50 protein-coding genes (2 of these 50 running past the window's edge) are annotated in these 56536 nt (G+C 70.9%); 15 read left to right on the top strand and 35 right to left on the bottom strand.

The genetic code is table 11. The features are described from left to right. Positions 1-398 carry the 5' portion of a peptide deformylase gene (gene def, locus OWM54_RS20335; protein WP_223751025.1) on the bottom strand. The gene continues 112 nt to the left of window position 1, outside the view, so only the first 398 of its 510 coding nucleotides appear in the window; it begins with the start codon at positions 396-398; the stop codon falls past the left edge of the window. Positions 399-562: 164 nt separating this feature from the next. On the opposite strand from def, the gene OWM54_RS20340 reads away from it, so the two are divergent. Next, entirely contained in the window at positions 563-1045 is a 483-nt protein-coding gene (locus OWM54_RS20340; RefSeq protein WP_141331158.1) for a nuclear transport factor 2 family protein, read from the top strand. A gap of 53 nt (positions 1046-1098) precedes the next feature. On the opposite strand, the gene OWM54_RS20345 is transcribed toward OWM54_RS20340, so the two are convergent. The 5 genes from OWM54_RS20345 to OWM54_RS20365 all read right to left on the bottom strand — a co-directional run bounded on the left by OWM54_RS20345 (position 1099) and on the right by OWM54_RS20365 (position 4592). Then, complete coding sequence (locus tag OWM54_RS20345) at positions 1099-1527, bottom strand: hypothetical protein (RefSeq protein ID WP_223784141.1); 429 nt, start codon at positions 1525-1527, stop codon at positions 1099-1101. Then, on the bottom strand, positions 1524-1994 hold the full coding sequence (locus tag OWM54_RS20350) for a MarR family winged helix-turn-helix transcriptional regulator (RefSeq protein ID WP_223751023.1): 471 nt from the start codon (positions 1992-1994) through the stop codon (positions 1524-1526). Before OWM54_RS20350 ends, OWM54_RS20345 begins: the two co-directional genes overlap by 4 nt. Positions 1995-2177: 183 nt before the next feature. Beyond that, the gene (locus OWM54_RS20355) at positions 2178-2753 is read right to left on the bottom strand and encodes a hypothetical protein (protein WP_267698549.1); all 576 of its coding nucleotides are present in this window, start codon (positions 2751-2753) and stop codon (positions 2178-2180) included. Between the two features lie 68 nt (positions 2754-2821). Continuing rightward, the gene (locus tag OWM54_RS20360; RefSeq protein ID WP_370640428.1) at positions 2822-3439 is read right to left on the bottom strand and encodes a DUF2378 family protein; all 618 of its coding nucleotides are present in this window, start codon (positions 3437-3439) and stop codon (positions 2822-2824) included. A gap of 40 nt (positions 3440-3479) precedes the next feature. Next, a complete protein-coding gene (locus OWM54_RS20365; protein WP_223751021.1) occupies positions 3480-4592 on the bottom strand; it encodes a 3-oxoacyl-ACP synthase III family protein in 1113 nt (370 codons plus the stop codon). Between the two features lie 507 nt (positions 4593-5099). On the opposite strand from OWM54_RS20365, the gene OWM54_RS20370 reads away from it, so the two are divergent. After that, positions 5100-6797 carry an MASE1 domain-containing protein gene (locus OWM54_RS20370; protein WP_267698550.1) on the top strand — a complete coding sequence of 566 codons (1698 nt, stop codon included), beginning with the start codon at positions 5100-5102 and terminating at the stop codon, positions 6795-6797. A gap of 92 nt (positions 6798-6889) precedes the next feature. Here OWM54_RS20370 and OWM54_RS20375 read toward each other — a convergent pair whose 3' ends face one another. The 3 genes from OWM54_RS20375 to OWM54_RS20385 form a co-directional block, all read right to left on the bottom strand. After that, positions 6890-7414 carry a hypothetical protein gene (locus tag OWM54_RS20375; RefSeq protein WP_223751019.1) on the bottom strand — a complete coding sequence of 175 codons (525 nt, stop codon included), beginning with the start codon at positions 7412-7414 and terminating at the stop codon, positions 6890-6892. Between the two features lie 800 nt (positions 7415-8214). Then, positions 8215-8802, bottom strand: a complete 588-nt coding sequence (locus tag OWM54_RS20380; RefSeq protein WP_074958614.1) for a vegetative protein — start codon at positions 8800-8802, stop codon at positions 8215-8217. Between the two features lie 169 nt (positions 8803-8971). After that, positions 8972-9136, bottom strand: coding sequence for a hypothetical protein (locus OWM54_RS20385; protein ID WP_254042161.1), 165 nt, complete (start codon positions 9134-9136; stop codon positions 8972-8974). 173 nt (positions 9137-9309) lie between these two features. Between OWM54_RS20385 and OWM54_RS20390 the strand changes: the two genes are divergently transcribed. From OWM54_RS20390 to tkt, 3 genes are all read left to right on the top strand, one after another. Beyond that, positions 9310-10158, top strand: coding sequence for an AAA family ATPase (locus OWM54_RS20390; protein WP_141331140.1), 849 nt, complete (start codon positions 9310-9312; stop codon positions 10156-10158). A gap of 13 nt (positions 10159-10171) precedes the next feature. Beyond that, positions 10172-11380 (top strand): vWA domain-containing protein, encoded by a 1209-nt coding sequence (locus OWM54_RS20395; RefSeq protein ID WP_223751017.1) that lies wholly within the window; start codon positions 10172-10174, stop codon positions 11378-11380. Between the two features lie 149 nt (positions 11381-11529). Beyond that, positions 11530-13590, top strand: a complete 2061-nt coding sequence (tkt, locus tag OWM54_RS20400) for a transketolase (protein ID WP_267698551.1) — start codon at positions 11530-11532, stop codon at positions 13588-13590. Positions 13591-13818: 228 nt separating this feature from the next. On the opposite strand, the gene OWM54_RS20405 is transcribed toward tkt, so the two are convergent. The 4 genes from OWM54_RS20405 to OWM54_RS20420 all read right to left on the bottom strand — a co-directional run bounded on the left by OWM54_RS20405 (position 13819) and on the right by OWM54_RS20420 (position 19158). Beyond that, positions 13819-15324: a hypothetical protein gene (locus OWM54_RS20405; protein WP_267698552.1), complete on the bottom strand. Its 1506-nt coding sequence runs from the start codon at positions 15322-15324 to the stop codon at positions 13819-13821. A gap of 303 nt (positions 15325-15627) precedes the next feature. After that, positions 15628-16521: a tRNA pseudouridine(55) synthase TruB gene (gene truB / locus OWM54_RS20410; RefSeq protein WP_267698553.1), complete on the bottom strand. Its 894-nt coding sequence runs from the start codon at positions 16519-16521 to the stop codon at positions 15628-15630. A gap of 132 nt (positions 16522-16653) precedes the next feature. Next, positions 16654-17835, bottom strand: a complete 1182-nt coding sequence (locus tag OWM54_RS20415; protein ID WP_267698554.1) for an FAD-dependent monooxygenase — start codon at positions 17833-17835, stop codon at positions 16654-16656. Positions 17836-18036: 201 nt separating this feature from the next. Next, positions 18037-19158, bottom strand: coding sequence for an AAA family ATPase (locus tag OWM54_RS20420; protein ID WP_267698555.1), 1122 nt, complete (start codon positions 19156-19158; stop codon positions 18037-18039). Between the two features lie 242 nt (positions 19159-19400). Between OWM54_RS20420 and OWM54_RS20425 the strand changes: the two genes are divergently transcribed. Beyond that, on the top strand, positions 19401-21059 hold the full coding sequence (locus OWM54_RS20425; RefSeq protein WP_267698556.1) for an LVIVD repeat-containing protein: 1659 nt from the start codon (positions 19401-19403) through the stop codon (positions 21057-21059). A 15-nt stretch (positions 21060-21074) separates the two neighbouring features. Here OWM54_RS20425 and OWM54_RS20430 read toward each other — a convergent pair whose 3' ends face one another. From OWM54_RS20430 to OWM54_RS20445, 4 genes are all read right to left on the bottom strand, one after another. Continuing rightward, the gene (locus tag OWM54_RS20430) at positions 21075-22505 is read right to left on the bottom strand and encodes a S28 family serine protease (protein ID WP_267698557.1); all 1431 of its coding nucleotides are present in this window, start codon (positions 22503-22505) and stop codon (positions 21075-21077) included. A gap of 88 nt (positions 22506-22593) precedes the next feature. Further along, positions 22594-24660, bottom strand: a complete 2067-nt coding sequence (locus OWM54_RS20435) for a M36 family metallopeptidase (RefSeq protein ID WP_267698558.1) — start codon at positions 24658-24660, stop codon at positions 22594-22596. Between the two features lie 142 nt (positions 24661-24802). Beyond that, positions 24803-25540 (bottom strand): hypothetical protein, encoded by a 738-nt coding sequence (locus tag OWM54_RS20440; protein WP_223784148.1) that lies wholly within the window; start codon positions 25538-25540, stop codon positions 24803-24805. Positions 25541-25606: 66 nt separating this feature from the next. Next, the gene (locus OWM54_RS20445; RefSeq protein WP_267698559.1) at positions 25607-27832 is read right to left on the bottom strand and encodes a DPP IV N-terminal domain-containing protein; all 2226 of its coding nucleotides are present in this window, start codon (positions 27830-27832) and stop codon (positions 25607-25609) included. 76 nt (positions 27833-27908) lie between these two features. On the opposite strand from OWM54_RS20445, the gene OWM54_RS20450 reads away from it, so the two are divergent. After that, the gene (locus OWM54_RS20450) at positions 27909-28814 is read left to right on the top strand and encodes a LysR family transcriptional regulator (RefSeq protein WP_223751006.1); all 906 of its coding nucleotides are present in this window, start codon (positions 27909-27911) and stop codon (positions 28812-28814) included. A 4-nt stretch (positions 28815-28818) separates the two neighbouring features. Here the strand turns inward: OWM54_RS20450 and OWM54_RS20455 are convergent, their stop codons facing one another. The 3 genes from OWM54_RS20455 to OWM54_RS20465 form a co-directional block, all read right to left on the bottom strand. Continuing rightward, positions 28819-29028, bottom strand: coding sequence for a hypothetical protein (locus tag OWM54_RS20455; protein WP_223784150.1), 210 nt, complete (start codon positions 29026-29028; stop codon positions 28819-28821). Positions 29029-29211: 183 nt separating this feature from the next. After that, positions 29212-30093, bottom strand: coding sequence for an AraC family transcriptional regulator (locus OWM54_RS20460; protein ID WP_141332502.1), 882 nt, complete (start codon positions 30091-30093; stop codon positions 29212-29214). A gap of 45 nt (positions 30094-30138) precedes the next feature. Further along, positions 30139-31077: an NAD(P)/FAD-dependent oxidoreductase gene (locus OWM54_RS20465; RefSeq protein ID WP_267698560.1), complete on the bottom strand. Its 939-nt coding sequence runs from the start codon at positions 31075-31077 to the stop codon at positions 30139-30141. Positions 31078-31403: 326 nt separating this feature from the next. On the opposite strand from OWM54_RS20465, the gene OWM54_RS20470 reads away from it, so the two are divergent. Next, a complete protein-coding gene (locus OWM54_RS20470; RefSeq protein ID WP_267698561.1) occupies positions 31404-32981 on the top strand; it encodes an LVIVD repeat-containing protein in 1578 nt (525 codons plus the stop codon). 6 nt (positions 32982-32987) lie between these two features. Here the strand turns inward: OWM54_RS20470 and OWM54_RS20475 are convergent, their stop codons facing one another. The 5 genes from OWM54_RS20475 to OWM54_RS20495 all read right to left on the bottom strand — a co-directional run bounded on the left by OWM54_RS20475 (position 32988) and on the right by OWM54_RS20495 (position 38943). Further along, positions 32988-35003, bottom strand: a complete 2016-nt coding sequence (locus tag OWM54_RS20475) for a response regulator (protein ID WP_267698562.1) — start codon at positions 35001-35003, stop codon at positions 32988-32990. Beyond that, positions 35000-37561, bottom strand: coding sequence for an ATP-binding protein (locus tag OWM54_RS20480; RefSeq protein WP_267698563.1), 2562 nt, complete (start codon positions 37559-37561; stop codon positions 35000-35002). The genes OWM54_RS20475 and OWM54_RS20480 overlap by 4 nt, the downstream gene beginning before the upstream one ends. Next, positions 37558-37935 carry a response regulator gene (locus tag OWM54_RS20485; protein WP_223751001.1) on the bottom strand — a complete coding sequence of 126 codons (378 nt, stop codon included), beginning with the start codon at positions 37933-37935 and terminating at the stop codon, positions 37558-37560. The genes OWM54_RS20480 and OWM54_RS20485 overlap by 4 nt, the downstream gene beginning before the upstream one ends. 139 nt (positions 37936-38074) lie before the next feature. After that, a complete protein-coding gene (locus tag OWM54_RS20490; RefSeq protein ID WP_267698564.1) occupies positions 38075-38521 on the bottom strand; it encodes a helix-turn-helix domain-containing protein in 447 nt (148 codons plus the stop codon). A 50-nt stretch (positions 38522-38571) separates the two neighbouring features. Beyond that, positions 38572-38943, bottom strand: coding sequence for a helix-turn-helix transcriptional regulator (locus tag OWM54_RS20495; RefSeq protein WP_223751000.1), 372 nt, complete (start codon positions 38941-38943; stop codon positions 38572-38574). 231 nt (positions 38944-39174) lie between these two features. Here OWM54_RS20495 and OWM54_RS20500 point away from each other — a divergent pair, with 231 nt between their 5' ends. Both OWM54_RS20500 and OWM54_RS20505 read left to right on the top strand, forming a co-directional pair. Next, a complete protein-coding gene (locus OWM54_RS20500) occupies positions 39175-40350 on the top strand; it encodes a serine/threonine-protein kinase (RefSeq protein ID WP_267698565.1) in 1176 nt (391 codons plus the stop codon). Positions 40351-40471: 121 nt separating this feature from the next. After that, entirely contained in the window at positions 40472-41881 is a 1410-nt protein-coding gene (locus OWM54_RS20505; RefSeq protein ID WP_223750999.1) for a serine/threonine-protein kinase, read from the top strand. A 9-nt stretch (positions 41882-41890) separates the two neighbouring features. On the opposite strand, the gene OWM54_RS20510 is transcribed toward OWM54_RS20505, so the two are convergent. Next, a complete protein-coding gene (locus tag OWM54_RS20510) occupies positions 41891-42862 on the bottom strand; it encodes a zinc ribbon domain-containing protein (RefSeq protein ID WP_267698566.1) in 972 nt (323 codons plus the stop codon). Beyond that, complete coding sequence (locus tag OWM54_RS20515) at positions 42859-43812, bottom strand: hypothetical protein (protein ID WP_223750997.1); 954 nt, start codon at positions 43810-43812, stop codon at positions 42859-42861. Before OWM54_RS20515 ends, OWM54_RS20510 begins: the two co-directional genes overlap by 4 nt. Before the next feature lie 135 nt (positions 43813-43947). Here OWM54_RS20515 and OWM54_RS20520 point away from each other — a divergent pair, with 135 nt between their 5' ends. The 4 genes from OWM54_RS20520 to OWM54_RS20535 all read left to right on the top strand — a co-directional run bounded on the left by OWM54_RS20520 (position 43948) and on the right by OWM54_RS20535 (position 47243). Then, entirely contained in the window at positions 43948-44262 is a 315-nt protein-coding gene (locus OWM54_RS20520; RefSeq protein WP_223750996.1) for a hypothetical protein, read from the top strand. A 176-nt stretch (positions 44263-44438) separates the two neighbouring features. Further along, positions 44439-45122, top strand: a complete 684-nt coding sequence (locus tag OWM54_RS20525) for a hypothetical protein (protein WP_141332498.1) — start codon at positions 44439-44441, stop codon at positions 45120-45122. Positions 45123-45305: 183 nt separating this feature from the next. After that, the gene (locus tag OWM54_RS20530) at positions 45306-45479 is read left to right on the top strand and encodes a hypothetical protein (protein WP_170300510.1); all 174 of its coding nucleotides are present in this window, start codon (positions 45306-45308) and stop codon (positions 45477-45479) included. Positions 45480-45662: 183 nt separating this feature from the next. After that, on the top strand, positions 45663-47243 hold the full coding sequence (locus OWM54_RS20535) for a CBS domain-containing protein (protein WP_267698567.1): 1581 nt from the start codon (positions 45663-45665) through the stop codon (positions 47241-47243). A gap of 22 nt (positions 47244-47265) precedes the next feature. On the opposite strand, the gene OWM54_RS20540 is transcribed toward OWM54_RS20535, so the two are convergent. From OWM54_RS20540 to OWM54_RS20565, 6 genes are all read right to left on the bottom strand, one after another. Then, positions 47266-47805 (bottom strand): hypothetical protein, encoded by a 540-nt coding sequence (locus OWM54_RS20540; RefSeq protein WP_223750994.1) that lies wholly within the window; start codon positions 47803-47805, stop codon positions 47266-47268. An 18-nt stretch (positions 47806-47823) separates the two neighbouring features. After that, positions 47824-49152, bottom strand: a complete 1329-nt coding sequence (locus OWM54_RS20545; protein ID WP_223750993.1) for a Kelch repeat-containing protein — start codon at positions 49150-49152, stop codon at positions 47824-47826. Continuing rightward, entirely contained in the window at positions 49149-49901 is a 753-nt protein-coding gene (locus OWM54_RS20550; RefSeq protein WP_267698568.1) for a hypothetical protein, read from the bottom strand. The genes OWM54_RS20545 and OWM54_RS20550 overlap by 4 nt, the downstream gene beginning before the upstream one ends. Positions 49902-50185: 284 nt before the next feature. After that, positions 50186-50992, bottom strand: a complete 807-nt coding sequence (locus OWM54_RS20555; RefSeq protein WP_223750991.1) for a Rieske (2Fe-2S) protein — start codon at positions 50990-50992, stop codon at positions 50186-50188. Continuing rightward, a complete protein-coding gene (locus tag OWM54_RS20560; RefSeq protein WP_223750990.1) occupies positions 50989-51567 on the bottom strand; it encodes a YceI family protein in 579 nt (192 codons plus the stop codon). The genes OWM54_RS20555 and OWM54_RS20560 overlap by 4 nt, the downstream gene beginning before the upstream one ends. A 62-nt stretch (positions 51568-51629) precedes the next feature. Then, positions 51630-52289, bottom strand: a complete 660-nt coding sequence (locus tag OWM54_RS20565; protein WP_223750989.1) for a hypothetical protein — start codon at positions 52287-52289, stop codon at positions 51630-51632. Between the two features lie 493 nt (positions 52290-52782). On the opposite strand from OWM54_RS20565, the gene OWM54_RS20570 reads away from it, so the two are divergent. Next, positions 52783-54627, top strand: a complete 1845-nt coding sequence (locus OWM54_RS20570) for a sensor histidine kinase (RefSeq protein ID WP_223750988.1) — start codon at positions 52783-52785, stop codon at positions 54625-54627. Between the two features lie 13 nt (positions 54628-54640). Here the strand turns inward: OWM54_RS20570 and OWM54_RS20575 are convergent, their stop codons facing one another. After that, positions 54641-55066, bottom strand: a complete 426-nt coding sequence (locus OWM54_RS20575) for a nuclear transport factor 2 family protein (RefSeq protein ID WP_223750987.1) — start codon at positions 55064-55066, stop codon at positions 54641-54643. 136 nt (positions 55067-55202) lie between these two features. After that, a protein-coding gene (locus OWM54_RS20580) for a hypothetical protein (protein ID WP_267698569.1) crosses the window boundary here: on the bottom strand, positions 55203-56536 show its 3' portion. 115 nt of this gene lie beyond the right edge of the window; only the last 1334 of its 1449 coding nucleotides appear in the window; its start codon lies off the right edge, out of view; it ends in the stop codon at positions 55203-55205.

Here is a 56536-nt window from a genome sequence, read left to right on the forward strand (position 1 = left end):
TCGATTTCGTGCTGGAGGATGTGGGCGATGCGGCCCTCCGCCTCCAGCTCGTGCCACTCCCCCGTCCGGTCCTGGTAGCGAACCTTGACCTTGTGGAAGCGCGGGCACTTCTCCCACTCCCGGGGAACCGAGAGGCACCCCTCCTCCAGCTTCACGGGCTCCTTCTTCTCCAGCACCTGGGGATTGACGATTTCGAAGGACGTCCCGTCCTCCCGCCCCACCAGCGCCACCCGAAGAGGCTCGCCCACCTGGTTGGCGGCGATGCCGATGCCCTCGGCTTCCTTCATGGACTCGGCCATCTGCTCCAGGAGCGTCTGGAGGGCGGGGCCGAAGTCCGTCACGGGCTTCGTGGGAGTGGTCAGGACCTTGTTGGGCCAGATAACGATTTCGCGAGCCATGGGCGCAATCTGCCATGTGCGCCCCACCTTCGCCGCGCCATTCCGCATGTCCCTGGAATGATGGACCCTGGCCAGACCCCAGCGCCCCATCCGTCGGGGCCCCCGCCCCGTCGGAGGCCCGCCTCCCAGCGCGGAGGTCCCCAGGTCTGCTAGACCTCGGCGCCATGCACCCGCACGCTCAGCTCCTCAACGACTTCTACTCGGCGTTCCAGCGCCGCGACGCCCAGGCCATGAACGCCTGCTACCACCCGGATGTGGAGTTCACCGATGAGGTCTTCGTCGGACTGCGCCACGCGGGCACCACCTCCATGTGGAGCATGCTCTGCGAGCGGGGCAAGGACCTGGAGCTCACCTTCCGCGACATCCAGGCCGATGACCGCTCCGGCCGCGCCCACTGGGATGCGAACTACACCTTCTCCACCACCGGCCGGAAGGTCCTCAACCGCATCGACGCGGAGTTCGAGTTCCGCGACGGCAAGATTGTCCGCCACCGTGACCGCTTCGACTTCTGGGCCTGGTCACGACAGGCGCTCGGCCCCGCGGGACTGGTGCTCGGCTGGACGCCCCTCCTGCGAAACCAGGTCCGCGCCCAGGCCCGGAAGACGCTCGACAAGTACATGCGCGAGCGGGGCACCGCCGCTCCCTGAGCAGCCCACCTCACCGGCCCCGCTCCGGCGCGCCGCTCGACCCAGGGCGCGCCTCACACCGCCGGTGGCCTCAGGGGCGTGACGTCGGGCGCCACCCACGCCGTCCTCGCCTCGGCGGAGTCGAGCGTCTGCTTCCGGTAGTGCCTCGCCAGGAGCGTCGCGTCCAGCAGGTGCGGATTCTCCTCCAGCAGCTGCTCGAGCGACCGGGCCTCGGGGGTGAGCTCCATCGCCACCTGGACCAGCTCCATCCACGCCCGGGTGAGCGTCTCATGGTACTTGCCCGTGGCTCCAAGCGCGGCCGCATAGCGCTGGATGAGCGCTCGCACCCGTTGGAGTCCACGGTCGAACCCCTGCTCCTCGCGCAGGCAGCTCCAGGCCAACCTCAGGTGCTCGCGGTGCCCGAACCGCTCGCCCGGATACGTGGCCGAGGCCACCGCCGCCACAAAGGCCGCGTCCTCCAGCTGATTCCAATCCTCGCTCATGTCGACCGGGTCCTCGTCCGCATTCGCCTCGGGCTCTCGGACGGGTGCTCCTCCCGGTCGACCTCGGCGATGGCCTCGAGCCCCGCTCGCAAGCTCTCCACGTCCTCTTCTCCCAGCTGCCCCAGCACCACCGCCTCCAGGGCCTCCAGGCGCCGGTGCACCCGCGTCGCCAATGTCCGCCCCGGCCCCGTCAGGGAGACCTGGAACGAGCGCCGGTCCTCCGGCCGCGCCTCCCGCTTCACCAGCCGCTTCGCCTCCAACCGGTCCATGTAGCTGGTCAGCGTGGAGCGCTTGTGGCCGAAGGCCGCGTGCAGCTCGCTCAACGACGTGTCCCCCGCCTCCAACAGGTACGCCAGCAGGTGGGCCTCCCCCTGCGAGAGCCCCAGCGGCGGCGCCGCCCCCTCCAGGAACAGGCCGATGCGATGCGTGGCCCGGTGCACCTCGAGAACGAATCTGAGCCGCTTCATGATACTCGCGCAACAATCATTCCGGTTTCGGAATTTCCGAAATCGGAACGAATGTGCCTCCCGGTCCATGCCGGGGCCCGCAGAGGGTACACGGGGCACTCGAGCCGGGACGGCGCTCCCGGGCTCGGGGAGCCCTCACCGCGGCGGCGACTCACCGAGGGAGGCTCCTCCGTGCTCCAGGACTCAGGGCGTGGGGGCCTTGGCTCCCGCCTCCTTGGGCGGTGAGCCCCGGTAGGCGAGGAGCGTGTAGTACGAGCCCGTCGCATACCCCGGCAGCTTCTTCGGGTTGAACGAGCTGGTGCTCGACACCGTGCCGCCCACGTAGCCCGCGGGCATCTCCACCAGCTTCAGCGCACACCCGGCGAGCACCAGGCCCGCGACGGGGACGTCGTTCGACACCACGTTGCAGGTGCCCGTGGCCGCGAAGGTCCCCTCCGGGAGGACGAAGCGCATGTGGGCCGGCACCTGGTTGCCCGGCGCCAGCGGCGTGCCCGGCGTGATTCGCAGACAGGCCGTGGCCATGCCCACGCTCTTCTGCCCCAGGTCCACCCACTTGCCATCCTGCTCGCGAGCGCGCGGCACGTAGATGCCCGCCCCCAGCTTCACCGTCGCCTCGAACGGCGCCGCCGCGCAGGCCGCCGCATCCGCGGGCTTCGTCGCGTCCTCCTGCGTGCGGAACTGGAAGACCTCCGACTCCGCCCGCGCCTCGAACGCACCCGCGAACATCAACGCCACCACTGCGTCGTGCCACCGCGCCATCGGCACCTCCGTCGAGAGTCCACCCTCCTAACGTCGCCCGGCCCTCCCGTCCGGACGCGCCAGGACGGCTACTGCCAGGACAGCGTGTACTCAGCGTCGAGCGGCCCCGTCTTCTTGCCGCTCACCCGCACCTGCTTGCCACCGACGGCCTCGATGACCGCCTGGAGCACGCCCTCGTGATAGGCCGGCGTCATGAAGTCGCGCTTCATGGAGAAGACACCACTGGTGTCTCCCGTCCACGTCACGCCACGCTCACCGTAGCTCACCGCCGCCTTGTAGCCCGAGTGCAGGTTGCCCAACATGCGCTTCGGGCTGTTCGACGCCAGCAGGAGCAACGTCTTGCCCGCCGCGGAGGACAGGAAGTCCGTCGTCGCCTGCACACCCATCCGCCGCAGCGCCGCGTCGAAGCCACCCAGCTTGGGCCCCATCACCTGCGCCGCCGTGAAGGCCAGCCTCAGGTACGCCTCCACCGGGTAGTTGAAGAAATCGACGTACTTCTTTTCTCCCGCAGCGGCGAGGCAACGCTGCACCGCGGCCTCGCCATCGAGCACCCTGACCGCGCCAAGTACGCCATTGAAAAACAGTCCTCGCGCGGTGTCGTCGCGCGTCGCCAACGAGACGCGCTCCTCCAGCTCTCGTGCGAGTTGGGGTTCGAGCACGTCCAACTTCAAAGCCATGTCTGCCATCAAACGGTGTCTCCATGGGGGGGAAGGAGGCACCCGAAGTCTACAGCCGAATGAGCTGCGCGCCGTAGTGGATGTTCGCGCCAACGGCCGCCACCAAAACGATGTCCCCTCCTCCGAGGCGAACCCGCCCGCACGCCAGGTCCTCGGCCAACAGGATGAGCATCCCCGCGGCCGACGTATTGCCATACAAGTCGACATTGCAGGCCACCGCCTCCGCGGGTAGCCCCGCGCGCGCCACGAACGCGTCCATCACCCGCTTGTTCGGTTGATGAAAGTAGTACCGCTTCACCTCACCCTTCAGGTCGGGTCGGGGACTCAACACCGCGTCCAGGCACTTCTGCATGTACTCCGGATAGCTGCGCGCCACGCGGAAGCCATCCACCACGAAGGCCATGTCCGCCGGACGCGAGCGCCCCGGCTGGTAGGGCAGCTTCAGCGTCCCGCCGCCCTTGCGGATGACCAGGTCCCCATGCGCGTTGCCGGAGAACGAGGCGAGGATGCCCGCACCTCCCGGCGCGTCCTCCTTCGTCTGGAGCACCACCGCGCCCGCCCCGTCCCCGAACACGTACATGGACAGATAGCCCTGCAGCGTCTTCGCCCGCCCGGGGCCCGGTGGCAGCTCGTCCTGGTACACTTCCCGGTTCACCAGCGGCGAGGTGAAGGCCGACGCCACCACCGCCACCGTGCGGAAGCGGCCCCCGTCCATCATCTTCTTCACCAGGTCCAACACGTACGTCGTGCCGCCGCAGCCATCGTCCACCAGCAGCGCGAACGCGTCCTCGCGCAGCCCCAGCCGCTGGTGCACCGCCATGGCGTCGTGGTTGAAGTGCGGCGCGTCCGGCGTGCACGTCACCACGAACAACGCGTCGAGCTGCTTCGCGTCCACGCCCGAGCTCTCGAGCGCCTTGCGCAGCGCCACCTCGCACATGTCCGTGTTCGTCGCGGGGTAGAAGTGGCCGTCGTCCTCCGGCGGAGGCACCGCGCGCCCCGTCGCCTCGTCGAAGTCCCACAAGAACCGCCGCTCACGGATGCCCAGCTTCTCCTCGATGCGCTCCGCCGGCCACCCGGGGATGGCCTTCGCGATGCGCGCGTTGCTCACCCGCCGCGAAGGAACAAATGCTCCGGCACCGACGACACAGACATTGGGTGTCATTCCATGGCCTCGTTTTTTCACAGCCACGCCGGATGGGAGGGATTCCCTGGCCCACTGCATCGAGCAGGATTCACGCCAGATACGAAGCCCTTGAAATGACGGCCTCTCAACCCGGAAGCCGCTTCACTCTTGAAGAGCTTCATGGAGCCACGCGCGCTCAACCCACCGGATTTACAAGGAGGACCGTGATGCTTCAGAAATGAAGCGTCTTGCTGCGGAATTGAAGCAGCGCCGGCGATACATTGACTTCAGGTGCGGCGCCACTCCACTCGACGCGGCATCCCGGAGATCAGCAACGCCAGGGTTGCGAGTGATTGCGCACTCCGAGTGCCGAGACATCTTGGACCCATGGCACTGGACACGCCAGGGCCTCCTGGGGTTCCCGGCGGAGGCCCGGGGATTTCCCGGATACTTCCCGGGGCGCGTGGGAGCATGCCAGTGTGCGCCTCCGAAAGGCGTCGCGGGACCGCGCACTCCCAGAGCGGAGGCCCGGTCGACGAATGGGTCGTGCCCTCGCTCGAGTCCCTCCCCCGCCGCTGGCAGCCCGTCCTCCGGCTGGTGCTCTTCACGGCCGCGTATGCGCTGGGGGCACGGCTGGGCGCGGTGCTGGCGTTTCCTCCCGAGCACGTCTCCGCCATGTGGCCCCCCAGCGGCGTGGCGCTCGCGGGGCTGCTGCTCACCCGGCACCGCGAGTGGCCCGCGCTCGTGCTGGCCGCCATCCTGGTCGAGCCCTTCGCCGTGGGCGCCTCGCACAGCCCTGTCACCTCCACCGGCTTCGTCATCGCCGCGGGCAACCTGCTGGAGGCCATGGTGGGGGCGCTGCTGCTGCGCCGGGTGGTCCGCTTCCACCCGTCGATGGACCGCGTGCGCGACGTGCTGGGGCTGGTGGGGCTGGGCGCCCTGGGCGCCACCCTGCTCAGCGCGAGCCTGGGCATGAGCATGCTGCTGTCCGCGCAGCGCCTGGCCCCCGCGGACTTCTGGCCCGCGTGGCGCGTGTTCTGGGTGGGCAACGCCATGGGCGTGCTGCTCGTCGCGCCCCTGCTGCTCACCTGGACCGCGCGAGGGACCAGCGGCTGGAACCGGCAGCGACGACTGGAGCTGGTGGCGCTCCTGCTGCTGCTCGGCGTGGCCACCCACTGGGTGTTCCGCATGCCGCCGTCAGCCGCGCCTCCGGCCACCTTCCATCCAGTGACGTACCTGACGTTCCCCTTCCTGCTGTGGGCCGCGCTGCGCTTCGAGGCCCGGGGCATCACCATGGCCGCCGCGGTGATGTCCTCGGTGTCCCTGCTGCACACCGCCCTGGGCAACGGCCCGTTCGCCCAGTTCGCGTGGCACAACGACAGCCTCACCTTCCTCCAGTCCTTCCTCGCCGTGGCCAGCGTGTCCGGACTGCTGCTCGCCAGCGCCCTCAGCGAGCGGCGCCGCGCCCAGGAGGAGGTCAGCCACCTCAACCAGGAGCTGCGTCAGTCGCTGCAGACGCTCGCCGCCACCCAGGCCACCCTGGTGCAACGCGAGCGCATGGCCGCGCTCGGCGAGCTGAGCGCCACCGTGGCCCACGAGGTCCGCAATCCGCTGGGCGCCATCTCCAACGCGCTCGCCGCCATCCGACGCCTGACGCCCCAGATGGCCACCGGCCCCACGGGCTCCCTGATGGACATCATGGACGAGGAGGTCGAACGGCTGGCCCTGCTCGTCAATGACCTGCTCGACTTCACCCGCCCCGTCGAGCCCCGGCTGCGCAGCCAGTCACTCGGCCCCGTGGTGGAGGGCGCGCTCGTGGCGTCGCTGCGCTCGGGGGCCTCGGGCATCAACGTGTCGCGAGATCTGGACGAGTCCCTGCCGCCCATCGCGCTCGACGCGCACCTGCTCCACGTGGCGCTCACCAACCTGTTCACCAACGCCGTGCAGGCCATGCCCGCTGGTGGCAGCCTGGTCACCCGCATCGAGACGGATGTGCGCTCGGGCACGCCGCACGCCCGGCTCACCATCTCCGACACCGGTCATGGGATGACGGACGAGCTGCAACAGCGCATCTTCGAGCCGTTCTTCACCACGCGCGCCAGCGGCACCGGGCTGGGGCTCGCCATCGTCCGACGCATCGTCGACGGACACCACGGCGAGGTCATCGTCCACAGCACCGTCGGACAGGGCACCACCTTCACCGTGTGGTTGCCCTATGCCGGGGAGGCTCGCGCCGTGGCTTGAGGGTGCGGCGCTCGGGGCGGTCGACCTCACGCCTCCTGGGTTGCTTCACACGGGCACCGCGCTCGACGGTGCCCGCGAGGACCGCTCGACGCTCAGAACGGGATGTTGTCGTCGTCGTTGGGCGGCGGGACGTCGTCCTGGTAGCCACCACCACCGCGGCCACCGTAGCTGTCGCCACCACCGCGACCGCCACCATAGCCGCCGCCCTCGTTGCCACCGCCGCCGCCCTGCTGACGCGCCATCTCCGCCTCGATGGCGGAGAGCAGCTGGCGCTCCTTGTCGTGCCAGCGCGACTTGCTCGGGTCGTTCAGCGAACGACGCGCGCCATTCGCGTAGAACTCCAGGTCCTGCATGCTCGCGCCCGCGACGGGCGCGCCCTTGCTGCGGCCGTAGTTCGGGAACACCATTCCGTCCCCGCCACCGCCGCCACCACCCGCGCTCGGCGCAGACCGACGGGGCGCCGCGGAGGCCGCGTCCGGCGTCGAGCCGATGGACAACTCTCCCATCCGCAGCGTGAAGCCTTCCTCGCTCCTGAACGCCGTGCCCACGCGCACCTGCTCCACGCGACCATCGGGGCGCCGCACCGCCACCGTGACTGGATAGCCTTGCTCACTCATGGCGCCCGAATCCCATCCCTCCCCCCAACCTGTCAACGGCGGCGAAATCGCCCTGTCCGCCAGCCACATGCCCGCCTGGTGAACGCCCTCCCACCTCCGCGTCCCAGGCACCTGCTCGCCGGCTGAACACCCCTCCGCGCGCACCTCGGACGCCATGCTCGCCCCCGGGACCGCAGCCGTTCCGGAGGACCTCGGTCCCACGTCGCCACCGTCCCCGCGGCCGTCGCGAGCGCGCCCCTGCTCAGGTTTCGTGGAGACAGGCTCGGGGCGGTGCCCACGTGGAGGGGAGTCCCCCCGGAGTCAGCGCCTCCGCGGGCTTCGAGAACCTCGACACATCGTGCGCCCGGAAGCAGCCGTGCTCGCGCCGACCTGGGGCCACTGGGGCGAGGGCGACGCGCGCCTTTCACCCTGCTCTCGAGGCTCGGGCTTCTCACCCTGGCGTCCCGGGCCGTGACGATGTCGGGGCGCGCCACGCTCGTCCCGTCGCGGCGCGTGCGAGCATTCCGCGCACGGGATTCAGGGCACCCGGGCTCGGCCTTCTGCCCCGGCCTCCTTGGCCGTGACGAGGTCGGGGCGGTCCACGCTCGTCCCGCCGCGGCGCGTGTGCGCATTCCGCGCTCGGGATATGGGGCGCCCGGCTCGGGCTCATCGCCCTCGCTGCCGCTGGCACGCTCGGGACACACGGCTCGCATGGCGGCTCATCCGAAGAGCCGCTCGATGCCGTGAAACAAGGCTCCCCTCTCGAGGAGCCCGGTCACCGGGAACTTGTGTGGGAGCCGCGAGACGTCCGCGGCGGGACTTCAGACCAGCGACGCCTGCGCGCCCCTGCCGCCCTTCTTGCGACCGCGCTTGCCCTTCGCCGGCTGGGCCTCGCGCAGCGCCTTGCTCGCCGCACGGCCGCGCGGCAGCTTCACGTCCTGCACCGACTGCGGCTTCGCGTCATCCACCCACGCGGTGGGCCGACGGTCCGTGCGCATCAGGAGCCGCAGCTTCTGGTAGTGCGCCGAGCAGTAGCCCTTGGAACGGCTGGGACGCTTGCACCCGATGATGGCGCACGAGCGGGAACCCTCCGCCACCCGGGCCCGCGTCGCCGCGCCCTTCGTCGCCACCAGCGGCAGCTCCACCTGCGCCGCCGGCTTGCGACCCGGCTTGCGGCCCCGCTTCGCCGCGGGCGCCGGCAACACCGACGACTGCCGCGCCGCCACCGGCCGCACACCCGCGACCGCACCCAGACGGCTCGTCAGCGGCGCCAGCCGGAAGGTCACCGAGCGCAGCATGTCCAGGGCCTCGAGGCCCTCTTCCAACCGGCTCACCGCCTGCTGCAAGGGCACGAGCTGAGTCTGCAACTCGCGCCGGAACATCTCTCCAAGCTCATTCGCAATGGACATGTGACGGGAGGATATACGCCGTCCTGGGTTCCCGGCGGGAAATCCGCTGCACGGCACGCGCCAAGCGTCGCCTCCGAGCGGATTTCCGCCTCCGGCCCCTCCAGGAGGTCCTGCTCCGAGCGAAACCCTCCGACTCCAGGGCCTGGTGAAACGTCTCCCTGAAACAGTTTCAACCCTGGGCGCAGGTCAACGGCTCGGGCCGCGGCGTCACCGGGTCCACCTTGCGCACCGACGTCGGGAGCTCGAACAGCGAGGCCCCCGCCCTGGGGCAGCCCCCCGCCAACGACGCGAGCGCCCACACCAACAACACCGTCAGCACCACCGGGTGACCCACGACACGTGCCTCCTCAGGCTCGGATACCCACCCAGAACGCGGCGGACCGTATTCCTTGGCCTCCTGGGGATACGAACGAGCCTAGCCCAAGGGTCTGACCCGCCCTGGAGGGAGGGGGAGCGAGCGGCCCGGGTCCCCCGCGCGGCCACTCCGGATGTTAAAGGAGGCCCAACATGACCTTGGCCCCTCCTCCCGTCCGCTTCCGAGGCACTGACTCCTACCTCACCCACGAGGGCCTCCAGGCCGCCGTCAATTGTGCCCTCACGCTCCAGCGCCCCCTGTTGGTGAAGGGCGAGCCGGGCACCGGCAAGACGCTCCTGGCGGAGGCCATCGCCGAGGCCCTGGGACTGAAGCTGCTCACCTGGCACGTCAAGAGCACCACGCGCGCCCAGGACGGCCTGTACATCTACGACACCGTGCAGCGCCTGTATGACTCGCGCTTCGGCGACGGGGACGTGAAGGACATCCGGCGATACATCCGCATGGGCCCCCTGGGCGAGGCCTTCGCGTCCCCCGAGCGCGTGGTGCTGCTCATCGACGAGGTGGACAAGGCGGACCTGGAGTTCCCCAATGACTTGCTCCACGAGCTGGACCGGATGCGCTTCCGCGTCACTGAAACCAACGACGAGGTGGCCGCGAAGCACCGCCCCATCGTGGTGATTACGTCCAACAACGAGAAGGAGCTGCCCGACGCGTTCCTGCGCCGGTGCGTGTTCCACTTCATCGACTTCCCGGACGCGGACCTCATGCGCCGCATCGTCGACGTGCACCACCCGGGGCTCGACGCGGCGCTCGCGGAGCAGGCCCTCAAGGTGTTCTACGAGCTGCGAGCCCTCTCCCGTCTGCGCAAGCGCCCCTCCACCAGCGAGCTCATCGACTGGATTACCGTGCTCAAGGCGCAGGGCGTGACGGACCTGAAGCTGGACGAGCAGCTTCCATTCCTCGGGGCGCTCCTGAAGAAGGAGCAGGACCTGGTCTCCGTGGCGGAGGCCTTCGGGCGCGGCCGGCGCACGCGCGCCTGAGCCAGGAGACGGCATGTTCCTGCCATTCTTCTACGAGCTGCGGCGACGAGGCGTGAAGGTGGGCGCGCAGGAGGCGCTCGCCCTGGCCGGCGCGCTGAAGGCGGGGCTGCACGACAGCAGCCTCGACGGCTTCTACCACGTGGGCCGCGCGCTCCTCGTCCACTCGGAGACGCAGCTGGATGCGTTCGACCAGGCGTTCCTCGCGCACTTCCAGGGCGTGGAGACCGCGGGCCTGGAGCTGACGCAGGAGCTGATGCAGTGGCTGGAGGACGCGCGCGAGCGACCCCAGCTCACGCCCGAGGAGCAGGCGCTGCTGGAGGCGCTGGACCCGGAGGAGATCCGCCGCCTGTTCGAGGAGCGCTTGCGCGAACAGAAGGAGCGCCACGACGGCGGCAACCGGTGGATCGGCACCGGCGGGACTTCACCGTTCGGGAACAATGGCTTCTCGCGCGGCGGCATGCGCGTGGGTGGCAAGGCCGGTGGCAAGCAGGGCATGGCGCTGATGCAGGCGGGGGCGCGCAAGTACGCGGGCTACCGCGATGACCTGGTGCTCGACACGCGGCAGCTGGCCGTGGCGCTGCGCAAGCTGCGCGCGTTCGCCCGCGAGGGCGCAGCCGAGGAGCTGGACGTGGACGAGAGCATCTCCGCCACCGCGCGCAACGCGGGCGAGCTGGAGGTGGTGACGCGTCCTCCGCGCAGGCCCAACACGCGCGTGGTGCTGGCGATGGACGTGGGCGGCTCCATGGACCCGTACGCGGCCACCATGAGCCGGCTGTTCTCCGTGGCGAGCCAGGCGACGCACTTCAAGGAACTGCGAACGTATTACTTCCATAACTGCGTCTACGGAAAGCTCTACGCCACGCCGCAGCTCACCGGCGGCATGACGGTGCCGGAGCTGGTGGCGCAGGTGGGAAGACATCACAAGCTCATCATGGTGGGTGATGCCTCCATGGCCCCGTACGAGCTGGGCATCCGCACCGACGCGGAGGGGCGCTACAAGGCGGACGGGCTGGAGGGGCTGACGTGGCTGATGCAGCTGGCCCAGCACTTCGAGCGCAATGTCTGGCTCAACCCCGAGCCCATGGGCGCGTGGCGCACGGGCTCCATCGCCACCATCGCCCGCGTGTTCCCCATGTTCTCCCTCACCGTGGAGGGCCTGGGTGAGGCCGTGGCCCACCTGACGCGGGGACGCACGGTGAAGGGCGCGATGGCGCGGCGCTGAAGTCCTCGGAGCCCCCAGCAAGGGCCAGAAAATCCAGGGGCTCGTGGACTGCCGGACGGCGAGCGGGCGGGCTTGGTCCTTTCGTGCGGCGCACCGGCGCGAGTTCCGGCATGGTGCGCCCCACGATCCGCCGGAAGCTCGAGGACCTTATGACCACCGATACGCAGGACCTGCTGAGCATCAACACCATCCGCACCCTCGCCATGGATGCGGTCCAGCAAGCCCACTCGGGTCACCCGGGGGCCCCCATGTCCCTGGCCCCCGTCGCCTACCAGCTCTGGCAACAGGAGCTCCGGTACGACCCGTCCCACCCCATCTGGCCGGACCGCGACCGCTTCATCCTCTCCAACGGCCACGCGTCCATGCTCCTGTACGCCCTGCTCCACCTGGCAGGCGTCAAGCGCGTCACCCGCGACTACAAGGTCGAGGACGCCCTCAGCGTCTCGCTCGAGGACATCCAGAAGTTCCGCCAGCTCGACTCGTCCACCCCCGGCCACCCCGAGTACCGGTGGACCAGCGGCGTGGAGACGACGACGGGCCCCCTGGGCCAGGGCGTCGCCAACAGCGTGGGCATGGCCATCGCCAGCCGTTGGATGGGCGAGCACTTCAACAAGCCCGGCTTCGACCTGTTCACCCATGACGTCTACGCCATCTGCGGCGACGGAGACCTCATGGAAGGTGTCGCCTCCGAGGCCGCGTCCATCGCCGGCCACCTCAAGCTCGGCAACCTCTGCTGGCTCTACGACTCCAACCACATCTCCATCGACGGCAGCACCGACCTGGCCTTCACCGAGGACGTCGGCAAGCGCTTCGAGGGCTACGGCTGGCGCGTCCTCCACGTCCCCGACGCCAACGATTTGACGGTCCTGGGCGAGGCGCTCCACACCTTCAAGACGCTGCGCAACAACCAGCCCACCCTCATCATCGTCACCACCCAGATTGCCTTCGGCGCCCCCAAGCTCCAGGGCTCCTCCAAGGCCCACGGCGAGCCGCTCGGCGACGAGGAGATCAAGGGCACCAAGCGCAACTACGGCTGGCCCGAGGACGCGAAGTTCCTGGTCCCCGACGGCGTGCGCGAGCGCTTCCAGGAGCGCGTGGGCGCCCGCGGCAAGAAGCTGCGCGAGGCGTGGGACGCTCGCTTCGTCGAGTACCAGAAGCAGTTCCCCGAGCTCGCCGATGAGCTGACGCGCATGCAGCGCCGCGAGGCCCCCAAGGGCTGGGACTCCGAGCTGCCCACCTTCCCCGCCGACGCCAAGGGCATGGCCACCCGCGAGTCCAGCGGCAAGGTGCTCAACGCCGTGGCGAAGAACCATCCGTGGCTCGTGGGCGGCTCGGCCGACCTGAACCCGTCCACGAAGACGTACATCACCACGTCCGAGTCCATGAAGCCCGGCGAGTTCAAGGGCCGCAACATCCACTTCGGCGTGCGCGAACACGCGATGGGCTCCATCGTCAACGGCCTGTGCCTCAGCAAGGTGCGCGGCTACGGCGCCACGTTCCTCATCTTCAGTGAGTACGAGCGCCCCGCCATCCGCCTGTCCTCGCTGATGGAGCTGCCCGCGCTCCACATCTTCACCCACGACTCCATCGGCCTGGGCGAGGACGGCCCCACCCACCAGCCCGTGGAGCAGCTGGCCAGCCTGCGCGCGATTCCGGGCCTCATCGTCCTGCGCCCCGGCGACGCCAACGAAGTCGTGGAGGCGTGGCGGGTCATCGGCCAGCAGAAGAGCCACCCCGTGGTGCTGGTGCTCACGCGCCAGGCGGTGCCCACGCTGGACCGCACGAAGTACGGCGCGGCGTCGGGTGTGGCCAAGGGCGGCTACGTGCTGGCGGACGCGGCGGGCGGCAAGCCGGAGGTGGTGCTCATCGGCACGGGCAGCGAGGTGCAGCTGTGCCTGGACGCGCACGACAAGCTCACCGCCGAGGGCATCGCCTCGCGCGTGGTGAGCCTGCCCTCGTGGGAGCTGTTCGAGCAGCAGTCGCAGGAGTACCGCGACAGCGTGCTGCCGCCGAACGTGCGCGCCCGCGTCGCCGTGGAGAAGGGCGCCGCCTTCGGGTGGGAGCGCTGGGTGGGCTTCCAGGGCGGCATCGTCGCCATGCGCAGCTTCGGCGCGTCCGCGCCCATCAAGGCGCTCCAGCAGAAGTTCGGCTTCACCGTGGACAACGTGGTGAAGGTGGCCAAGGACACGCTCGCCAAGAACAAGGCGTGAGCCACCGCGCGCCCCACGCGCGCGCCTGAAGAAACGAAGGGCCCGGACCATCCCCCAACGGTCCGGGCCCTTCTTGCTTCTGTCCCTCGGTACCGCATCAAGAATGGGGCTCGGGCCATCCCCCAACAGTCCGAGCTCCCGCTGCCCCCCTTAAAGAGGGGCGCTCCCACAAGAAAAGGCTCCCGAACCATCCCCCAACGATTCGGGGAGCCCGAGGGCTGGCTCCCCCTATGTCGGAGCCGCCCGTTTCAAAGTCATCGCCAGGCCGCGTGGTGTTCGTGAATCAGGCGGCGATGATGCGCGGCGGGAGGACGGGCGTGCTGGCGCGCTCCATCTCCTTGAGCATCTTCTGGAACTCCGTGTTCGCGATGCCGTCTCGCCCTTGGCCAGCGCGTCCGAGGCGTACTTCCCGTAGAGGTCCACGACCTTCTTCGCCTCGGGCGAGAGGCGGTCGTAGTTCTGCATCGCCCACTTCTGGAAGTCCGCGTGCTCCACGCCCGCGCCCTGCCCGTCGAAGTCACCCGCGCCCTGGTTGATGGCGTCGGTCAGGTCCTTGCCGGAGATCTTCCCGCTCTTGCCGTCCAGGCCCTCGAGCGCGGTGCGCATGGTGTCGTCGCGGAAGGTCTTGTGCTGGGACGCCTCCTTCACCGCCGCGTCCAGCTCGGCCTTGTCGAGGCCACCGGTGCCCGACTTCATGGCGTGCTGCTGGAACGTCTCCAGCACCTTCTGCGCCTCGGGCGTCATGCGGTCCTTGTTCTTCTCCGCCCACTTCTGGACCTCGGCCAGCTCCTTGGGCGTGGCGCGGCCACCGTCGGACACACCCTTCTGGATGGCGCCCAGCATGTCCTCGCCGGAGATGGGGCCGCTCTCCTTGTCCAGCTCCCCCATCGCCTTCTTCGCGCTCACGTCACCGACGCTCTTGAAGTCCTTGAGCATCTTGTCCAGCTCGCCGCGCGACAGGTCCTTGTCCCCGGAGGCCATCGCCTTCTTGGCGTGCTTCTCGAACTTGCCCAGCACCTCCTTGGCCTCGGGCGACAGCTTGTCCTGGTTCTTCTTCGCCCAGTCCTGGAAGGCCTTGAGCTCGTCGCCGGTGTTGTTGTCGCGGTCCTTCACGCCGCGCTCGATGGCGCTCGACATCTGCTCACCGGAGATGGGCTTGGGCAGCGAGTCCAGCTTCGCCAGCTGCTTCTCGGCGCCCTTGTCGCCGATGCCCTTCATGTCCTTCATCATGTCGCGCCAGTCGCCGTCCTTGTGGCCGTTGGCCTGGCGCTCGGCGGCGAACTTGGAGAAGCGGTCCATCACCTGCTTCGCCTCGGGCGTGAGGCGGGCCTGGTTCTTCTCCGCCCACTCCGAGAACGCGCGGTACTCGCCTCGCGCCGCGTTGCCGTCACGGTCTCCCGTGCCACGACGGATGGCCTCGGTGAGCTGGTCCGCGGTGATGGGGCCCTTGGTCTTGTCCAGCTTGTTCGTCTCGCGCAGCGCCCCCGTGTCCAGCGGGCTCCACTCGTTCGGCAGCGGGCGGTTGGCGACCCCACCGCGCGAGGAGCCCGCGTCGAAGCTGTCGCCACCGGCGCGGCCGTTCTGGCCCTGCTGCTTCATCGCGTTGCGCAGCTCCTTGAGGAGCTTGTGCTCGCGCTCGAGAACTCGCTCGAGCTTGCCTTCGAGCTTCTCCAGCTTCGCCTCGGTGCGGTTGAGCTTCTGCAGCGCGGGCTTGAACGTGGTAGCGATGGCCATTTGGGGTCTCCGTCGTGTGCCGTGGTGAGCACCCCTATTGCGCGTCCCGTGCCACAGACGCCTACCTTCACTTCTTCTTTATTTTCAGGGAGTTACGGCGCACCTCGGTGGAGGTGGGGGGTGGTGACACCTGTCACCACCGGTGACAACAGTCACCAGCTGGAGGCCCGTTGGGTGGTGACTGGAGTCACCGGATCCTCGCCCTGCCTGTCAAAGAGCCGCACCCGCCCCCGTGTCCCGGGACGCACAGGACATACGGACGACCCTCGAAAGCAGTTTCATGTGCCGGACAGCGAGCCCTGCTCACAGTCCGCCGCGAAGCTCCGACTCGCTCCACAGCGCGCCGTCCCGCTCACGCAGCAGGAACACGAGCCGGCCCTGGTGGAAGCCCCGCACCGGCGCCTCCGGGTCCGGGAACCCCGTGGGGAGACGCCAGTCCGGTGGGTTCGTACCGATGAGCGGAATGGAGCGCTCGCGACGCAGCTCGCCGACCTCGTGGTCCGTGAGCGGACGCACTCGCGCCCAGGGGAGCAGCTCGCGGCCCGTGGCCAGCACTCGCGTTCCGGGCTCGGGGTCGGCCCAGGGGCCGATTCGTGTGCGGCGCAGCGTGGACAGGTGCGCGCCACAGCCGAGTGCTCGACCGAGGTCTCTCGCGAGGGAGCGCACGTAGTAGCCGCCCCGGCAGGTCAGCGTGAGGCGGCTGGTGCGCGGCAGGTCGTGCGAGAGCCAGCTCGCGGAGTGGAGGTACACGCGCGATGGAGGCAGCTCGACCACTTCACCCCGGTGTGCCTTGCGATACGCGGGCTCGCCGCCGACCTTCTTGGCGCTCGTGGCGGGCGGGACCTGCGCTCTCCAGCCGAGGAACGGGGCGAGCGCGGCGTCGAGCTTCTCGGGCGTCAGGGATGATGTGTCCCCCTGGGAGACGGGGCGGCCATGCAGGTCCCCCGTGTCCATCTCCGTGCCCCAGATGACGTCCGCTTCGTAGGTCTTGGGCACGGCGTGCAGCAGCTCGAACAGGCGCGTGGACTGTCCCACGAGGATGAGCAGCAGCCCTGCCGCGAACGGGTCCAGCGTGCCGCCGTGACACACGGGCACGCGCTTGCCGGGGACGGCCCGGGTCTCCTCGAGGAACGACTGCACCACCGAGAAGCTCGTGAGGCCCACCGGCTTGTGCACGCGATAGAGGCCCGGCGTCATGAAGCCACCCTGCACGGAGGATTGCGCTTGCGCGGAGTGAGGGCTGACACGCTCGGAGACCCGGGGAGGTGGGCAGCATCGCGCCTGCCGGTGGGGTGTGTCACCGGAGAACGGCGCCGCCGTGGACTGGGGCTATGCGAGGAAGTCGTGGGCGACCACGGAGCGCAGGTGCTGGAGCGCCACCGCGTGCGGGAGGGCCTGCATCAACACGTCTCTCGACCATCGTGCCACGGGGTTGCGGAGGTAACGGAGTGACCCGGCTCGCCGGCTCATGTCGGCGACGTGCTTCGTGCGGGGCCGGCGCGTGGCCTCATAGGCCCGCAGGGCTCCGCGCAAGTCGCCGCCTTCCCGCAGGTGCTTCGCCAGGACCAGCGCATCCTCGATGGCCTGACAGGCCCCCTGCGCCAGGTCGGTCACCATCGCGTGCGCGGAGTCTCCCAGCAGCGTGACGGGCCCTTCTCCCCAGCGCGACAGCGTCTCCAGGTCATGGATGTCCGTGCGGAGGATGTCCGACTCGCGCGTGGCCTGGACCAGGGACTCGACGGGCGCCATCCAGCCGCGCACGTGGCGCAGCACCGCTTCGCGATGACCGCCCTCCTCGTCACGTCCACCCTCGGGGGCTCGGGCCATGAGGAACCAGTACATCCGCCACGTGCCCTCCGGACCCCGGCCGAGATGACAGATGCCGAAGCGGGTTCCCTGGCCGTAGAGCTCGAACTGACTGCCCTCGGGAATCATCTCCGTCGGGACAGTCACGATGCCGCGCCATGAGGTCCGACCGCTGTAGCGGACTCGCGACTCCGGGCGCAGTTGTTGGCGGATGACGGAGCGCAGGCCATCCGCTCCGACGAGGCAGTCACCCCGCGCCTGCTGACCGTCCGCGAACTCGACACGGACCTCGTCGCCCTCCACGTGGAAGCCCGTGCATGCCGCCGCCATCCGGACGTTCTCCGGTCCGAGCGCTCGCAACAGCACCTGCTGGAGGTCCGCGCGGAGCAGCGTCACCGTCGGCTGCCCCAACTCCTCGCAGAGCGCGTTCACGTCGAGTCGCGAGAGCACCTTGCCGTCCCACCGGTGCATCACCGTCTGTCGCCACCGGGCTCCCCTTCGAGCCACCTCGTCGGACAGCCCCAAGAGAGAGAAGGCCCACATCGCGTTCGGCCAGAGGGAGAGCCCCGCACCGAGCGCCTGGTAGTCCTCGGCGCGCTCGTACACCTTCACCCGGAGCCCTGCTCGACGGAGCGCGAGGGCCGCGCACAGCCCACCCACGCCGCCACCCACGATGATGACTTCACGCGCTGGCACGAGCGACATGCCTCCTTCTCAGGAACGGTTCCGAAGCGGCTCGACTCTATCGCCCACGTGGACTTGTGGCTGGCCAGGACATCAGGCGCGCTGATTGACGGCGTCACTCACGGATGTGGGATGTCCGCGCGGGACTCGCGGCTGGTCATGGCCTCGGGCGCACGCACGGACTGATGGAGTGTCCACGAGCGCGGCGGGTGGAATGGGCGCTCACGCGTCATCGTCGGGCTCGTCCTCATCATCCTCCGAGCGTCCCTCCACCTGCGTGGCGCCGTCCTTCTTCACCAGGTACACGGGCTCGCAGCGAGTGGCGCTCGCCACGGTGCGCGCCAGCAGTTCCGCGTGCGTCGTCACCCAGACCTGGGAGGTCTTCGACGCCTTCGCGAGCAGCCGGCCCAGGGGCTCCAGCAGGTCCGGGTGCAGGCTCGTCTCGGGCTCGTTGAGCGCGAGGAACGCGGGAGGACGCGGGCTGAGCAACGCGGCCAGCAGGCAGAGGTAGCGCAGCGTGCCGTCGGACAGCTCGGCCGCCGCCATGGGGCGACTCAGTCCGGGCATGTGCAGGAACAGGCTGAAGCGGCCCTCCTCCGAGCGGACATCGAGCCTGGCGCCCGGGAACGCATCGTCGATGCCTTGGTCCAGGGCTCGGTCGTCCCCGATGTCGAGGATGGTCATCAGCGCCGCCGCCAGGTCCGCGCCGTCATGCGCCAGCACCGGCGTCCTCACACCCACGCGAGGATGACGCATGGGCGCGTCCGGGTCCGTGCGGAAGTGATGGTAGAAGCGCCACGAGGCGAAGGTGCGCTGAACCTCCGACAACCAAGGGAAGCGGTGCGGCTCACCCAGTTGGTCCAGCACCGACTCCGCGCTCCAGAGGTGGGTGGGAAACACCACCCGCTTCCCATCGGCGTCCCGCATGAAGGCCGTGCGGTCCTTGCGCTCCATCAGCACCACCTTGCGCCCTCCGGAGAGGGCCCACAGGTGCTCCGTCTTCACCTCAGGGTCCAGGCGGAAGGGGTCCGGCATCTTCGGGACAGGAGGAACGATTCCGCAGGTCAGCTCGTACGCAAGCTCGCCCAGTTCCACCTGCACCGACAATCGCACGGGCTTCTTCGCCATGCGCGGCCCAGCCCATAGCACGCTCGGCGTCCCGCCCTCCTCCGCGAGCGTCCGCGCCAGCCTTCCCTCCGCGGCCACCGACAGCAGATACAGCGCGCGGTACAGGTTCGTCTTGCCGCTCCCATTGGCGCCGACAATGACATTCATCGGCCCGAGTTCCATCGAGAGCCGGCGCACCGAGCGGTAACCCGATATCTGCAAACGCGTGATGGGCATCGAGCGCCCACCCTACCGCGCCCGCCTCGCGCCGCAACCCGAACACTCCGCCGGGGCGGCTCGCACTTCGAAGTCTCGACACACCGCGCACATCCTCGCGCCACCCACCACCACGAGCCACTCGTGGCGCCGAGTCCACATCACACGGCAACCACTTTCCCATCCAGGCGCCATGCCCCTCGCACCGCGACGTATCCGCGAAAGGTCGCCTCGCGCGACCTCTCCCCGGCCGAGGTCCACGGATGACTCACCCTCCCCGCTCACATCGAATCCTGACGTCCCTCTGCGTCCTCACCCTCGCCCTGTGCTCCGGCTGCGACGACGACGACAAGCCCCGCCGCGCGGCTCCTCCCGACGCGAGCGAGTCGTCCCAGGACGACGCGGGAACTCCCGACGCGGGCACGCCCTGGGACGGCACCGCCACCCCACTCGAGGAGCGCGGCAACTGGGTGGACCCGGGCCGCGCCTCCGCCTGCGACTTCGACACCGCCGACGCCTCCACCTCCCCGTGCCAGGAGCCGTCCCGCTTCGACGTGTCCTCGTGCGACCCCACCGCGCTCGCCGCCCTGGAGCAACACGGCATCTACATGGTCGACCTGCGCACCGAGCGCACCCTCGGCGATGGCGGTACCCTGGCCACGGGCGCTTTCACCTCGTTCCGACTCAGCGAGGACGGCACCCAGGACACGATGATGGGTCAGCCCCTCCTCACCCGCGACACGCGGGACGGCGGGTTCTCCCTCGTCTCGCGCACCGTGACGAACACCACCACCACGCTGAGGGGCTGCGACACGCTCGCGCCGGACCGCATCACCGGCTGCTTCGCCCGCTGCTTCGGCGCCGGCGCCATCCAGAAAGGGACCTTCACCGCCCACCGCGTCGCGAAGTGGTCCGGTGAACCCGAGTCCTCCGGCGGACTCACGCTCCTCTCCGAGACCCACGTCGCCACCGGCGAGCCCGTGGACGTGTACGTCGCCAAATCCCACGCCTACGTCGTCTCCATGCGACGCCTGGGCCGCAACGGCGGCCTGTCCGTCTACGACGTCAGCGACCCGCAACACCCCGTCTTCAAGACCTCCATCAGCCTGCCCCAGGACAACCTGTGGAACGCCGCCTGGGCCCACGGGGACGCGCTCTACATCGCCAGCGCCGACTCGGGCACCGTCGTCTACGACATCTCCAACCCCGCCGCGCCCGGCTTCGTGCGCAACCTGCCCTCCGGCACCTACGGCGTGCACACCCTGCTCGTCGATGGCCAGCGGCTCTACGCGATGGCTCCGGAGAGCGGCACCTTCGTCTACGACGTGACGAACCCGCTCGACCCGGTGCTCCTCACCAACATCTCCCTGCCCGAGCCCCTCTCCCTCGCCGGGCCCCATGACGCCTTCGCCTACCAGGGACGCCTGTACATCAGCAACGCGAACGGCGGTTACTCCATCATGGACGTCACGGACCTCGAGAACGTGCGGCACCTGGGCCAGTTCGTCCACGGCAACAAGGCCTTCGCGCACCACAGCGCGGTGGGCACCTTCGCCGGTCGCACCATCGCCTTCGAGGGCGGTGAGGGGCCCGGCGCCCACCTGCGCGTGCTCGACGTCACCGACCCGGCCCACATCGTGAAGATTGGCGAGGTGCGCAAGCGCAACGTCACCTCCATCCACAACCTCATCCTCCGTGGCCAGACGCTCTACGTCGCCTGGTACCAGGAGGGCCTGCGCGTGTTCGACGTGAGCAACCCCACGAGCCCCCGACAGGTGGCGCACCACAACACCTATCGGGAGACCGACCCCGAGCGAACCGACAGCCCCTTCACCGGCGCCTACGGCGTGCGCGTGCCCGGTGACGGGCACGTCTACGTGGTCGACTCCTCGCGCGGGTTGCTCATCTTCGACGAGCTCTGAAGAGCCCCTCCGGACTCAGTGCCTCCGGATGTGACGCAGCAGCTTCTGGTACCGCGCGCCCTGCTTCTGCTCGGAGACCTCCGGCACCTGCACGGGCGCGCCGGCCCAGTCGGACAGCCGCTCGAAGAAGAACGTCCGCTGCGGCTCGGGCAGCGCCGTCAGCGTCCCGTAGAAGCCAATGCCCTCCGGGTCCACGACACGGTACGCGTCGTTCCACGGGCTCACGTGGAACGCGGAGGCGCTCCACGGGCTGAGCGCGCCATCCAGGATGAGCACCTGCTTCGCGTGCAGCCGCGCCCACACCTCCAGCGACAACAGCGGCACCGGGTTGTAGAACTTCGTCACGCCCAGGGGCGGCAGGAACGTGGGCACCTGTCCGCCCGGGTAGCGCAGCAGGTCGCGCAGCTCCGCCTCCGGATACAGCGGCGCGCCCAGCTCCGTGGCGCTCTGGTAGCTCTCCGGCTCACCGAACGTCGCCAGCGCCTGGTCCGAGAAGACGTACGCCGGGCCCGCCACCAGGTCCACGAAGCCGAACAGCTCCTCCGCCGACACCGTGGGCTCCGGGATGCTGTCGCAGTCGTACGGCGCCAGCCCCAGGTACTCCCAGAAGTTGAACGACAGCCGCACCACGCTGAACTCCAGCGACTTGTCCACGCCCAGCGTGTCGAAGGTGAAGCCCCACTCCACCTGCGCCGCCAGCAACGGCGCCAGCTCCTCACGCCGCGCCAGCGCCGCGCGCTGCACCGCCGTCAGCTTCGTGCGGCACGTCGCATCCCCCACGTTGCGCAGGAAGTGCGCGGCCCGCGCGTCCTGCAAGCCCAGGCTGTGCCGCTCCGCGTACGCCAGCGTCCCCTGCACGTCGTTCGGGAAGTAGTAGCGGTGCAGCAGCGCCGCCGTGCCGCCCCGGAACACGCCCGTGGACAGCCACCGCCCCGTGTAGAGCGTCTTGAACACCTCCACCACCCGGTGCGCGTCCGCCGCGGACTGCCACACGTCCAACAGGCGCCAGTCCCGCGAGGCCGGCGTCGAGGTGCCGTAGAAGCGGTGCTCCACCGTCACCTGGTTGCCCTTGAGCAGGTCCACCGGCTCCGCGGCGATGGGCTCCGTGAAGAGCTCCGCGCCCTCCGTGTCGATGACCATCGGCGCCGTCGTCGACCGGTGGAACAACGTCATGCGCTGCAGGAACTTCTCCCCCCGCGGACGGCGATGGTCCGCCGGCTGCTCGAAGTCGAGCGTGAAGAAGCGGAAGTCCTCGAACTGCTCATCCCCCAGAATCGTCACCCCCGGCAGCGCCTCCAGCCGCGCGCGGATGTCGTCGTCGATGGCGCGTCCCGCCTGCCCCACGTCCTCGGGCGAGCCCGCGGGCCCCGCGTCACCACACGCCCCCAACAACGACACCACCAGCGCGCCCACCAGGCCCCGAAGCCAATGCCTCCGTGCCAACATGTCTTGCTCCTCTCGATGGAAACCCTCACAGGGGTGCCTCAAACTCTCGAATCGAGAGGGCCACCGTCCAGAACGTGGCGGGTGGTGCTCAGCGCGGGGTGCGCGAAGGAGCGTCGTCGCGGCCCCTGACGAAGTCGCACGACGGCGGCAACGCGTAACCGTTGACGGCGACGGCGTTGAAGGCGGTGGCGTTGGAGCCCAGGCCGAAGCCCGCGAAAGCGCGCCACATGCGGCAGACGTCCTCGCCTCCGTGCAGCGTGTGCGCCGCGCTGATGATGGCGTCGCGCGTCTGGAGGAAGGAGGGGTTGCAGGGGGCGCGCTTCAGGCCCTCGACGAAGTACAGCAGCATGCGCTGGTTGCCCGCGCGGCCCTGGGCGTCGTGGAGGTTCGCGTCGAAGCCCCACTGCGTGACGAGCGCCCAGTACACCTCCCACAGGGCCTGCGCGAACACCGCTCCCACGCCGTGGGGCACGGGCAGCGTGTTGCTGCTCTCGTAGGTCCAGGTGTTGCGCAGGGGGTCCAGCGTGTAGGGCTGCGGACGGAGCCCCGCGCCCGTGATGGCCTGGTTCAGGAGATAGGTGCCCACGCCGCGCGGCGTGTTCGCGGTGTCGCCCGGGCGCGCGGTGAACACGAGCGCCAGGAAGTCGCTGAGCCCCTCGCCGGGCTGCTGGCGGTTGGTGAGGCACGAGACGATGGAGGGCCCACCGACGAGCCGGTTGGAGACGCCGTGGCCGTACTCGTGGGCGATGATGCCGCTGTCGAGCGAGCCGTCCCGGTCCGGGTCCGGCGCGGTCCACAGGTAGAGCTGCATGCGCGGACGCACCCCGTCCGGCGGCGTGAGGAAGTTGGCGTTGTTGATGCCACCGCCGTCCTGCGCCTCGGCGCGCACGTCGTCGTTGCCCAGGCCGCCCCGCCCCAGGTTGTTGACCTGGAAGTTGCCGGCCACCTCGTCGAAGCCGTACGGGTACAGCACGTCGTGCAGGCGGTTGTTCCAATAGAACAGGTTCACGACGGACGCCGAGACGTACGTGGACGGCGCGCCCGTGAGGTCGAGCGGGAAGACGCAGTCGAGCCTCACGCCACAGTCCGGCTCTCCCGACGTGGGCGGCAGGTTGTTCGCGTCGCGGTCCTCGTACGCATGGACGTTGTTGCCGCGCGGCGTGGTGTACTCCGCGCCCGCGACGCCGTCCGTGTCGTGCCAGCCGTGGGGTGACGCCTCCGTCGCGCGTCCATCCGCGGGCGGCAGCGGGGCCGTGTGGTGGGGGCCCTCCACCGGCATCGGGTAGACCTTGTACGAATCGCTCGCGACCTGGTCGAAGCGCGTCCAGACCTCGCCCGTCTCCGCGTCCACCGTCAGCTCGTAGGCGTGCCGTGCATCCAGCGTGTGCACCAGGAAGCGCCACACCCAGCGGGACTCCCCCCGACGCAGGGGCAGCACCGCGAGCGACGCGTCGATGGGCTCGCTCGACAGGCCCGCCACCTCGACCCGGGTGCGCCGCGCCGGGCCCGGCTCCGCCTCGAGCGCTCGCGGCGCTCGGGCCAGCGGCACCCCCAGGTGCTTCGCCGCGCTCCGGACCGCCTCGGCGGCGCCCAGGCGAGGCGTGGCGCCCACGAGCGTCGACTCCACCGAGGGCTGCAGGTCGCTGTGCACCGCGAGCACGCGCCCCTCGCGGTCCACGTTGAGCTGCAGCCGCGCATTGTAGACTTCGACACCGTTGTACCTTTGTCGCAGATACAGGTGCGTGGCGCCGCTGGGCCTGGAGTAGACCCGGTCAGCCACCTCCAGGCCCGCCACGTCCGCGAGCTCCAGACCCAGGACGTCGAGGTTGCGCTGGACGAACGCCAGCCCCACGGCCAGCGCGTCTCCCGGCGCGGGTTCGGAGAGCGCGCCCACCAGGTTCACCAGCGAGCGCACCCGCCCCGTCGAGGGGTCCACCTCCACGCGGAGCTCCGGCACCGCGCGACGCAGGCGGGCCTCCGCTTCACCTTGGACCGCGGAGACGCGCCGGCGCGGGCCCGCGTTGTGCGACAGGCGCGCGTCGTGGTGCCGCTCCGTCGGGTCCCGCGGGGTGACCGCGCGGGCGGAGGGAAGCCAGAGCACTCCCGAGACCAGCACCGCGCAGACGAGGGACTGGCGGACATCACGTGAGGACATGTCGTGTTCCTGGGTCGCGACGGAACAGCCCCGACATGGGGCGGTCGCGCACCGGGAGGAGACACGCGTCACCCGGAGGCCTCCAATGCGCCCCCGCGTGACTTATCGACTTCCTGGCGGAAGCCCCCGGCGACGCGCGGACTCAGTCGTCATAGAGGACACTCCACTGGTCATCGTACGTCTCGGGTTTGCCCTTGGGGCGCAGGTGCGCGAAGGACAGGGTCACCTCCACCTCGAACTCGCGCTTCTCGGGAGGCGTGCCCAGGTAGACGTACTTCGTCCTGTTCTTGATGCAGGCATCGAGCATCCGCACGGACGTCTTGGGGAGGACGTGGCCCCGCATGCCCTCGCCGTTCGCGTCGAACCGCGCGTGGAGCGTGAAGCGGCGAGGGATGGTGCCGTCCCGGAGGATGGCCTCCTTGCCGCAGTAGTCGTACTGGCGCAGCTTCTTCGCGAGCTGGAGGGCGCCCCAGGCCTCGTTCGTCCTGGGCATCGGCGGAGGCGGCCGCTTGACGGGCTTCTCCACGATGATTTCAGGCACGGGCGGCGGTGCCTCCACGATGGGAGGAGGCGGCGGCGGAGGCGTGACGATGGGGGGCGGGGGCGGCGAGACCGGCCTGGGCGTGACGACCCGGGGAGGGGGCTCGTCGTGAGGCGACAGCGCCAGCATCAGGGTGGCGGCGAGCAGGCCGCCCGTGAGGCCGATGCCCAGCAGCCCCCAGGCGACGATGACCTTCGTGTCGTTCGACGACCTGGGCGCCGGGACCTCCTTCCACCCGAGGGGGAGGGGGTTGTTCGAGGGCCGGGGCCGGTCCGCGCCGCAATGGCCGCACGTCGACTCACGCTCCACCGACTTGAGGAAGGGGGCACCGCAGTTCACACACCGAAGACGGACTCTGGCCACGGCCGGAGTCTACCCCAGGGTGCGTTCGTGCCCAGGCGCCGTTCACCGGGGCTCGCCCAGCGTGCGCAGGAAGAACAGGCCCACGTCGTCCCGGGAGTAGCGACTGGCCGCGCCCCGCGGGGAGTGGGGCTCGCCAGGCATGAGCAGCAGCTCGAAGCGCTTGCCCGCCTTGATGAGCGCGTCCGCCATCCGCATCGTCACCGAGAGCGTGGCGTTCACGTCGCTGGTGCCGTGCATCAGCTTCAGCTGTCCCTTCAGCTGGTGCGCGAGCGCGAGGTTGTCGCCCGCCGCGTAGCCCTGGGGATTCTGGTCGCGCAGGCCGAGGTAGGGCTCGTTGATGATGGCCTCCTCCTCCAGCGCGCCCGGCGCCACGGCATAGCCCGCCTTGAAGAAGTCCGGCGCCGTCAGCATGCCTCGCAGCGTGAAGTAGCCACCCCACGAAGCCCCATGGAGCCCCACGCGCTCCAGGTCCATCCACGGACGCGTGGACGCGGCCTGCTCCAGGCCCGTGACGTAGTCGGGAATCTCCGTCTGCCCCACGCGGCCGTGGTTCGCGTCCTGGAAGGCCTTGCTCCGTCCGGGCCCTCCGCGCGGGTCCAGCAGCACCACCACGAAGCCGAGCTGCGCGAGTGCGCTGGCCGTCAATGACTCGTAGTTGCCGATGTAGCTCCATGGCACCACCGAGAGGAAGGGCCCCGCGTAGATGTGCGCGATGACGGGGTAGCGCTTCTTCGGGTCGAAGTCGCGCGGCTTGTAGAGCACGCCGTGCAGGGGCGTGACGCCGTCGGCCGCCTTGACGAGCAGCGGCTCCGGCTTCGTGCCGCCGAGCGCCTCCAGCTCGCTCGCGTCCGACGTGGTGAGGCGCACGCGCTGGCCTCCCTTCACGGAGACCAGCTCCCGGACGCGGGGCTGCGTGCGCGAGGACCAGGTGTCGACGTAGTACTGGCCCGAGGGGGACGGCGTCATCCGGTGCATCCCCGAGCCCGAGGACAGCCGCGTCAGCGCGCCGCCCTTCAGGCTGCCCCGGTAGATGAGCTGCTCGTAGGGCGCGCCGCTGTCCGCGGACGCCAGCACGTAGAGCGCGTCACCGGTGGGCGCCACGGACACGACCTGATGCACGGGGAAGGCGCCCCGCGTCACCTGCCGCACGAGCTTCCCCGCGCGGTCATACGCGTACACGTGACGCCAGCCGTCGCGCTCGGACATCCACAGGTAGCCGCGCCCCGAGGGCAGCGCCGTCACCTGCTGCTCGAAGCCGCCCACCGCGAAGTCGAGACCCGCGACGAACGTCTCCGGACGCTCCTCGCGCAGCACGTGCCGACGCTGGGCGCTCCCCGGCGTCACCGCGGTGAGGTCCAGCCGCTTCGCGTCCCGCGAGAGGTGGAGGCACAGCGCCTCCGTGCCCTCGGGGTTCCAGCCGGCGAAGAAGTCATACGTCTCACCCTCGACGGGGGCGACGCGCGTCACGCTCCCCGTCGTCACGTCGACCAGGTGCAGCTCCGAGCGCGGCAGCGGCGTCCCCACCTTCGCGTACGGCACCGTCGTCACCTTCTCCAGCGCGGTGGCGTAGTCCACGACGGGGACCTGGTGCACCGCGCGCGTGTCCTCGCGCCACACCACGAGGTAGCGACCATCCGGCGACCAGGCTCGCTCGGGAATCCGCCAGTCGAGCCGCTCCTCGCCCTGGCGCTCCACCACGGTGGCCCCGTCCGCGCCCAGCACCGCGAAGCCGCCCTCCTTCCGCACCGCGAGCGCGCCTCCCCGCGGCGCGAGGACATGCTCGCGAGACAGCGTCAGCGCGGCCCGGTCCTGGGGCGACAGCCGCGTGACCTTGCCTCCCGACAGGCCCAGTCCGAAGGTCTTCCCGTCGAGCTGGAACACGATGCCCTGCTCATCCGGCGCCAGCGCGACGTCGTGGAAGCGCGGCGCCGTCACCGGCCTGCCCAGGAGCGCGGAGAGCTGGCGGCGCAGCGCTTCCCCGGACACGAGCGGCTCGAGCTCGCCCGTCCTCGCGTGCGCCAGCACCCACGTCCCGCCGTCCTTGCCCTCGCGGGCCCAGAAGACCACGCGGTCTCCCTCGCGCAGCCACCGGGGCGGCACCAGGCTGTCCCGCACGAGCTCCACGCGCCGGAGGTACCGGTCCGCCAGGTCCAGCCTGGCCTGGGTGCTCGTGTCCGGGACGGGCGCGAAGACCGGACCGGGCGGGTCCGCGAGGACGGGCGCACCCGTCAGCGTCGTGAGCATCAGGGCGAGGAAGGAGAGTCGCATGCACCGATGCTAGGGAGCCGCATCCTTCACGACCAATATCTCTTTCAGCACCCATCCAGACGGATATCGTCTCGATATGGAATTCCGTCAGCTCCAGCTCTTCATCGCCGTGGCGGAGGAGCTGCACTTCGGACGCGCCGCCGCGCGCATCGGCATGGCGCAGCCGCCGTTCAGCCAGCAGATCCGCCGGCTGGAGTCCGAGCTGGGCGTGGAGCTGCTCACGCGCACCAGCCGCCACGTGGCCCTCACCGCCGCCGGGGCGCGGCTGTTGGAGGAGGCTCGCGCGCTGCTCGCCCGACGCGTGGACGCCACCCACGCCGTGCGCGAGGCCGCGAGCGGCGAGTCGGGCACGCTGCGCGTCGGCTTCGCGGCGTCCTCGGCCTTCGGCGTGCTGCCGGACATCGTGCTGCGCTTCCGCACGCGCTTCCCCAAGGTGAAGCTGGAGCTGGATGACAGCGAGACGCTCAACGTCGGCGCGGCGCTGGCCTCGGGGGAGCTGGACCTGGCCATCCTGCGCGCGCCCTTCCGCCACGAGGGCCTCACCGTGGAGCGGCTCCTGCGCGAGCGCTTCGTGCTCGCCCTGCCCGCCCGTCACCCTCGCGCGAGGCAGCGCGTCGTGGCGCTGTCGTCGCTGGCGCACGAGCCCTTCGTCCTGTTCCCCCGCCACTCCGCGCCCGGCCTGCACGACCTGGTGACGAGCATGTGTCTGGCGGCGGGCTTCTCCCCCAACATCCGACAGGAGGCGCGCTCGTGGCCCTCCGTCGTCGGCATGGTGGAGGCGGGGCTGGGGCTGACCATCGCGCCCGCGTCCTCGCAGGCCCTGTGCCCCAAGGGCGTCGTGTTCCGCCCCCTGAGCGGCGCGCCCGGCCACGCGGAGCTGGTGGTGGCCTTCCCTGGACGGCGGCCGTCACCCGCCGCGCAGCACTTCCGCGCCCTCGCTCACGAGACGGTGTCCCGCTCGGGGCGCGACACGTCGGACTGAAGGCTCAGGACGCGGTGGGCCCGCTCTTGCGACGACCCTTCCTACGGGACGGGGACTCCGTGTCGTTGGCCGCCACCTGCGGGCCCAGGTTGAACCAGAACGGGCACAACAGCGGCGGCGCGCCGCCTCCCTCCGGAGCGGAAGACCCCTCCTCGGGGTTGAGACACACGGGCCGCGCGGCGCCCCTGCCTCCTCGACTCGCACGCGTCGCCATCAGCGACACCGCCCGTGCTGTCCCGCTGCTGCGCTGAAGCATGGGCACGCAACCGCCCCTCGGGGAGCAGCCCTCGAAAGGCTTGCTCCCGATGAGTCCCTCATCGGCGTCGGCATGCCCCGGAACTACCCAGATGACAGTTTCCTGTCAATCCATTCGCCCCACGAAATAGAGAACGTGCGTTCAGCGCACCCCTGGCGCCATGCGTCGCCTCCATGCGGCGGGTGTCACACCATGCACGCGACGGAAGAGTCGGATGAAGTGCGTCACATCCGCGTAACCCACCCGGTCCGCGACGATGTCCACGCGCTCGTCGGTGTGGCGCAGCCGGCTGCGGGCCTCGGCCATCCGACACTCGAGAATCCACTCGCCCACGGTGCGGCCCGTCTCCTGGCGCACCACGCCCGCGACGTGTGGCGCCGAGCGGCCCAGCTCCTTCGCCACCTTCGCCAGGGACAGGGGCTCCAGGCAGTGGGTCTCGATGTACGTGAGCGCCCGGCGGCTGAGGCCCACGGACGCGGGCTCCGTGAGGGCCTCGGGGGAGGCCATCCGCTCCAGCTCGATGAGCACCAGGCGCAGGAGGGACAGGCTCGCCTCTTCGTTGCCGCGCTCATTCCGGGTCTGCTCCTCCTCCATCAGGCGCATCCAGCGCAGCAGGCGGCGGCGCTGCACGCTGGTGGGACGCAAGACGGGGTGGCAGCCCGCGCGCACGCGCAGCAGCGGCCCCAGGCGCGCCTCGCGCTCCTCGGCGTTCGCGGAGAGGGCCTCGGGATAGAAGCCCAGCCCCAGGCCCTGCGCGTCCGAGTGCTCATGGCCATGCGCATCTCCCGGTGGGATGAGGTGCACGTCGCCCGCGCGCAGCACCAGGTCCCCCGCGTGCCGCACGTGTGACTCGCCCTTCAACACCAGGACGATGGCGGCGTACGCGTGGACCCTGGCGCGGGGGGTGACTCGCAGGGGCGCCACGGGCCCCAGCGTGCCGACCCACGTGAGCCGCCGCTTCTCCTCGAAGTCCTGGCGCAGCGTGGAGGGGGGATGCACACAGGACTGCTCGGTGGACGCCATGGGGTCGTTCTCGTAGCGGTTGGCGGGGCCGGGCTCAAGCCGGCGTCAGGCCGGGTGCGCCAGGCCCAGGGCGTCCATGTTGAGCAGGTGGTTCAGCGTGTAGGCCGCCATCGCGCCCGCCGACGCGGCCACCAGCGCCCCCTGCAGGCGCGTGGTGAGGTCTCCGGCCGCGTAGATGCCGGGCACGGAGGTCTCCAGCGTCGGGCCCACCTTGACGAAGCCCAGCTCGTCGAGCGCGAGCCCCAGGCCCTGGACCAGCGCCGTCTGCTTCTGGGGCGGGTGCGCGAAGAGGTACTCCTGCGGCACGCGGGTGCCGTCCTCCAGCTCCACCGCCTCCAGGTGCTGGCCATCCTGGGTGGGGATGAGGCCGCGCACCTTGCCCTCGACGACGCGCACCTCGGCGCGGCGCAGGGACTCGCGCTGCTCGGCGGTCAGCGCCAGATGGCCCTGGGTGTAGAGCGTGAGGTTGGAGGTCCAGCCCTTCAGGAAGAGGACGAAGTCGACGTACGGATGATGCGTGTTCTCCTGGGGGACGAGCACGCCCCAGCCCCGGTCCCGAATCTCCCAGCCGTGGCAGTACGGACACTGGAAGACGCTGTGCGCCCACAGCTCGCGGAAGCCGGGCTGGTCCGGCACCTGGTCCACCAGGCCCGTCGTCAGGAGCACCTTGCGGGCCTCGACGACGTGGCCGTCGCCCAGCGTCACCTGGAAGCGCGTCCCCTTGGGCTCGATGCGCTCGACGCGCACGTCGCGCACGTCGACGTCGTAGGGGCGCAGCTGCTCGCGGCCGATGGCGCGGAACTCTGCGGGGGGGATGCCGTCCCGGGTGACGAAGCCGTGCATGTGCTCCGCCCGCTCGTTGCGCGGAGCGCCCGCGTCGCACAGCAGCACCCGCTTGCGGCCCCGTCCCAGAATCAGCGCGGCACTCAGGCCCGCTGGGCCACCCCCCACAATCACCACGTCCTTCACCTGTGTGTCGTTCATGGTGAAGAACTAAACGGGAGCCCTTTCTCGCGGGAGAGCGCAGATTCAGGGCGAATCGGCGCATCGTCGGGTCCGCTCGCCTCCCTGACCGGGCGTGCGGGCCAGCGTTCGCTGGAGTCTGGCGGGCTCGGGATGTGGTCCCGTGGACACCGGGCGTCCCGCATCCGCCGTGGTGGGTGGGTGCGAACACAGGGCACATCCCCCAAGACGTATGGCGTTCACCACTCCGCGGCGGCGTGCGCTTCCCGAGCGGACGACCTCATTCCTACAATCCTGGAGCGGGAGCTCGCTGGCCGGCGCGTGGCTCTCCACCCGGGAGGTACGCGATGCGGCCCGCGCTGCCAGCGTCGATGGCACTGCTCGCCTGTCTGGCGACGGGCTGCGCGTCGTCGGATGAGCCCCCTTGGGATGGGCGCTACACGCCGCTGGAGGAGCTCGGCGACTGGAGTGATTACGGGCCGCTGTCCGTCTGCGGCGTCGTCGAGAGCGGGGCCGCGTGCGGCAGCCTGGAGTCCTTCGACCTGTCCGGCTGTCGACGCCACACGCTGGAGCAGCTGGAGCGCATGGGGGTGTATCGCAGCCTCCTGCGCATCGATGCGCGCAACGGCGCCCCCGCGCGCTTCGTGCCCATGGGCGGAGGCTTCAAGCTGAACGCGGCGGGGACGCCCGAGCAGGTGCAGGGCGCCAACGCCGTGGCGGGCGTCTGGGACGCGCGGACGCTGTTCATCGCCAGCGAGACGCCGGATGGGGGTCTGTTCACCTTCGCGGGCTGCAACGCGGTGAACCCTCGCGCCGTCACGGGGTGCTTCACGCGGTGCCGGGACGGGGTGCTGGTGGAGTCGGGGACGTTCCGCGCCGAGCGCGTCACGCGCTTCCAGGGCGAGCATGAAATCTCCGGCGGGATGCGGCTGGTGTCCGAGCGCGCGGTGGGTCTGGGTCCGGCCGTGGACGTGCAGCTCATCGACCGCCATGCGTATGTCATCTCGCAGGACCGGCGTGGGCGGCCGGGGGGGCTCACGGTGTTCGACGTGAGCGACCCAGCGGTGCCGCTGCGCGTGGCGGAGCTGAGCACGCCAGGGGACACGGACTGGCGGGGCGCGACGTTCAAGGGCGGGATGCTCTATGTCGCGAGCGCCAGCTCGGGGGTGGTGGTGCTCGACGTCTCCGTGCCCTCGGCGCCGGTGCTGGTGCGCCGCGTGTCCGCGAGGGCCTCGCCGGGTGTGTCGATGGTGAGCGTGGACCGGGACCGGCTGTATGCCGTGTCCACGGACGCGGCGGTGGGCACCTTGATGTTCGACATCAGCGAGCCCGCGGAGCCGCGCTTGCTGGAGCGCATCGTCTCCGGCATGCGCATGCCGGACCAGCCGTCCTCCCGGGGCCCGGTGAGCTACCAGGGCCGGCTGTATGTGAATCACCGGGGCGCGGGGCTGCAGGTCGTCGACGCGCGCGCGTCCTCGGGGGTCCGGGTGCTGGGGCACTACACGTATCCGTACGCCAACAGCCGAGCGAGCGCGGTGGGCACGTTCGGCGGGCGCATCGTGGCCTTCGAGAGCAGCCTGGGCATGGGGGCGCGGCTGCGCGCGCTGGATGTCAGCGAGCCGCGGCACATCGTGAAGATAGGGGAGTACGGCCTGCGCGCCGTGGTGTCCCCGCGAGCGATGGAGCTGAGGGGCTCGCGGCTGTACGTGACGTACCACCAGGAGGGGCTGCGCGTGCTGGACGTGAGCAACCCCACGAAGCCGCGCGAAGTGGCGTACTTCAACAGCTTCCGCGAGACGGACCCGGGACGCGGGGACTCGATGGAGGAAGGCGCCACCGGGCTCCAGGTGCCCGGGGATGGCCATGTCTATGTCGTGGATACGTCGCGCGGACTGCTGGTGCTGACGGAGCCTCCGGGGGAGTGACGCCGCTCACACCTCGATGCGGTTGCGCCCGTTCGTCTTCGCGCGGTTGAGCCGTGCGTCCGCGACGCGCAGCAGCGCCTCCATCGTCGCGCCGTCTCCTGGCGACTCCGCGATGCCCGCGCTCATCGTCACGCGGAACGACTCGCCGCCGTCACCGTCGAAGGTCATCTCCGCCACCTCCGCCATCGTCCGCGACAGAATCGCCTTCGCGCTCGCCGCCGTCTCCCCGAGCAGCCCCACCACGAACTCCTCCCCTCCCCAGCGCCCGCGCACGTCCTCGCGCCGGAACCGCGCTCCCAACAGGCGCCCCAGCCGCGTCAGCACCCGGTCCCCCGCCAGGTGCCCGTACTTGTCGTTCACCCGCTTGAAGTGGTCCACGTCCAGGAAGCACAACGACAACGGCCGCTGCTGACGCTGCGCCTCCGACAGCCGGCTCCTCAACCCCTCGATGAACGGCCGCCGCAACATCAGCCCCGTCAGCGCGTCCCGCTCCGCGCGCTCGCGCGACAGCCGCGCCCGCTCCAGCCGCGCCTGCACCCGCGCCCGCAGCTCCTCCTTCAACACCGGCTTGGAGATGTAGTCGTCCGCCCCCGCCTGGAACGCCGCCAGCCGGAACTCCAACCCCAGGTGCGCCGTAATCAGCAACACCGGCAGCTCCTGCCACGCCGGCATCGACCTCAAAATCCGACACAGGTCGAAGCCGCTCGGCCCCGGCATCTGCACGTCCAACAGCAACAGGTCCGGCCGATGCTCCGCCAGCGCCTCCATCAACCGGTGCGCGTCCCCCAACCCCACCACCTCAATCTGTTCGCTCGCCAGCGCGTGCACCAGCGCGGCGATGGCCTCCGGGTCGTCGTCCACCACCAGCACCCGCGAGCGCTCCGGCCGCCGCGCCGCAACCATCCGCTCCGCCGCCGCCGCGAAGTCCGTCGCCGTGAAGGGCCTGGGCAGGAACAACGAGCCCCCGGCGTGCGCCGCCGCCACCCGGTCCTCCAACCCGCCCGACACCCCCGTGAACCCCAACGGCAACGAGCCCAGCCCCTCCGTCGAACGCAGCTCGTGCGCCGCCTGGATGCCGCCCATCTCCCCACCCAGGTGCATGTGGATGAGCACCCCGTCCACCCACTGCCTGCGCGCCAACACCACCGCCTCGTCCGCCGTGCGTGCCGACAACACCCGCACCACGTGCGCGCGCCCCAGCCGCTGCGCCTCCTCGAGGACCGCCGGGTCCTCGTCCACCACCAACAACACCCCCTCCGTGGGCAACACCGCCGAGGGCCCCTCCTTGCGCGCCGGCGGCGTCACCTGCACGGACGCCGTCGCCGCCAGCTCCCGGAACACCACGTCCACCAGGCCCCAGTCCCTCCCCGCCCGGAGCGCATCCTCCAGCCGCCCCGCCGCCAGGCTCACCTCCGTGAAGCCATAGCTGCCCGCCGTGCCATGCAGCTTGTGCGCGACGACGCCCGCCTCCTCCAACGCCACCCCGTCCCCCGCGCGCGCCGCCGACAAGAGCGCCTCCAGCCCGCTCACCTTGTCCTTCAGCCGCGCGCCGTACTCCTGGTTGAGCGCCACCAGGCTCGCCGCCAGCTCGTCGCGCACCAGGTCCACGTCCGCCAGGGCCCGAGGCCCCGCCGGCGCCGGCGGCAGCGCCTTGGTGAAGAGCTGATTCACCCAGAGGTACAGCTCGTCCGGCCGGTACGGCTTGTGGATGATGCGCGCCACCTTGAGCTGCCGCGTGAGCAGCTCGTGGCTCTTCAGGTCCTTCCAGAACGCCGACGCGAACAACACCGGCAGGTCCGGCTGCTGGCCGCGCAGCTCGCGGATGAAGTCCGCCCCCGTCACCCCCGGCAGCAAGCCGTCCACGATGGCCGCGTCCACCGGCACCTTCGCCAGCACCGCCCGCGCCTCCGCCGCCGTGCGCGCCGTCTCCACCCGGAAGCCCTTCTCCCGGAGGAAGGCGCACACCAGGCTCTGCAAGTCCTTGTCGTCCTCGAGGAACAGCAGCGTCTTCGCGTCGGTCATGAAACGGCCCTTGTCTCCAGCTCGCCGTCCTTGCCGGACAGCAACTCGTGCAGCAGCTCGCGCACGGAGGCCACCAGCTCCTCCTCCGACGAGCGCGCCTTGCTCAGGTGCCGCGTCATCCCCAACGTCAGCTGCCGCTGGTCCGCGCGCGACAGGTCCCGCCCCGTGAAGACGATGAGCGGCGTCGTGCGTCCCCGTCCCCGGCGCAGGATGTCCACCACCTCGAACCCGTCCAGCCCCGGCAGCCCCACGTCCAGCACGATGAGGTCCGGCGGCGTGCGCCGCGCCAGCTCCACCGCGCTCTCCCCATCCGCCGCCTCGAACACCTGCACCCGCCCCAGCCGCTCCAGCCTGGCGCAGATGACCCGCCGCGTGGCCACGTCGTCGTCCACCACCAGCACCCGCGCCTGCCCCGGTCGCCGCATCGCGTGGCGCAGCGCGCCGAGCAGCCCCGACTCCTCCAAGGGCTGCGACATCCAGTCCACCACCAGCGGCGTGCCCACGCCCTCGCCCTCCGACGAGCGCCCCGACAGCGCCACCACCGGCAGCGCCCGCGTGCGCGGCTGCTCCCGCAAGGAGCGCACCCAGTCCAGCGCCTGCCCGTCCGGTATCCGCGTGTCCAGCACCACCGCGTCCGGCGGCTCGGCCTCCAGCACCTTCTGCGCCTCCGCCAGGCTCACCGCCCGCACCACGCGGTAACCCTCTTGCGACAGCAACCCGCGCAGCAACGCGGACAGCTCCCCATCCGCCGTGGCCACCAGCACGTCGTGCCGGCTGGTGTCGCGCGCCGTCGCCGCCGCCGCCACCGCCGGGTGCGAGCCCGACAGGGGCCTGGCGGCCTCCAGCGTGAAGGTGAAGGTGGAGCCCTTGCCCAGCGCGCTCAGCACCTCGATGCCGCCGCCGTGCTGGTTCATGATGGCCTGCGAGATGGCCAGCCCCAGGCCCGTGCCGCCCTTGGAGCGGGTGTCCGAGCCGTCCAGTTGCTGGAAGCGCGCGAACAGCCGGTCCTTCTGCTCCTCGGGGATGCCGGGCCCGGAGTCCACCACGCTGAAGCGCACGCGCCCCGGCACCTCCGGCAGCACGCGCACCACCACCTCCGCGCCGCCGGTGGAGAACTTCACCGCGTTGGAGACCAGGTTCGTGAGCACCTGGATGAGCCTGTCCCGGTCTCCGCGCACGCGGGGCGACTCCTCCACGTCCGCGCGCAGCACCACGCCCGCCGCGTCCGCCACGCCCCTCAGGCCGCTGAGCGTCGCCTCCACCAGCTCGCGCGCATCCAGCGAGGCGAGCTTCAGCTCCAGCATGCCCGCCTCCATCTTCTCCAGGTCGAGGATGTCGTTGATGAGGCGGATGAGCCGCTCCGTGTTCGAGCGGGCGATGCGCACCATCTCCAGCGCCGGCTCCGGCACCTCGCCGACGATGCCGCCCTCGAGCAACCCCAGCGAGCCGCGGATGGACGTCAGCGGCGTGCGCAGCTCGTGGCTCACCGTGGAGACGAACTCGTTCTTCATCCGCTCCACCTCCTTGCGCTCGGTGATGTCGCGCACGAAGGCGGTGAAGCGCGCGGGCCCCTCGCCCGGCACCCGCACCAGCGTCAGCTCCGCGGGGAACATGCTCCCGTCCGCGCGCAGGCACGGCGACTCCAGCCGCGTGGCCACGCCGGACGTCTCGCCCAGCGCGGCGGAGACCTCCTCGCGCTTGCCCGCGGGCAGCGAGGCCGGCAGCGCGAGCCCCAGGAACTCGCGCCCCACCGCCTGGGCCGCCGTGAGCCGGAAGACCTTCTCCGCCGTGGGGTTGAGCTCCAGCAGCCGCCCCGCCTCGTCGATGAGCAAGATGCCGTCCGGCGCCGCCTCCAGGATGGCCGCCTTGCGCGCCTGGGTGGTGCGCTGCGCCTCGCTCGCGGCGACGAGCTCCCGGCCGCGCTGCTCCACGCGCTCCTCCAGCGCCGCGTTGAGCGTGGCCAGCTCCCCGGACGCGCGCGACAGCCGCACCAGCACCACCACCACGTACGCCCCCAGGAGCAGCGACGCCGCGAAGAAGACGACGCGCGTGCGCTCGTTGGCCACCTGCGCCCGCTCGTGCAGCTGGATGAAGGTGCCCACCAGCCGCTCCGCCTGCGCGCTGGCCGAGCGCTCCAAGAGGGCCTGCATCGCGGCGTCCGCCCCTGGCTGCTCCCCCCGGGCCTGGGCCGCCCGCGAGCGCTCCAGGAGCACCCGGTTGTCCTCCAGCGCGCCCAGGTACGCGTCCAGCGACGACGCCATCACCCGCGCCTCCTCCTCCGACAGGAAGGGCGGCACCTCGCGCAGCGACTCCGCGCGGGCCTTCAGCGCCGCGAAGGCCTGGGCGTGGGAGCCATGGCGCTCGGGCAGGCCCAGCCGCTCGCGGAGCACGTCCTGCTCCAGCTCCGCGCTCGCCAGACGCAGCTGCTGCAGGCCCGTGCGGTACGCGTCGATGCGGGCGGTGCCCCAGGGGCGGCCCACCACGAACAGGGCGCACAGCACCAGCAGGGCCCCCACCGCGAGGGCGACGGAGCGCTTCGACAGGCGCGTGCCGCTCACTCCGGCACCAGCTTGCGAATCTCCTTGGGCAGCGTCATGGGGTCGAAGGGCTTGCTGATGACGCCCACCGCGCCGAGCCCCAGGTAGCGCTCCACCTCCTGCTTCTGGACCTTGGCGGTCATGAAGATGATGGGCGTGCTCGACGTGGCCGCCTGCTTGCGCAGCTCACCGAAGGTGGTGGGCCCGTCCATGCCCGGCATCATCACGTCCAGGAGGATGAGGTCCGGCAGCTCCTCGGCGGCCTTGGAGAGGGCCTCGGCGCCCGACGCGGCGAGCACCGTGTCCCATTTGCCCACCCGGCTCAGGCTCAGCCTCCCGATGGCGCGGATGTCCTCTTCGTCATCCACCAGCATCACCTTGCGAAGGGTCGTCATGGGGGCGGACCTCCTCTGGGGGGTAAGGGTGTGCTAACCCACGTGCGGGGAACCTGGGGAGTGGACGTCTGTCCAGGGTTCCGCGTCGGGGATTCAACACCCGACGCCCGCGCATTCCCAGCCTCCCGGCGCCGGACGCCTAGCCGGTCGCCTTGCGCCGCCGCGCCGGACGGGCCGGACGGGCCTGCTTCACCGGGGCGGCCCGGGGCGGCATCACCGACACGACGGCGTTGACGACGCGCGACACCGCGCGCAGCTGCGAGGGCTCCAGCTCCCGGAGCTTGCGCGTCATGCGGCGCAGCTCCAGCGGGTCCTCGCGCTCCGGCTTGCGCGTCACGGGCGTCAGCGGAGCACCACCCCGGCCGACCCCCAGCAGCGTATCCGAGGAGACCTGGAGCACGTCACACAGCCGCTTGAGCGTCTGCGTGCGAGGCAACATCCGGCCACGCTCCAGCCGGCTGTAGACCTCCATGGCCATGCCGACGCGCTCGGCCACGTCGCTCTGGGTGAGGCCCAGCCGCAGGCGAGCGGTCCGCGCCGCCCCTCCCAGGATGGCCGCGAGCTTGTGGTCGACGGGCTCACGCATGATGGGGGCAGCGTCGCACGGCGCGCGGGGGAGGCAAGTTTCCCGTCCCCTCAGCGCCGCCGGAGCGCGAGCGCGCCCTGGACCACCTGCACCACGGCCCTGAGCGCCTCCGGCTCCAGCGCGCGCAAGGAGCGCAGCAGCCGCCGCAGCACGGGCGGGTCCTCCACGCGCGGGCCCACCGGTCCACGGACCGCCACGGGCGCGCCCTCCGACAAGCCCAGCAGCGCGTTCGCATCCATGCACAGCACCAGGCACAGCCTGCGCAGCGTGGTCACGCTGGGCAGCACGCGTCCGCGCTCCATGCGGCTGTAGACCTCCATGGCGATTCCCACGCGCTCCGCGACGTCCGCCTGGGTCAATCCCAACCGGGCCCGCGCCGCCTTCGCCGCCGTCCCCACGGTGATGGCCAGTTCCTCGTTCATGGTCCCCGCGCCTCTCGGGCAGTCTCCCTACCACATCGTCCGCGCCGCACCCTACCTCACGAGGGGGACAGGCTACCCAAAAAGAAGGCCGCCATGCTAATGACGTCAGGGGTTGACCCAGGTCATCCGGATTCGCTGGCGGGGTTTCGATTTCCAGAGAGGGATTCGACCTTGAAGGTCCTGGGTGTGGTGATGCCCTCATGGGTGGGGACAGACGGAGAGGATGGGACGATGAGCGACCTGGAGGCGATGCACCCGCTGCTGCTCCAACCCTCGGAGCAGCTGGGGGCCCTGCGCATCATCCGGAGGCTGGCGACCGGGGGTTATGGCGCCATCTTCCTGGCGGAGAGCGAGACGAAGGGCACGGTGGCGCTGAAGTTCGCGCTGGAGGGCCCCTCGGAGAACGACGAGGCGCGGGTGGACGCGCGCACGAAGCGGGAGGCGCGGCTGCTGATGCACCTGGCGCACCCCAACGTGGTGGAGCTCCTGGGCTACCTGCGCTGGCCGGACGCGCACCGCGGCTACCTGTACCTCATCATGGACTACGTGGAGGGCCCCACCCTGGCCAGGTGGGCCACCACGGAGAAGGCCACGCCGCGCCGGGCCGCGCAGGTGTTCGCGTCGCTGGCGCTCACGCTGGACGCCATCCACGGCGCGGGGGTGGTGCACCGAGACCTCAAGGGCAGCAACATCATCGTCCGCGCGTCGGACGGGGAGCCGGTGCTGGTGGACTTCGGCTCGGGGGACCACCCGTGCGCCCCGTCGCTGACGGAGGACCGGCTGCCTCCGGGCACGCCCAGCTACCGCAGCCCGGAGTCGCTGCGCTTCTGGATGGGGCCACGCATCCCCGGAGCGCGCTACCGGTTCGCGCCCACCGATGACCTGTACTCGCTGGGGCTGGTGCTGCACGAGGTGCTCACGGGCACCTTCCCCTATCCGGCCCACCTGCCGCCGTCCGCGCTGCTGGCCAGCATCGAGTCGGCCGTGTTGCAGCTGCCGTCCGTGCTCAACCCGCGCGTGCCCCGGGTGCTGGATGGCATCGTGCTGCGGCTGCTCGACAAGCATGCGGGCGGACGGTTCCCGAGCGGCGCGGAGCTGTTCGGCGCGCTCTCCGCGGCGCTGGAGCTGGCGGACGACACGTGGGACCAGCCGCTGTTCCCGCCCCGGCCGCCCCACGAGGCCGTCACGGAGGAGGACGAGTCCCTGTTCGACGGGGACGAGGAGGGCCGGGAGGTGCGGCAGTGGATGCGCTGGCCGGACTGGCCCGGCGCGAGCTCCGCGTCGGGGTCCGCCCGCACGCCCTCCACCGAGCCGGTGGCCCCGCCCGTCGCGCCCTGGCGCTCCTGGCTGCGCCGGCGGCTGCACGTGCTCAAGGGGGCGCTCAAGCCCTGGCGCGGGAAGGACTAGGCATCCAACACCTGACGTCCAATGGTTGTCGCCCGACCTCGGATATTCCATCACGGCCGGCTTCGTGTTACCTGGGGCATCCTGTAGCGCCCAACTCACTTCCCAGGTTGAGAGGCAGGCCATGACGACGCCCGACACGACGACGGAGGATTCTCCCGGAGGACCGCGCCGGCCGCGGGTGCTGTTCAACGTGGGCGGCACGGTGTTCGAGTTCGTGCGCAAGCTGGAGGTGCGCTCCACCGGAGAGCTGTTGATGCTGGTCCGGCGCCGCTACCGGGACGGGCAGAGCGGCCTGGTGGTGGTGAAGCGGCTGCGCAGCCCGGCCACCTTCGTGGAGCGGCGCAGGCTGGTGGAGGAGGTCAGCCTGACGTTCCGCTTCAAGCACCCCAACATCGCGCAGGTGCACCAGATGAAGGTGTACCGGGGCGCGCCCCACGTGGTGATGGAGTACGTGGAGGGGCGGTCGCTGGACACGCTGTTGAACCTGACGGCGATGCGGCGGCGGCCCGTGTCCGCCGCGCTGGCGGCGTTCGTGGTGGCGGAGGTCGCGGACGCGCTGCACCACGCGCACCTCGCGGTGGATGACTGGAACCGGCCGCTGGGCATCGTGCACCGGGACGTGAGCCCCCGGAACATCCGGGTAGGGACGCATGGGGACGTGAAGCTGACGAACTTCACCGTGGCCTCGTCGCGGCTGGTGGGGCGGGAGGAGACGAGCCGGCCGCTGGTGAAGGGCGACGTGGCCTATGCGTCACCGGAGCTGCTGCTGCGCGCGCCGGTGGATGCGCGCTCGGACTTGTTCTCGCTGGGGTTGGTGTTGCTGGAGCTGCTCACGGGGCGCCACCCGCTCGCGGTGGAGGACACGCCGCCGCCGCCGTTGCCGGAGGGGCTGACGTTGGAGGCGCAGGGGCCCACCTGGATGCCGGTGGACGAGGTGGCCGCGCGGATGACGAGCCTGGAGCCGGAGCTGGTGGCGCGGCTGGTCGCGGACGTGCCGGAGGGGCTGGCGGCGGTGGTGCTGCGCGCGCTGCGCAGGGCGCCGGAGGAGCGGTTCCAGACGGCGGAGGAGATGGGCTGCGTGCTGCGGGGGTGGCTGAGCGCGCACGCGCCCGGGCAGGGGCGCCATGCGACGGCGGAGGAGATAGCGCGCGTGGCGATGGAGGCGACCAGCCGGCGCAATCAGGCGGAGCTGCTGGAGGGTGGGCTGCATCCGGAGGACCTCACGGCGGAGGAGGCGTCGGTGCCGCTGGAGCCGGGTGGGCGCGCGGAGCTGGACGCCGAGGGCTCGCTGGCGGAGGAGGCCGCGCGGGTGTTCGGGGTGCCGGGCAAGCGCGGGGTGACGCGCGCCCGCGTGGAGGAGCCCGCGCCTCGCGATGGGGAGGAGGCGTGGTGGACGTCCAGGGTCGAAGCGGAGTCGGTGGCCTCGCCCGTGCGGAGCGGGGCCGTGGAGGCGCCGTGGCCGGAGGATGACGTCACGCCTCCGGGTGGGAGCAAGCCGCTCGAGCCGGACGACGAGCCCGACGCGTCCTGAGCGCTCGCGCTACATCCTCCCCGCGAGAAGCATCGTCAGCACCAGCGCCGCGAGCACCGCCAGCACCACGCCGAGCACGCGCCACGCGGAGATGGGGGACTCGCCGAACACCACCTCCGCGTCCTGGCCATGCACCAGGACGCGGTACGGCTTGTCGCGATAGCGATACGCCAGCACATACACCGGCAGGGCCCACCGCGTGGTGCGCAGGCTCGACAGCGCCACGGCCACGCGCACGTTGCGGTAGCGACGGCCGGGGATGTCTCCGCTCGACTGCACGTGCTCGCTCGCGAGCCGCTCCACGGCCTGGAACACCCTGCGCCTCGCCCCCGAGCGCGTCGCCTCGAAGCGCTCGACGCTGGCGCCCTCCGGCCCTCGCGCCTCACCCACCGCCTCCTCGAAGCGGTAGTGCGGCGTGAGCTTGTCGCACTCGTCCATCTTCAAGCCGCGCGACGCGGCGACCAGGATGTTGGAGAAGTCCAGGTGCGTCTGCCCCGCATGCGGCGCCCAGTCCGAGCGCCGTGAGCCCGCGTCCGAGTCCGCCGTCCAGCTCACCTCGACGCCCGCCTTGAACACCCACGCGGGCCACCACATGGGCCGCATGGACTCCAGCGACGCCTCCTCTGCCAGCCCCGACGGCCGGAAGAACGCCTTGCGCCCCAGGAAGCGCGACAGCGCCTCGCTGGCCACCGACGGCTCCACCGAGAAGGGCAGCCACCCCTGCGCCTGCTCCACCGGGTCCACCGTCATCTCCACATGTGTCACCGCGCCGCAGTAGTCACACCGTGGCGCCCTCGCCTCCACCGAGTACTCCACCGACGCGCCGCAGCTGTCACAGCGCACCACCCGCGCGCGCTCGACGGCGGCCTCCTGCCTGAGCGGCTCCGGCGTCGCGAGGCCACACACCGGACAGCGCAGGTCATCCACCTCCAGCTCGCACGCGCACCGCTCGCACGGCGACACGCTGACGGCCGCGCTCATCGGCCACCTCCCTGGAGGAAGAGCCACAGGCCCAGCACTCCCAGCAACCCCACCACCACCGCCGCCGCCACCTTCCACACGGACAGGGGCGCCTTCCCGTGCACCTCACCTGTCTGCCCATTCACCAGCACGCGCAGGGGCTCCGCGTCCTGGGCGTAGCGCACCGCCAGCACCCAGACGGGCAACAGGCACACGTCCAACGACTCCCAATCCAGGTGGCTGTCGTGACTCAGCTCCCGATGCGAGTCCCCGGGCATCAGCGCCGCGAGCTTGTCCAGCAGCCGCCCCGACACCTCCTCGCGCGCCTTCTCCAGACACGCCTGGAACGTCAGCGTGGGCTCCTCCGCCACCCAGCCGGACACCAGCGCCGGCGTGTAGCGCGCCAGCCCCCGCAAATCGAACGGCTCCAGCGCCTCCAGCTCGTCGTTGTGCAAGCCATTGGACGCGGTGACGAGCACGTCCGCCACATAGCCGGAGACCTGGCCGCTCAACGGGCGCCACTCGGTGCGCGTCACCGTGCGCGTGCGCGTCACCGTCTTCCCGTTCTCCGTCGTCGTGTAGCGCTCCTGCTCCTGGTAGTTCTCACCGATGGAGGCCTGGAACCGGGAGGTCGCCAGCGCGCTGTAGAGGTAGGCGGGCACATAGACGCCGTGCACGTCCCCCGGCTTCGCGTCGCGAATCCCCGAGCGACAGAAGCGGCTGCGCGAGCGCAGCCAGTGCGACACCTTCTCCCGCGCCGCCGCGTGGTTCAGCGAGAAGCCCAGCGCGAAGCGCGGCTCGGGCACCCCGGGCGTCGGCGGGCGCTCCACCACGGAGGGCGCGGCGCAATACGGGCAGCGCGTGGTGCGCAGCGAGGGCTCCAACACCAGCATCGCGCCACACGACTGACACCCCAGCCGGAGCCTCGGCTCCGTCAGCGCCGCGGCCGGCTCCTCGTGCCCCAATGCCATCACCCCGCTCCTTGTCGAGACGCAGCGGACAGGCGCTCGCCCGCCCGCTCGCCGTGCGGACTTCTGCGCCACGACGATAGCCGGGTTGCCGGAGGCATTCCGCGTCATGACTGTATCCAGACGGAGGATTCCATCATGGCGAAGGACCCGCGACGACAGCCCGCCACCCAGCCCGCCGAGGACTTCTACGGGCGCCCCACCGGTCCCCGGGGCGAGCCCGCGCCCCGCGAGGAGCGTGAGCCGCCCCGCGTCCCGCCCTCCACGCCCGACGACGACGCGCCCGAGCGTCACGGACGCGCCCACCCCATCGACCCCGCCGAGCGCACGCCGGAGGCCATCCTGGACGACATCCCGGACGGCGACGGTCCCCGCAGCGACGCGGGCACCAATCCTCTTCCCGACCTCTACTGGACCGCCTTCCCGGGCAGCCTGGAGGAGGAGAAGGACTGACTTCACGGCCGGCCCGAGGGGGCTTTCCCGAACCCTCCAGGTCCCCTCGGGCCACGGCCTCTTCTCGATTGAGTGTCTGGTGACCCCGCGCGCAATCCCTCACGCCCCGTCTGGAATGTCAGCCCCTCCCTGTACTGTGTGCTCATTCGCCAGCACATCCAGGGGGAGGAAACTCCATGGCGGAAGTCCGTGAGCTGCCTCGTGTATCCGTGAACAAGCTGGGTGAGTACCTCACCGCCACCCCGGCTCGTCGCAAGCGCATCATCTACGACCAGAAGCACCCGCCCGAGCAGCAGTATCTGCGCTACCCGGAGGCGTCGCTCGCCATCACGGACTTCCTGTGTCGTGACCTGGACCCGGCCATCCTCCGCGAGCACCAGCGCCGCTTCGCGTGCAGCGTGCCGCAGTCGGAGTTCGAGGCGCAGCGGCTGCATCTGTGCTCGGAGGCGCTGGAGCGCTTCGCGGACCTGGTGCCGTGGCTGGGGCTGGAGGACACCATCATCAGCCCCGTGGGCGCCGAGCCTCCCGTGCTCGAGATGGCGGGGGTCACCATCAGCGTGCGGCCGGAGGTCGTCCTGCAGCGCATGGACCGACATGGCAATCCACGCGTGGGCCTGATGAAGCTCTACTTCTCCAAGCACCATCCGCTGGATGAGCGCTCCGGGCAGTACATCGGGACGATGCTGCAGCGCTTCGCCGAGCAGCACCTGTGTCAGCTGGGTCCGTCGGACCACCGGATGGTGCAGGTGGTGGACGTGTTCGCGGGCACCCTCTTCACCGCGCCCCGCGCGCATATCCGCCGACTCAGTGACGTGGTGCTCGCGTGTGAGGAAATCGCGGAGCGCTGGGCCGTCCACTGAACGAGCATTCGCTGCACGGCGTCCGCGCTCGGGAGCGTGGTGGAAGATTTCAGTGGGCTCGCGTGAGTCGTGAGACACGGTGAGTCATGTGAAACATGACGCTTCCCGGGTTTCCGGGCGGGGCCTACGCTCTGGCGTGCCGGTCGATTCGGCGACCGGCCTCACCCCTACGGGAGACGCATCATGAAGAGCCACAAGGTGAAGACTTTGAAGGAGCTGTTCGTGAAGGACCTCGCCCGCATCCACGGAGGCGATGGCAGCGCCACGTCCACCTCCTCCACCGAGACGCAGAGCACCTCGCCCCAGGTCTCCACCACGCAGGCCTGTTGCGAGGAGAAGAACGACCCCTGCTGCTAGGGCGCGGTCGTCCTTCGGTTCGCTGAAGCTCGCGCGTGTCTCCCTTGCTTGGGGGCACGCGCGTTTCTTTTCGCGGGGGCCCGTGTCGAGCCCTCCGGTCGGGGGGCGTGTCCGGTGCAGGGCGGCGCGGGTGTTGGCTCGTGGGAAGTCGGTGCGCGGGGCCGATGGGAAGCGGACACTCGGGTGGGTCCGCGTGGGTGTGGCGGGTTGGTGGAGCGCGGGGCCGTCACCAGCGTGCGCCGCATGGCGCATCGAGGCATGGACAACGGCAAGGATGAGGCGCGGGGGGCCGCCGCTCGGCCCGGCATGGAGACGGCTCGGCCGGCGGACGCGGCGCCGCCTGGGTCTCGTGAGCGGAGTGAGTCCGATGTGTCGGGCTGGAACCCCGCTCGGGATGAGGCGCCTTCGTCGCGGGAGGGACGCTATCACCGCGCCGCTTCGCTGCGCATGGCGCAGCCCCGGACGGCGGTGGAGGACCGCTCCGACGAGGCGTGGGCGAGCGGAGGTGTCCAGGGCGGGCCCTATGGGCGTGATGACCGGGATGACCATTACGCCACGGGCGTGGGGCCTCGGGCGCGCATGGGGACGCAGGACCGGGAGCTTTCGCCCCAGCCCGCGGACTATCGGTCGTGGAATCGGGAGGGGTACGGCGGCGAGGAGTCGCGGATGCGCGGGGACGCGCCGGGTGCGGTCGCGGGTTGGCGGGCTCGCGAGGAGGCGCCGCTGCCGCTGGAGACGAGCACGCTCCATGAGCCGCCTCGCCGGAGCGAGGGACGCGCGTTCCACACGGGCGATGTCGACACGGAGCTGGGGCTCGCGGAGGAGACGCTCGAGTTCGAGGCGCGCTCCCACGTGAGCCGCCCGGGTGAGCGCGCTGGGAGCGGATGGCGTGGCAGTCGCGACCTGGCCGCGCCTTCGCGTCAGCACTCCGACCCGGAGCGCGCAGAGGGTGGATGGCGCGGTGCTTCGCCGTCGCGTCAGCATCCCGATTCGGAGGGTGGCGTGCGCGGCCGTCGCGACCTCTCCGCGCCTTCGCGGCAGCACTCCGATGAGGGCTGGCGCGAGGAGCGAGAGATGTCCGCGCGGTCGCGTGAGCGCTCCGGTGTGGTGCGCCCGGAGGAAGGCTCACGCGAGGGCCGTGAGGTGTCTTCGTCCTCGCGAGGAGGTTCTCGTTCGGAGCGCACGTCCTCGCCTTCGCGTGGCACGTCTGGCGTCGAGCGCTCGGAGCGCACCTTCGTCGCGGACCACCTCCGCGAGGACCGGAGCCAGGACTATCGCGCGCCACCGCTCGGGATGTCCCAGCGCTGGCAGCGCGAGCCGCTGACGGCTCGCGACGTGATGACGCGCAACGTGCGCTCGGTGCGGCGTGACAGCCCGCTGCGCGAGGTGGCGCGCATCATGAAGGACGAGGACTGCGGCGTCGTCCCCATCGTCGACGAGCAGGGCCGCCTGGTGGGGCTCGTCACGGACCGGGACCTCGCGCTGCGCGCCTTCGCCGGTGGCACTTCACCGGAGCAACTGCGCGCCGCGGACGTGATGACCGAGGACGTGGAGGCGGTGACGCTCGACGAGAGCCTGCATGGCCTCATCGACATCATGGCCCGTCGGCAGATTCGCCGGCTCCCCGTCATCGAGCGCGATGACCGGCTCGTCGGCATCATCTCGCTGGGAGACATCGCCCAGCGCGCCGACGCGGACGAGGAGCTGCAACACGCCCTGGAGCGAATCTCCGCGCGCCGCTCGTTCTGGACGCGGCTGCGCTGACGTCACCTCGAGGAAGCGGAGCTCACGTCGCCATCAGTCGGCGGAGCTCCGCGTCCTCGACCCACCACACGCTGGACACGGGAATCACATAGAACCCCTGGTCCGCGAGTTCGAGGAGGACGGGCGGAACCCAGCCGTAGACGAGGCCGCCGTGGACCTCTGTGTAGTCGCCCTTCCACTCGCTGTCGTGCGCGAACCAGGTGTCCCAGCCGGGGATGTCGTAGTCATCCAGGTAGCCATTTGACGGCTGCGTCGCCGCGCCACACAGGTCCGAGTCGAAGTGTGTCGCGAACACCCGCCCGCCCATCAAGTCTCCGAGCGGCGGCAGCGGCAGCTTCAGCCGCTCGAGCGCCCGGCGACGTCGCTCGACGATGAAGTCCACCGCCTCCGCGGGCACGGCGGGCGCGCTCAACAACTGGAACACCAGCGTGTCGCCGTCATGCCCGCAGACCGGCGGCATCAGCTCCACCGAGCGCGTCGTCACCCCGGCCCTGGCGGCCTCGGCGCGTGGCAGACACCATGCGATGGTCTCCGCCAGCCGCCGCTTGAATCCTGTCACCATGCGCGCCTCCTCCGTGCGTCAGGGCCAGTAGCGCTCGGCGGACTTCAGCGCGGCGCCATTGGAGCCGTGCCCGCCAATCACCAGCACCGAGCCATCATCGAGCAGGGTCGCCGTGTGTCCCGCGCGCGCCGTCGGCAGGGCGGGCCGGAGCACCCACTCGAGCTGGTTCGAGTCGAAGAGCTCCACCGTCGACAGCGAGTCATAGTCCGCCTCCGAGCCCCCCACCACCAGCACGTCCCCCGACTTCAGGGTCGTCGCCGTGTGCGCGAAGCGCGCGTCGAACATCGCGTCCATGGGAATCGGGGTGTTGCCGCTGCCCTCCTCGGTCGGAATCAACTCGGTCGAGGAGAGGGCGATGACGGAGCCCGCGCCATCCCCTCGCTTGCCGCCCGTGATGAGCAGCTGCGCGGCCGCCTCGCCCTGCCCTATCACCGCCGCGGCATGAGCGTGCCGAGGCTCCAGCAAGGGACCACCGGCGACGCTCCACCCCTCCCCTGGCGTGTACACGTCGTAGCTGCCCTCGGTCCGACTCGCGTTGTAGCCACCGACCGCGAAGACCCGGTTGAGCACCATCGTGACGGACAGGACGTTGCGCTCCGCGCGCATGGAGCCGCTCCCGGTCGACCAGGTCCCTCCGAACACCGCGTAGCGCGCCGAGTCGCCGAGGCCCGTCTCCCCGTTCGCCCCGCCTCCCATCACCAGGACCTCGTCCCCGTCCGGCAGGAGCACCGCCCCGTGGCTCGCGCGAGCCGATATCGGCAGGTCCGGTCGGGGTGAGGTGCCCGAGGCCGGGTCATAGAGTTCCACGCTCTTCGTCGGAGTGGCCCCCGCGCGGCCGCCCACCACCAGCACCTTCCCTCCGGAAATCAACGTGGCGGTGTGCTCACCCCGAGCCACCTGCAAGGGCGGCAGGCTCGTCCACGAGCCGCCATTCCGGGGGTCGTAGAGCTCCACCGAGGTGAGCGCTCCCGTCCCACTCGCGTTCGAGAACCCGCCCACCACCAGCACGCGCCCATCCGCCAGCAACGTCGCGGTGTGCCCCGTCCGCGCCGTGTTCGGCGTCCCCGCCGCGTCCCATCGGGGACGCCCCGCGTCGGGACCTCCGTCAGGGCCCGCGTCACCCGCGTCGGGGCCTCCGTCAGGGCCCGCATCACCCGCGTCGACGCCTCCGTCGGGCCCCGCGTCCCCGGCGTCTCCTGCATCGTGGGCGCCCGCGTCCGCGTCACAAATCTCCGGGTGCTCCCGGCAGAAGCGCGAGGTCCGCTCCTCCACGTCGACGCACGAGACGACGGCCTGGAGGCCGAGCACACACGCCACCGCCACCACGAACCGCATCCCCGTCCTCACGGCCACCTCCCGGACACGAAGGCGGACGTCCCATCCGTCCCCACCGTCAGCGCCAGCGGTGCCCGCGGCGCCCCCAACAGGTACATCCCCGTCCCCACCCCCAGCCCCACCACGCCGCCCACCAGCAACCCCACGCTCACCGACTGGAGCGACCGCGCACGCGACGCCACCTTCCGCGCATCGTCCCGGGAGCGGAGGTCCGGTGAGGGCTCATCCAGCTTCGACTCCTCCCGCGACGCCAACCACCACATCACCCCGCCCCCCGCCGCCAGCGCCCCGCCCACGGCCGCCGGAATCCACGCCCGCTCGCGCAGGGAGACGGCCCGCCCGGACAGCGCGCCGTCACCGCCAGGCAGCACCCGGTCCGAGTTCCCCGTCGCGGACTCGTCGTCCATGCGCGCACCCACGCCCTCCCCGTCCTCCTTCCTCAACGGCTCGGGCCGCTCACCCCGCGCCGCCAGCTCCGCGAGCACCTTCTGGCGCACCGCCTCGAAGCGCGTCCTCAGCTTCGGCGACACCGCCAGCGGCAGCTTCGCCTCCGGGTCCAGGAAGAGCGCCGCCTGGAACGCCGCGTCCGCCTCCTCCTTCCCGCGGCTCAGCTCCGCCAGCACCACGCCCTCGTAGAGCGACACCGCCACGTCGTCCTCGGGCCCCTTCGACACCTTCTTCGCCCGGGAGATCTGCTCCAGCGCCCGCTCGTGCTCCAGGTCCTCCACCAGCCGATGGATGGACAGCAGGTAGCGCTTCACGTCCGGGGACACCTCCGCCCTCGACCCGAACGGCAGCAGACACAACCCCAGCAACAGGACCCCGACCCCCCCCCTGCGAGCCCAACCCACGCAAATCCTGCTCATTGAGATGGATTCCATTTCCATGACATCCATGCTCGATTTCCCCGAGGGGTACAAGAGGCCCCATGGGCTCTCACGCCCCGGGAAAACGTCAAGGGCCCCGAGAGTCTCCACCGAGTGGAGACCCGCGAGGCCCTCGAGCCGAAGCCGTCACTCGCGCGCGCGTCACCGCGCGCCGGACGTCACCGCACGCCCGTCACCACCACCGCGTCCGTCGTCTCCGTCACGGTGAACTTCTTCAGGGGCAACGTCGCGGGCCCTCTCGTCACCGCACCCTGCAGCGTGAAGGTCGAGTTGTGGCAGAAGCAGATGTAGTCCTGCTCGGCCTGACGCGCGGACACCTCGCAGGCCTGGTGCGTGCACAGCGCGTCCACCGCGGACAGCGAGCCATCCGAGGCGCGGGCGATGAAGATCTTCTTCCCGTAGCCGCCAGGGACACCCTCCACGAAGCTGCCGTTGTCCTTGAGCGTGGGGAACTGCGAGAAGGGCAGCCGCACCTCGCCGTTCACCGCCGAGGGGAAGCCGCCCTGACCCGCGCGCAGCTCGATGGTCAGCTCGCGGTTGCCCGGGTTGTACGTGGAGGCGAACTTGCGCAGGCCCACCGTGGCCGGCCGCTGCGTCACCGCGCCGTCGATGGGGTTGAACTTGGACAGGTGGCACGGGCACACCACCTCGCGCCCGTCGAAGCCGAGCGGGCACGCGGCGTGGGTGCACAGGTTGGACAGCACGGAGAAGGTGTCCTGCCCGGAGTGCGTCACCAGCAGGTCCGTCTCCTCGCCCGCCACGCGCAGCGTAATCGCGCCGCCCACGCGCTCCAGGTCCGGATAGCGCGAGACCTGCAGCGTCACCACGCCCTCGGCACTGGCCGTCACGTCCGTCACCGGCGCCGGGTCGATGTCCGGCGCGCAGCCCGGCAGCGCCGTCGCGGCCGCGCCCGCCGCGCTCGTTCCGAGGATGCCCTTCAGGAAGCCACGTCGCGACGTGCTCACGTCCCCTCCACCACGAAGACCAGCTTGGGCTCCAGCACCAGCTTGTCGTCCACCTTCACCATGAGCAGCGACGGGCGCTCGATCTTGAACTGCTCCAGGCTGACGGTGAACGAGCCCTCCGTCGTCACCTCCGTGGCGGACTTGAACAGCACCGTCACCGGCACCTCCACGCCCTGCTTCTCCCCGTGGAAGAGCAGCTGGCCCTTGAGCGTCACCTGCACCTTCGAGGGGAAGGTCGCGGGCAGCTTCACCCCCGTCGCCACGCCCTTGAAGTCGACGATGGGGTGCTTGGCCACCTCCGTCACCTCCCACATGTGCTGGTCGCGGTTGGCGTTGCCGGAGTCGAAGTCCTTGATGTTGGCGCGCACGGCCACCTGCAGCGTGCCGTCCGCCTTCAGCAGGGCCTTGCCGTCGCTGGGCTTCGCGGTGCCGACCACCTCGTGCGCGGGGTGGTGCAGCTTGTAGGTGAGCGTGCTGGCGTCCTTCTTGAGCGCGTACGTCTTGGCCCCACCCTGGGCCAGGGCGGGCACGGAGAGCAGCAGGGTGGTGAGCAGCGCGAGTCGTCGAACGGTCATGTCCGTCTCCAGGAGATGCAGAGGTCGTCCCTCCGAGGCCAACGGCGCCCGGGGGAAAAGATTCAGAAGAAGAGGGTGAAGATGCCGGCCGTGACGGCCCCGAGCGTGGTGTAGCCGACCACCTGGTGCGCGGTGGCCAGGTCCGTCTCCGACAGCCGGCCGAAGCGGTCCGTGGCCATGATGCCGAGGATGATCTGCGCGATCATCCCCGCGGTGGCCAGGGACATGAAGAGCTTGTGGAAGGAGATGGTGTCCCACTCGGCGTTCTGCTTCTCGAAGGGCTCCGGGGCGAGCAGGCCCAAGAGGCCCACCGAGGCGAAGACCACGGAGGTCCCCACGGCGAAGCCGCGGTGGAGCCCCAGCAGGTTGCGGTCATCGCCGCCGCCGCGGAACGAGTCGTTGAACTGGAGCTGGCCAATCACCGTGGTGGTGACCAGGCCCGCGGCCAGCGCGAAGCCCAGGCCCTGGTGCAGCTTGAGCATGGTGCGGCGCCGGTCCAGGCGCTTCTGCAGCTCCGGGTCCACCTGGGCGGCGGCGACGTCCTCGGCGGGCTCCAGCAGGTCGAAGTCCAGCGAGGGGTCCTCCGCCGGAGCGGCCTGCTCCTCGGCGGGGGCCTGCTTCGTGGGCGCGTCCTTGGCGGGCGGCGACTTCTTCTGTTGGGCCTGGGCGGTGGTGGTGGACAGCAGCGACAGGATGACGAGGACGGCGGCGAGGCGGTTCATCAGTGGGTATCCGTGAGGGGCTCGTGGCGGAGGGGCGGACAGGTGCGGCAGGGGTGCCGGGGGCCTGCTTCCATCATGCCGACGTGACTCACGAAGAACCCGGAACCGATTGCAAAGTCGCCGCAACGGGGACCGGCCAGGGGTTTCGTGGACGCGATGTGGAAGACGAGAGGCGGCCGGAGACGGCCTGCATGAGGGGACCCGAACGAAACCTCCCAACCAGGTGGTGACCCCGGAAGCATGACTCCGAGGCCCAGGGGCGACGGTAGCGCCACACTCCGCGTTGCGGAAGCCGCATGACGGGCGGCGGACTCTGTCCGACAGCCACCTTCCTCCGGGCTCGGGGTCGGAAGACCCCGGCCGGTGTGTTCACTGCCCGCGCGGGGGACTGACGGGCGCCCGACAATCATCCGCCCGGGGCCGGAAATCCGGCTCCGGATGCGTTTCAGTGGAGGCAGCCCGGGGTGTCACCTGCGCCATCGGGCAGCCGCGCATGGAGAAGCATTCGTCCGTCAGCCTCCGCTTGCCTCCTCCCGACGAGGGCCCGGGTCCCAGCGTGGAGCTGCTGGCGGAGAGCCGCCGCGCTCGCGCCAGCGCCGAGCTCGCCAGCGCGCGCATGCGAAGTCTGCAGTCGCTCACGCTCGCCCTCTCCGGCGCCCTCACCTCCGAGGACGTCGCCCGCGCCGTCGTCGTGGAGGCCGTGCGCACCCTGGAGGCCCAGACCGGCGGCCTCTACCTGCTGGAGGCCCGGGGCTCCACCCTGGAGCTGGTCCACACCGTGCGCTGCCCCCCGGCCATCGAGGCCGCCTTCACCCACGTCCCCCTGGGCGCCAACGTCCCCGTGGCCGAGGCCGTGCGCACCCGCGCGCCCCTATGGCTGTCCGACTTCGCCACCCTGGCCGAGCGCTTCCCCATCGCGGCCGACCCCGCCCGCCCCGAGCACGGAGACCTGTCCATCGCGTGCCTGCCCCTCATCGCCCGCGACAGGACGGTGGGCTGCCTGGCCTTCATCTGGGGCCGCGCGCACGACTTCGACGAGGAGGAGCGGGCCTTCATCGACATGCTGGCCCAGCAGGCCACCATGGCCCTGGAGCGGGCCCGGCTGCTCGCCGCCGAGCGCAGCCAGGTGGAGCGCGTGGGCCTGCTCCAGCACGCCACCGCCATGCTCGCCACGTCGCTGGACCTGGGCCACACCCTGCGCGGCGTCGCGCTGGGCCTGGTCCCCACCCTGGGCGACTTCTGCATCATCGACGTGATGGGGCCGGACCACGAGGTGCGCCGCACCTTCCACGCCGCCACCCCCGAGTGCGCCGGCCTGCTCGCCGCCAGCCACTGGCGCCCCCCGGAGCGCCCCGGCACGCCCATCTGCGCGCTCGCCAGCGGCCAGCCCGTCTTCGCCCCCCAGGTCGACGCGGCCTGGGTGGAGTCCACCGCGTGCGGGCCGGAGACGCTCGCCCTGCTGCGCACCCTGGCCCCCACGTCCTGGCTGTCCGTCCCGCTGGACACGCCCGAGGGCGTGCTCGGCGCGCTCACGCTGGGCCACTGCCTTTCCGGCCGGCACCACACGGCCGAGGACCTGGAGCTGGCCATGGAGCTGGCCCGCCGCGCCAGCGCCGCCGTGCAGAACGCCCACCTGTTCCACCAGACGCAGCAGGCGCTCCAGCTGCGCGACGAGTTCCTCGCCATCGCGAGCCACGAGCTGAACACGCCGCTGACGGCGCTGAAGCTCCAGCTGTCCCGGCTGCGGCGCATGTCCTCGGACGGGGAGGTGCGGGCGCGCACCACGTCCGCCGTGCAGCAGGTGGACCGGCTGGGCCGGCTGGTGCACGAGCTGCTGGAGGTGGCCCACCTGTCCGAGGGCCGGCTGCACCTGACGCCCGAGCCCGTGGACCTGGTGGACGTGTGCCGGGAGGTGCTCACGCGCTTCACCGAGGAGAAGGAGCGCGCGGGCGCCACCATCTTCCTGCGCGCCGACGGCGCCGTGTCCGGGCGCTGGGACGCCTCGCGCGTGGACGGCATGGTGACGCACCTGCTGTCCAACGCGCTCAAGTACGGCCTGGGCCGCCCGGTGGAGGTGGAGGTGGCCTGCATCCCCGGAGACCTGGCGCGACTGGTGGTGAGGGACCGCGGCATCGGCATCCCCGCCGAGCAGCTCGCCCACCTGTTCCAGCGCTTCGGCCGCGCGGTGCCGCTGAGGCACTACGGCGGCTTCGGCCTGGGGCTGTGGTTCTCCCGTCAGGTGGTGGAGGCCCACGGCGGGCACATCCACCTGGAGAGCTCACCGGGGCTGGGCACCACCGTCACCGTGGAGCTGCCCAGGACGCCGGAGACGGCGTGAGCCCCAGGCCCGCTCACGCCGGAGCGGTGGAGGGGACCTGGGAGCGCTGCGCGGTGCCGTGCGCCAGCTCCTCCCCCAGCGCGTGCGGGTCGAAGTACGCGTAGAAGCGGCGGATGTGCTCGCCATCCCATTCCAGGATGGAGACGCCCTCGTAGGCCACGGCCGCGCCGTTCTGCGCGGTGCCATGGGACTCCCACTCGAGCGCCACCCGGTCCCCCGCCTCAATCATGTTCCGGAAGGACGACTTCACCTGGCGCAGCGTGGCCTTGTACTCGCGCCAGAACTGACGCGCGCCCTGCTTCCCCTTGAACACCCGGGAAGAGGCCAGGTTGCTCACCTGGGCATCGTCGCTGAAGAGCGCGACGAGCGCCTCCAGGTCGCCGTCCTCCTCCAGGCTCGACAGTGCCTCCACGAACCGCTGCGCTCGCTCCGTCGCCATGCGCGTGTCCTCGCTCGCCCCTGGGTGGAAGGGGGCCGATGGAAGGAGACTGCGCATGCGCCATCCCGGGTGCCTCCCCCTCCCGCCTGCCCTCCGGTACGACGGGGGAGCCCCGGTCAGCACGCTGTCCAGGCACTCAGGTGCCCCGGGCCCGGGACCACTCCTCGCGGTTCCAGCCGTTGCGCCGGTAGCGTTCACGCCTCGACTCGGGGAGCGCCTCCCAGGCCACTCCCCGCGCCAGCTCCGGCGGCGTGTCGAAGAGGCCCACGTGCTGGCGGTCCACGGCCTGCGTCGCGCGCTTCGCCGTGAGGCCCTTCATCTCGTAGCCCAGCCGCAGCTCGGCCTTGTTGCCCTGTCCCTTCACGTCGACGAAGACGCCCCCGCCGAACTCCGCCTCCCTCAGGTTCAGCTTGCTGTAGCTGCCCGCGTGCTTGCCCACGCCGACGGACAGCTTGAGGTCGCCGTCCGAGGAGTGGCTCACCGAGAACAGGCCCAGGTCCACCTTCACCTCCGACTGGAGCTGGCCCTTCGAGTCGCGCGTCACCTCCAGCCCCACGGGTCCGCCCTTGAGCGCCACGCCGCCCGAGGACTTCAGCTCCACGCGGCCCCGCGAGTCGAGCCGCGCCTCGCCTCCCAGCTGGAGGTGGTCGTGCTGCAGCTCCGCCTTGCCATTCAGGGAGAAGGTGCCGCCGGGGCGCTCGCCGAGCAGCTCTCGCTGACGGGCGTTGATGGCCTGGTAGACCCAGCCCGTGGCCCCCGCGGTGCCCACCGCCAGGCGCCACTGCTTCGCGAGCGCCTCCCGCCGGGGGTCCTCGCGCGACAGCCCCAGCATCGAGTCCGACAGCCGCGCCTCCCGGGGAGGGCCCAGCTTGCGCAGCTCGGGGAGTCCCTGGGCCTGCTCGACGGCCTGGACGTAGCGGCCGAGGTAGGCGGCGTGGTCGGCCAGGTACGTCCTGCCCGCGGTGACGGCGTGCTCGCTCACGGCCTGGCGCAGCGAGTCCGGCAGGGCCACGTCGTTGCGGAAGAAGGCGGGCCTGCCCGGGTAGCCCAGCGGCCCCGACGCGGGCTCTCCGGCGAGCCGCTGGAGCGTGCCCTTGGCGTGGGCCTGCTCCAGGAAGGACGCGCGCGCCTCGGGGGTCTGCTCGGCCAGGAAGGTCTTCAAGAGGCCATCGCGCTCCATCCGCTCCAGGGTGGCGCGGTAGCCCTCCGGCGGGAGCTGTCCCAACAGCGTGTGCACCGTGCGCACGTCCGCGTCGCTGACCGTCCAGTCGCCGAGGCTCCGCGTCAGCCTCGCCTGGAGGTCCGGGTAGACGTCCGCGGGGACCTCCGCGCTCCGGGCCCGGAGCCTGCCGCCCAGCGCCGTCAGCTCTCCGGCAGACACGGTGGGGCCGGTGTCCCGGGACGTGCTCCCCTGGCTCGGAGGGGACGGGGACTTCGAGGCGGGCTGCTTGAACGGCTGCACCGCGTTGC

It is taken from the genome of Myxococcus sp. MISCRS1, assembly GCF_026626605.1.
In the GTDB taxonomy this organism is placed as follows: Bacteria; Myxococcota; Myxococcia; order Myxococcales; family Myxococcaceae; genus Myxococcus; species Myxococcus fulvus.

Excerpts from the sequence above, each read along its gene's own strand:
- OWM54_RS20340 (WP_141331158.1), top strand. The coding sequence starts at position 563 with ATGCACCCGCACGCTCAGCTCCTCAACGACTTCTACTCGGCGTTCCAG.
- OWM54_RS20345 (WP_223784141.1), bottom strand. The coding sequence starts at position 1,527 with ATGAGCGAGGATTGGAATCAGCTGGAGGACGCGGCCTTTGTGGCGGCG.
- OWM54_RS20350 (WP_223751023.1), bottom strand. The coding sequence starts at position 1,994 with ATGAAGCGGCTCAGATTCGTTCTCGAGGTGCACCGGGCCACGCATCGC.
- OWM54_RS20355 (WP_267698549.1), bottom strand. The coding sequence starts at position 2,753 with ATGGCGCGGTGGCACGACGCAGTGGTGGCGTTGATGTTCGCGGGTGCG.
- OWM54_RS20360 (WP_370640428.1), bottom strand. The coding sequence starts at position 3,439 with ATGGCAGACATGGCTTTGAAGTTGGACGTGCTCGAACCCCAACTCGCA.
- OWM54_RS20365 (WP_223751021.1), bottom strand. The coding sequence starts at position 4,592 with ATGACACCCAATGTCTGTGTCGTCGGTGCCGGAGCATTTGTTCCTTCG.
- OWM54_RS20375 (WP_223751019.1), bottom strand. The coding sequence starts at position 7,414 with ATGAGTGAGCAAGGCTATCCAGTCACGGTGGCGGTGCGGCGCCCCGAT.
- OWM54_RS20380 (WP_074958614.1), bottom strand. The coding sequence starts at position 8,802 with ATGTCCATTGCGAATGAGCTTGGAGAGATGTTCCGGCGCGAGTTGCAG.
- OWM54_RS20390 (WP_141331140.1), top strand. The coding sequence starts at position 9,310 with ATGACCTTGGCCCCTCCTCCCGTCCGCTTCCGAGGCACTGACTCCTAC.
- OWM54_RS20395 (WP_223751017.1), top strand. The coding sequence starts at position 10,172 with ATGTTCCTGCCATTCTTCTACGAGCTGCGGCGACGAGGCGTGAAGGTG.
- tkt (WP_267698551.1), top strand. The coding sequence starts at position 11,530 with ATGACCACCGATACGCAGGACCTGCTGAGCATCAACACCATCCGCACC.
- OWM54_RS20405 (WP_267698552.1), bottom strand. The coding sequence starts at position 15,324 with ATGGCCATCGCTACCACGTTCAAGCCCGCGCTGCAGAAGCTCAACCGC.
- truB (WP_267698553.1), bottom strand. The coding sequence starts at position 16,521 with ATGACGCCGGGCCTCTATCGCGTGCACAAGCCGGTGGGCCTCACGAGC.
- OWM54_RS20415 (WP_267698554.1), bottom strand. The coding sequence starts at position 17,835 with ATGTCGCTCGTGCCAGCGCGTGAAGTCATCATCGTGGGTGGCGGCGTG.
- OWM54_RS20420 (WP_267698555.1), bottom strand. The coding sequence starts at position 19,158 with ATGCCCATCACGCGTTTGCAGATATCGGGTTACCGCTCGGTGCGCCGG.
- OWM54_RS20425 (WP_267698556.1), top strand. The coding sequence starts at position 19,401 with ATGACTCACCCTCCCCGCTCACATCGAATCCTGACGTCCCTCTGCGTC.
- OWM54_RS20430 (WP_267698557.1), bottom strand. The coding sequence starts at position 22,505 with ATGTTGGCACGGAGGCATTGGCTTCGGGGCCTGGTGGGCGCGCTGGTG.
- OWM54_RS20435 (WP_267698558.1), bottom strand. The coding sequence starts at position 24,660 with ATGTCCTCACGTGATGTCCGCCAGTCCCTCGTCTGCGCGGTGCTGGTC.
- OWM54_RS20445 (WP_267698559.1), bottom strand. The coding sequence starts at position 27,832 with ATGCGACTCTCCTTCCTCGCCCTGATGCTCACGACGCTGACGGGTGCG.
- OWM54_RS20450 (WP_223751006.1), top strand. The coding sequence starts at position 27,909 with ATGGAATTCCGTCAGCTCCAGCTCTTCATCGCCGTGGCGGAGGAGCTG.
- OWM54_RS20455 (WP_223784150.1), bottom strand. The coding sequence starts at position 29,028 with ATGGCGACGCGTGCGAGTCGAGGAGGCAGGGGCGCCGCGCGGCCCGTG.
- OWM54_RS20460 (WP_141332502.1), bottom strand. The coding sequence starts at position 30,093 with ATGGCGTCCACCGAGCAGTCCTGTGTGCATCCCCCCTCCACGCTGCGC.
- OWM54_RS20465 (WP_267698560.1), bottom strand. The coding sequence starts at position 31,077 with ATGAACGACACACAGGTGAAGGACGTGGTGATTGTGGGGGGTGGCCCA.
- OWM54_RS20470 (WP_267698561.1), top strand. The coding sequence starts at position 31,404 with ATGCGGCCCGCGCTGCCAGCGTCGATGGCACTGCTCGCCTGTCTGGCG.
- OWM54_RS20475 (WP_267698562.1), bottom strand. The coding sequence starts at position 35,003 with ATGACCGACGCGAAGACGCTGCTGTTCCTCGAGGACGACAAGGACTTG.
- OWM54_RS20485 (WP_223751001.1), bottom strand. The coding sequence starts at position 37,935 with ATGACGACCCTTCGCAAGGTGATGCTGGTGGATGACGAAGAGGACATC.
- OWM54_RS20490 (WP_267698564.1), bottom strand. The coding sequence starts at position 38,521 with ATGCGTGAGCCCGTCGACCACAAGCTCGCGGCCATCCTGGGAGGGGCG.
- OWM54_RS20495 (WP_223751000.1), bottom strand. The coding sequence starts at position 38,943 with ATGAACGAGGAACTGGCCATCACCGTGGGGACGGCGGCGAAGGCGGCG.
- OWM54_RS20500 (WP_267698565.1), top strand. The coding sequence starts at position 39,175 with ATGAGCGACCTGGAGGCGATGCACCCGCTGCTGCTCCAACCCTCGGAG.
- OWM54_RS20505 (WP_223750999.1), top strand. The coding sequence starts at position 40,472 with ATGACGACGCCCGACACGACGACGGAGGATTCTCCCGGAGGACCGCGC.
- OWM54_RS20510 (WP_267698566.1), bottom strand. The coding sequence starts at position 42,862 with ATGAGCGCGGCCGTCAGCGTGTCGCCGTGCGAGCGGTGCGCGTGCGAG.
- OWM54_RS20515 (WP_223750997.1), bottom strand. The coding sequence starts at position 43,812 with ATGGCATTGGGGCACGAGGAGCCGGCCGCGGCGCTGACGGAGCCGAGG.
- OWM54_RS20520 (WP_223750996.1), top strand. The coding sequence starts at position 43,948 with ATGGCGAAGGACCCGCGACGACAGCCCGCCACCCAGCCCGCCGAGGAC.
- OWM54_RS20525 (WP_141332498.1), top strand. The coding sequence starts at position 44,439 with ATGGCGGAAGTCCGTGAGCTGCCTCGTGTATCCGTGAACAAGCTGGGT.
- OWM54_RS20530 (WP_170300510.1), top strand. The coding sequence starts at position 45,306 with ATGAAGAGCCACAAGGTGAAGACTTTGAAGGAGCTGTTCGTGAAGGAC.
- OWM54_RS20540 (WP_223750994.1), bottom strand. The coding sequence starts at position 47,805 with ATGGTGACAGGATTCAAGCGGCGGCTGGCGGAGACCATCGCATGGTGT.
- OWM54_RS20560 (WP_223750990.1), bottom strand. The coding sequence starts at position 51,567 with ATGACCGTTCGACGACTCGCGCTGCTCACCACCCTGCTGCTCTCCGTG.
- OWM54_RS20565 (WP_223750989.1), bottom strand. The coding sequence starts at position 52,289 with ATGAACCGCCTCGCCGCCGTCCTCGTCATCCTGTCGCTGCTGTCCACC.
- OWM54_RS20570 (WP_223750988.1), top strand. The coding sequence starts at position 52,783 with ATGGAGAAGCATTCGTCCGTCAGCCTCCGCTTGCCTCCTCCCGACGAG.
- OWM54_RS20575 (WP_223750987.1), bottom strand. The coding sequence starts at position 55,066 with ATGGCGACGGAGCGAGCGCAGCGGTTCGTGGAGGCACTGTCGAGCCTG.